The organism is Mucilaginibacter arboris (genome assembly GCF_009754915.1).
GTDB lineage: Bacteria > Bacteroidota > Bacteroidia > Sphingobacteriales > Sphingobacteriaceae > Mucilaginibacter_A > Mucilaginibacter_A arboris.
Genome location: NZ_WPIK01000009.1, coordinates 172816 through 217244, shown reverse-complemented (window position 1 = coordinate 217244; position 44429 = coordinate 172816). Strand labels below are relative to the sequence as shown.

Annotated in this window: 40 protein-coding genes (1 of these 40 running past the window's edge); 37 read left to right on the top strand and 3 right to left on the bottom strand. The window is 32.7% G+C overall.

The annotated features are described in order from the left end of the window. Positions 1–613: 613 nt before the first annotated feature. The 37 genes from GO621_RS11970 (at position 614) to fcl (ending at position 43252) form a co-directional block, all read left to right on the top strand. A complete protein-coding gene (locus GO621_RS11970; RefSeq protein WP_157567300.1) occupies positions 614–1399 on the top strand; it encodes a polysaccharide biosynthesis/export family protein in 786 nt (261 codons plus the stop codon). 5 nt (positions 1400–1404) lie between these two features. Then, positions 1405–3762, top strand: a complete 2358-nt coding sequence (locus GO621_RS11965; protein ID WP_157567298.1) for a GumC family protein — start codon at positions 1405–1407, stop codon at positions 3760–3762. Positions 3763–4207: 445 nt separating this feature from the next. Beyond that, positions 4208–5071 (top strand): ABC transporter permease, encoded by an 864-nt coding sequence (locus tag GO621_RS11960; protein ID WP_157567296.1) that lies wholly within the window; start codon positions 4208–4210, stop codon positions 5069–5071. Positions 5072–5107: 36 nt separating this feature from the next. Continuing rightward, positions 5108–5908: a glycosyltransferase family 25 protein gene (locus GO621_RS11955; protein ID WP_157567294.1), complete on the top strand. Its 801-nt coding sequence runs from the start codon at positions 5108–5110 to the stop codon at positions 5906–5908. 104 nt (positions 5909–6012) lie between these two features. Further along, complete coding sequence (locus GO621_RS11950; RefSeq protein WP_157567292.1) at positions 6013–6927, top strand: SDR family oxidoreductase; 915 nt, start codon at positions 6013–6015, stop codon at positions 6925–6927. Positions 6928–7094: 167 nt separating this feature from the next. Then, on the top strand, positions 7095–8198 hold the full coding sequence (locus GO621_RS11945; protein WP_157567290.1) for an exostosin domain-containing protein: 1104 nt from the start codon (positions 7095–7097) through the stop codon (positions 8196–8198). A 51-nt stretch (positions 8199–8249) separates the two neighbouring features. Further along, on the top strand, positions 8250–9521 hold the full coding sequence (locus GO621_RS19075) for an ABC transporter ATP-binding protein (RefSeq protein WP_157567288.1): 1272 nt from the start codon (positions 8250–8252) through the stop codon (positions 9519–9521). A gap of 89 nt (positions 9522–9610) precedes the next feature. Continuing rightward, positions 9611–10486, top strand: coding sequence for a glycosyltransferase (locus GO621_RS11935; RefSeq protein ID WP_157567286.1), 876 nt, complete (start codon positions 9611–9613; stop codon positions 10484–10486). Further along, a complete protein-coding gene (locus GO621_RS11930; protein ID WP_157567284.1) occupies positions 10471–11427 on the top strand; it encodes a glycosyltransferase family 2 protein in 957 nt (318 codons plus the stop codon). Before GO621_RS11935 ends, GO621_RS11930 begins: the two co-directional genes overlap by 16 nt. Positions 11428–11435: 8 nt before the next feature. After that, positions 11436–12611: a glycosyltransferase family 4 protein gene (locus GO621_RS11925; RefSeq protein WP_157567282.1), complete on the top strand. Its 1176-nt coding sequence runs from the start codon at positions 11436–11438 to the stop codon at positions 12609–12611. Next, on the top strand, positions 12604–13467 hold the full coding sequence (locus GO621_RS11920; RefSeq protein ID WP_157567280.1) for a glycosyltransferase family 2 protein: 864 nt from the start codon (positions 12604–12606) through the stop codon (positions 13465–13467). Before GO621_RS11925 ends, GO621_RS11920 begins: the two co-directional genes overlap by 8 nt. A 131-nt stretch (positions 13468–13598) precedes the next feature. Next, the gene (locus tag GO621_RS11915; protein WP_157567277.1) at positions 13599–14522 is read left to right on the top strand and encodes a glycosyltransferase family 2 protein; all 924 of its coding nucleotides are present in this window, start codon (positions 13599–13601) and stop codon (positions 14520–14522) included. Positions 14523–14586: 64 nt separating this feature from the next. Further along, positions 14587–15189, top strand: a complete 603-nt coding sequence (locus GO621_RS11910; protein ID WP_232335639.1) for an acyltransferase — start codon at positions 14587–14589, stop codon at positions 15187–15189. 82 nt (positions 15190–15271) lie between these two features. After that, positions 15272–16537, top strand: a complete 1266-nt coding sequence (locus tag GO621_RS11905; protein ID WP_157567275.1) for an ABC transporter ATP-binding protein — start codon at positions 15272–15274, stop codon at positions 16535–16537. Further along, a complete protein-coding gene (locus GO621_RS11900; RefSeq protein ID WP_157567273.1) occupies positions 16527–17465 on the top strand; it encodes an O-fucosyltransferase family protein in 939 nt (312 codons plus the stop codon). Before GO621_RS11905 ends, GO621_RS11900 begins: the two co-directional genes overlap by 11 nt. Before the next feature lie 223 nt (positions 17466–17688). Continuing rightward, positions 17689–18732: an exostosin domain-containing protein gene (locus GO621_RS11895; protein WP_157567271.1), complete on the top strand. Its 1044-nt coding sequence runs from the start codon at positions 17689–17691 to the stop codon at positions 18730–18732. A gap of 89 nt (positions 18733–18821) precedes the next feature. Then, positions 18822–19775, top strand: a complete 954-nt coding sequence (locus GO621_RS11890) for a glycosyltransferase family 2 protein (RefSeq protein ID WP_157567269.1) — start codon at positions 18822–18824, stop codon at positions 19773–19775. A 14-nt stretch (positions 19776–19789) separates the two neighbouring features. Continuing rightward, positions 19790–20998: a glycosyltransferase family protein gene (locus GO621_RS11885; RefSeq protein WP_157567267.1), complete on the top strand. Its 1209-nt coding sequence runs from the start codon at positions 19790–19792 to the stop codon at positions 20996–20998. 61 nt (positions 20999–21059) lie between these two features. Next, positions 21060–21965, top strand: coding sequence for an alpha-1,2-fucosyltransferase (locus GO621_RS11880; RefSeq protein WP_157567265.1), 906 nt, complete (start codon positions 21060–21062; stop codon positions 21963–21965). A 76-nt stretch (positions 21966–22041) separates the two neighbouring features. Beyond that, positions 22042–23046 (top strand): glycosyltransferase family 2 protein, encoded by a 1005-nt coding sequence (locus tag GO621_RS11875; RefSeq protein WP_157567263.1) that lies wholly within the window; start codon positions 22042–22044, stop codon positions 23044–23046. Continuing rightward, positions 23043–24134, top strand: coding sequence for a glycosyltransferase family 4 protein (locus tag GO621_RS11870; RefSeq protein WP_157567261.1), 1092 nt, complete (start codon positions 23043–23045; stop codon positions 24132–24134). The genes GO621_RS11875 and GO621_RS11870 overlap by 4 nt, the downstream gene beginning before the upstream one ends. Positions 24135–24243: 109 nt before the next feature. Beyond that, positions 24244–25119 carry a beta-1,6-N-acetylglucosaminyltransferase gene (locus tag GO621_RS11865; protein WP_157567259.1) on the top strand — a complete coding sequence of 292 codons (876 nt, stop codon included), beginning with the start codon at positions 24244–24246 and terminating at the stop codon, positions 25117–25119. 88 nt (positions 25120–25207) lie between these two features. Further along, positions 25208–26050 carry a glycosyltransferase family 2 protein gene (locus GO621_RS11860; RefSeq protein ID WP_157567257.1) on the top strand — a complete coding sequence of 281 codons (843 nt, stop codon included), beginning with the start codon at positions 25208–25210 and terminating at the stop codon, positions 26048–26050. A gap of 516 nt (positions 26051–26566) precedes the next feature. Continuing rightward, complete coding sequence (locus tag GO621_RS19300; protein WP_157567255.1) at positions 26567–27835, top strand: glycosyltransferase family 61 protein; 1269 nt, start codon at positions 26567–26569, stop codon at positions 27833–27835. Positions 27836–27838: 3 nt separating this feature from the next. Continuing rightward, entirely contained in the window at positions 27839–28840 is a 1002-nt protein-coding gene (locus GO621_RS11850; protein WP_157567253.1) for a glycosyltransferase family 2 protein, read from the top strand. Between the two features lie 78 nt (positions 28841–28918). After that, positions 28919–30037, top strand: a complete 1119-nt coding sequence (locus GO621_RS11845) for a hypothetical protein (protein WP_157567251.1) — start codon at positions 28919–28921, stop codon at positions 30035–30037. A gap of 61 nt (positions 30038–30098) precedes the next feature. Then, positions 30099–31088: a glycosyltransferase family 2 protein gene (locus GO621_RS11840; RefSeq protein WP_157567249.1), complete on the top strand. Its 990-nt coding sequence runs from the start codon at positions 30099–30101 to the stop codon at positions 31086–31088. A gap of 58 nt (positions 31089–31146) precedes the next feature. Continuing rightward, positions 31147–32226 (top strand): glycosyltransferase family 4 protein, encoded by a 1080-nt coding sequence (locus GO621_RS11835; RefSeq protein ID WP_157567247.1) that lies wholly within the window; start codon positions 31147–31149, stop codon positions 32224–32226. Beyond that, positions 32195–33436 carry a glycosyltransferase family 4 protein gene (locus tag GO621_RS11830; protein ID WP_157567245.1) on the top strand — a complete coding sequence of 414 codons (1242 nt, stop codon included), beginning with the start codon at positions 32195–32197 and terminating at the stop codon, positions 33434–33436. The genes GO621_RS11835 and GO621_RS11830 overlap by 32 nt, the downstream gene beginning before the upstream one ends. 77 nt (positions 33437–33513) lie before the next feature. Next, the gene (locus GO621_RS11825) at positions 33514–34905 is read left to right on the top strand and encodes a hypothetical protein (RefSeq protein WP_198170226.1); all 1392 of its coding nucleotides are present in this window, start codon (positions 33514–33516) and stop codon (positions 34903–34905) included. Between the two features lie 78 nt (positions 34906–34983). After that, positions 34984–36111 carry a glycosyltransferase gene (locus GO621_RS11820; RefSeq protein WP_262884992.1) on the top strand — a complete coding sequence of 376 codons (1128 nt, stop codon included), beginning with the start codon at positions 34984–34986 and terminating at the stop codon, positions 36109–36111. After that, positions 36108–37346: a glycosyltransferase gene (locus GO621_RS11815; protein ID WP_157567241.1), complete on the top strand. Its 1239-nt coding sequence runs from the start codon at positions 36108–36110 to the stop codon at positions 37344–37346. Before GO621_RS11820 ends, GO621_RS11815 begins: the two co-directional genes overlap by 4 nt. Before the next feature lie 247 nt (positions 37347–37593). Next, positions 37594–38142, top strand: coding sequence for a WcaF family extracellular polysaccharide biosynthesis acetyltransferase (locus tag GO621_RS11810; RefSeq protein ID WP_157567239.1), 549 nt, complete (start codon positions 37594–37596; stop codon positions 38140–38142). Positions 38143–38155: 13 nt separating this feature from the next. Then, the gene (locus tag GO621_RS11805) at positions 38156–39412 is read left to right on the top strand and encodes a WcaI family glycosyltransferase (protein ID WP_157567237.1); all 1257 of its coding nucleotides are present in this window, start codon (positions 38156–38158) and stop codon (positions 39410–39412) included. Between the two features lie 180 nt (positions 39413–39592). Then, the gene (locus GO621_RS11800; protein WP_157567235.1) at positions 39593–40990 is read left to right on the top strand and encodes an undecaprenyl-phosphate glucose phosphotransferase; all 1398 of its coding nucleotides are present in this window, start codon (positions 39593–39595) and stop codon (positions 40988–40990) included. A 167-nt stretch (positions 40991–41157) separates the two neighbouring features. Then, positions 41158–42273, top strand: coding sequence for a GDP-mannose 4,6-dehydratase (gmd, locus tag GO621_RS11795; RefSeq protein WP_157567233.1), 1116 nt, complete (start codon positions 41158–41160; stop codon positions 42271–42273). A gap of 34 nt (positions 42274–42307) precedes the next feature. After that, positions 42308–43252, top strand: coding sequence for a GDP-L-fucose synthase (gene fcl / locus GO621_RS11790; RefSeq protein ID WP_157567231.1), 945 nt, complete (start codon positions 42308–42310; stop codon positions 43250–43252). 34 nt (positions 43253–43286) lie between these two features. Here the strand turns inward: fcl and mobA are convergent, their stop codons facing one another. From mobA to GO621_RS11775, 3 genes are all read right to left on the bottom strand, one after another. After that, on the bottom strand, positions 43287–43889 hold the full coding sequence (gene mobA / locus GO621_RS11785) for a molybdenum cofactor guanylyltransferase (RefSeq protein WP_157567229.1): 603 nt from the start codon (positions 43887–43889) through the stop codon (positions 43287–43289). A gap of 96 nt (positions 43890–43985) precedes the next feature. After that, positions 43986–44180, bottom strand: a complete 195-nt coding sequence (locus GO621_RS11780; protein ID WP_157567227.1) for a hypothetical protein — start codon at positions 44178–44180, stop codon at positions 43986–43988. 40 nt (positions 44181–44220) lie between these two features. Further along, positions 44221–44429 carry the final stretch of a hypothetical protein gene (locus GO621_RS11775; RefSeq protein WP_157567225.1) on the bottom strand. 511 nt of this gene lie beyond the right edge of the window, so 209 of the gene's 720 nt are visible here — the last part of the coding sequence; its start codon lies beyond the right edge, outside the window — the gene reads right to left on this strand; it ends in the stop codon at positions 44221–44223.

The window sequence follows — 44429 nt, the reverse complement described above, 5'->3', positions numbered from 1 at the left end:
CCAAAGTTCTCTTTTTTGATGCTTACTCATTTATACTTTTATTAGCAACTTGGGTTATTTAGATAACAACCTCAGTATTTCATAATAAATTAAAATCCTCGTATTGAAGCACAATATTATTGTCTTCATATATTAGGCTAATTATTTAAGTGATAAAGTTTAAAATGCTTAATATTAAACGTCTGCTGTTTTGGATCCTGTTTAAATTTATATCAAAAAAAGATAGTACTTCTTTTATGCCAGCAAATTTAGTTTTTGCATCAGCTAAACAATAAACAAGGAAAAAGATTGGTAATTTTTAGTTTATAAAAGAAACATATAGAATAAACTGAATAAATTTTAAACAGGTCCTAAGCTATGCCGGAAAAGTTTTATCATCCTAATCAAGAAAAAACGTTCGATCACAAACCTACTCCTTTAAAATAAGCTATTATATTTATTAGTAAGAATTTGAATTTTGAAGATCAGAAGTCTCTGAACTTTAAAAAGTATAACTTTTTGTAGAAAAGTAACGTATCAGGTAACTCTATAACGGCTTTCTTACTTAATTAAAACAGCTTGATTTGTTAATAATATACTATTACCTTTATCCACAAAAAATACATTCTGAAACATGATTAAAAATTTATTTTACGGCCTATTGCTAATTTTCCTTGTATCTTCCTGTGCCACCAATAAAAATCTGACTTATTTTAAGGATGTAAACCGGTCTTCGATAACTACCGAAACTGCAGAACCATTCATTCCGGTTACTATCCAGCCACAAGATATTTTAGCTATTAACATCAGTAGTTTAAATCCTGATGCATCTGCCGTTTATAATCATGGAGTAGTTAGCACTAATGCAACTACCGTTACAGGTGCATCTGATGCAACAGCGGTAGCGAATGGTTATTTAGTAGATAAAGCAGGAAATATACAATTGCCAATATTAGGTAACATAAAAGCTGCCGGTTATACGGTCCCGGAATTTAAACAAGCATTAACTACTTTACTTTCAAAATATTTAAAAGAGCCTTACGTTACGGTAACCATTAGTAACTTCAAAGTAACTGTTATGGGAGACGTGGGAAGTCCAAGAGTACTTAGGGTACAAAACGACCGTTTAAATTTAACTGACGCTATAACACTGGCTGGAGATTTAAGCATAACTGCCGTAAGAAGTGATATTTTATTGATCCGGGAGCAAAATGGTAAGAGGTCTTATATTCCAATAAACTTAAATTCAAAAGATATATTTAATTCCCCTTACTATTATTTAAAAAATAATGATATTATTTATGTAACCCCTGGAAAATACAAATCCACTTTAGCTGCAGACAACTTCAGTAGAAACCTGGGCCTAATTGGGGGTATTGTATCTTTAATTATTTTGGGAGTTTCATTAATTACCAGGTAAACCTAATGGAAAACGAAACAATACAATACGAAAATTCTATTCAGTCAGATAACTTCAACGGTTTAAAATATTTTTTATCCAGGTGTTTATATCATTGGCCACTCTTCTTAATTGGCATCTTAATTACTACAGGTATTGCTTATTATAATATCCGTAAGGCAAAACCTTCTTATCAAGCTAGTGCAAAAATATTGGTTAATAATGGAAAGCCATCTGGTGAGAGTAATGCTTTGGAAAAATTAAATGTCACAGATGCATCTAAAGGAATAGACAATGAAATAGAAATATTAAAATCTAGGCCTATAGTTAGCCAGGCAGTCAATGATTTGGATTTATGGGTGACGTATGAAGAATCTGGTAAATATTACCAGAAAGATGTATATGCTACCAGCCCTATCCGTTTCAGACTTTCTAATAAAGCAAAAATAAAGGAAAATCAGGTATTTGAAATAATTGTTCTTGCGAATAATCGTTTTGTCTTGTTAAAATCAGACGGAACTGTGCTAAACGCATCGTTTAATAATATTTTAAAAAATAGCTTCGGCGAGTGGAAGTTAGACACTACAAAATATACAACTCAATATATTGGTAAAAAGATCAGGATTACATTAAGCAATCCTGATGCTATTGCTGGTAATTACCAGGGTAAAATAAGTATTGCAGCCGCAGCTACCGGATCTAACTTGTTAGATTTAACTGTTAGTGATGAAGTACCGGAACGTGGAAAAGCTTTTTTAACTGCTTTAATTAAAAATTACATAGCTGCAACAAAAGAAAACAAAAATCAGGCAACAGCAAATGCTTTGAAATTTTTGAATAACAGGCTTGCCACCATAACACAGGAGCTAAATGAAGCAGAGAAAAAAACAGCAGGTTATAAAAGCAGTAATAATTTTACAGATATTTCTGCTAAAGGCGGGGCTTATTTAGGAAACGTACAATCAAATGATGCTAAATTAGCTGAATTAAACATCCAGTTAGACTTGCTTTCTGGAATTGAAAATTATGTTAATTCTGCACGTAACGATGATAACGCTCCAGTAACAACCGGCATTTCTGATCCAAGCCTCGGTGCATTGGTAGGTCAACTATCTACAGCAATACAACAAAGAAATAAATTATTATCTACTACACCAGAAAGCAATCCAATCTTTGATCCAATTAATAAGCAAATTAAATATTTAAAGGATGCTATAAAAGAAACAATTCGTGGTGTCAGAACTTCGTTGCTTACTACAAAAAGACAATTAGAAGCTAACAATTCCCAGTTTGAATCGTCCTTTAAGGAAGTGCCTGCACAGGAAAGGGAATTTGTTGGTATGACCCGCCAAAAGTCATTAAAAGAAGATCAGTTCCTTTATTTATCACAACAGCGGGAAACTATTGCTTTAAATTATGCATCTACACTTTCTGATGTACAGGTTGTAGATGAACCACACGATGCAGGACTAACACCTTCAAAAGCACCTGTAATTTTAACTGCTGCATTTTTATTGGGATTAATTTTACCAGCCGGATTTGTTTATGGCCGTAATGCGATTAAAAACCAGATTATAGATAAACGTGAAATTGAAAACACTACAAATACGCCTGTAATTACCGAAGTGAATTATGAAGAAGATAATTCCCTTAAATCTATATTAAGCAGAAATGGTAATATATTAGGAGAGCAAATTAGGGAACTCCGTACGAGATTAGTATATCTGCATCAAAAGAAGCCTAAGGGCAGGGTTACCTTGTTTACTTCCAGCACCTCTGGTGAAGGAAAAACATTTATATCCAGTAATTTAGCGGTGGCTATTGCTGCATCAGGCAGAAAAACAATTATTTTAGAATTAGATCTAAGAAAACCAAAAGTTTCTAAAACTTTTGATCTTAACCCTGAATATCTTGGAATAAGTGATTTTTTATCAGGCCAAGTAAACGACATTAAAACGATTATTCAAACTACTTCAATTCGTCCAAATATGTTTGTTATAGGGGCCGGAACATTGCCTGATAACCCCTCTGAGCTTTTAGAAAATTACAGAATGCAGGAGATGTTGGATTTGTTAAAAACGGAATACGACGATATTCTATTAGATACACCTCCTGTTCATTTAGTAACAGATTCATTGATTTTAGCAGAATTATGTGATGTAACCTTATACGTCGTACGCCAGGGCTATACTTCTAAAGAAGAGCTGGACTATATCAAACGGATGTCTAAAGAAAAAAGGTTTCCTAAACTAAATATTGTTTTTAACGGAGTGCAAAATAATAAATATGGTAGTGGCTATCATTACGACAATAGTTATTATACACAAAACAAAAAAAAGAAATCTATAAAGTCTGCATTTAAAGACCTTTTAGACAGATTTTAATGCTTTTTCATATAACTATTATAGCAAATCATATAAGAAGTAAATTTTATGAACATACACTTCTCGCTTTAATAATGGCTTATTAATGCCTTTATATCATTTCCGTAAAATGCAGAATTTTTAATTTAAAGCATCAGGAACTAAAATTAGCTTAATTATACAGCTTAATTATCTCTTATTTTTATTGTTTTTGTATTTAATCAGTATGGGACTGAAAGGGCGAAGCCGTAAAATTACAATTATGATAAATTCACAATAAAGCCACATAACTTAAAATAATTTAATTCATATTTGTGTTTTATTACAACAGCTATAAAACAATACCTTATTTAATTAAAAATAATAAAAATTGAAATTATATTATCAAACAGGATATTTTAATTAATAGCATCAAACTAATAAGTTAAACGTTTCATTAAGATAAGTAAAAAGAACGAAAAATATAATGAATGAAAAATTAACTATATCTAATCAGGAATGGGACCTGGAAATTAAGCCTCAAAATAGTGCATTTGATTTACATTTAAGTGATGTATGGAAATACAGAGATCTTTTAGGATTGTTAGTAAGGAGAGACTTTGTGTCTTTTTACAAACAAACTATTTTAGGTCCCATCTGGTTCTTTGTGCAGCCTTTGGTAACCACCATTATGTTTACTTTTATTTTTGGGGGGCTTGCAAAAATATCTACAGATAAGCTCCCTCCGCCTTTATTTTACATGGCAGGTATTACAGCCTGGAATTATTTTGCAGATTGTTTGACTAAAACTTCAACTGTTTTTAGGGACAATGCAGATATTTTTGGAAAAGTATATTTTCCAAGGTTAATTATGCCCTTAAGTATTGTGCTGAGTAACCTAGTACGCTTTGGTGTTCAATTTTTGCTGTTTCTATTGGTCATGGCTTATTATGCATTTCATGGCGCTGCCTTTCATCCAACCTGGGCTATTGCTTTATTTCCAGTTGTGGTAATATTAATGGCTGCGATGGGTTTAGGTGCAGGTATGATTATTTCTGCCATGACTACTAAATATAGAGACCTAGCATTTTTACTTGCATTTGGCGTACAATTGTTAATGTATGCTACAACAGTTATTTATCCGTTATCAGCTGCCCCACCTAAATATCGTTGGTTAATTGCCGCTAATCCAATGACGGAATTAATAGAAACTTTTAGGTATGGATTTTTGGGTACAGGAAGCTTTAATTGGCCAGCATTAGGATATTCCACTTTAGCAACTATTGTATTTCTTTTTTTAGGTACAATTATTTTTAACAAGGTAGAAAAGAGTTTTGTTGATACTGTTTAACTATATCCAACTCCTAAATAAATTAAAGTTTACAATATGATTAATCCTGATCAGCCTCATCTTAAAATATTAAATACTTATTTCGATAAAATACTTATTTTAACTATTCAGAGAAATGCAAATAGAAGAGAGATACTTAAACAAGTTTTAGGCGGGTTAGATTACGAAATTTTTTATGGGGTAGAAGGCAGTATGCTGAAGTTAAAAGAACTTATAGAAAGCGGTGTGGTTGCAGCTAATATTCAGGATATCTATAAACAAACCAATATTGATTATATGAATATGGGATCTTCTCCTGTACATATTAATCAAATTGCCTGTTCTATGTCTCATATAAAAATGTATCAATATATTTTAGATAACCAATTAGATAAAGTATTAATTTTAGAAGATGATGTAATGCCTGTTGAAGAAAATTTAAAATATTTATCTGAAACACTAAATCAGGTACCTGATAATTGGGAATTATTATATTTAGGACATATTATTAATAATAACTTTAGCTTTTGGGGCAAACTAAAATATTATTATTTCATTAATTTTCTATACAAAGTTGGTATCAGAACAAAATCCATTATTCGTAAGAAAAACACTTATCCGGGCCCCTTTTCCACTTTATTAAGAAAAGATGGAGCCCATATTGGTACTCACGCTTATGCTGTACGGGGTAAAGGTGCTGTCAAATTAATTAAACTGCAAGAGCCGTTAAAACAAGCAGCACCTGATTTATTATTAATGGATGCTGTAGCAAAAAGAGTTGTTGTTTCTTATACTTCAAAATTTAACTTTTTTCAGCAAAACCCTAAAATTCATTCTTCTGTATGGGATGGTTTATAAAACTCTATTTATCCTGCTATTCATTAACATTTTATAACTAATCGCAACAAATTATTATATTATAAATTAGTTAAATCATTCTAAACATTAATAAACTTTAAACTATGACACAGAAAAAAGTGTATATTGCTGGTGCAGGTGGTATGTTAGGCGAAGCATTTTACCAGGTATTTAAAGATGATTATCTAATTAAATGTACCGACAAAGATGTGAATGCTAATTGGTTAAGTTTTTTGGATTTTCGTGATTTTGATAAATACAAACAAGATGTTGAAGAATTTAAACCTGACTACTTGTTCCATTTAGGGGCCTATACAGATCTTGAGTTTTGTGAACTTAATGTTGATGACACCTATTTAACGAATACTATAGCGGTTGAAAATGCAGTCTATATTGCAAATGAATTAAATATACCTCTGCTATATATTAGCACCGCCGGAATTTTTGATGGCAAAAAGGAGTTGTATGACGATTGGGACCAGCCTAACCCCTTAGGCCATTATGCCCGGTCAAAGTACATGGGAGAACGATATGTTGTTGAACATGCAGATAGATATGTAGTCTGCCGTGCCGGTTGGATGATGGGTGGCGGACCGGATAAAGACAAAAAATTTATTAATAAACTTATCAAGCAATTAGTTTCCGGAAAAAGAGATTTATATATCGTGGATGATAAAGACGGAACACCAACATTTACGGTAGATTTTGCTAAAAACGCAAAAGCGATTATTGAAAAAGAATACTGGGGCTTATATAATTTAGTTTGTAAAGGACAAACCAGCCGACGCGAAGTTGCAGAAGAACTGGTAAATATAATTGGCTTGCAAGATAAAGTAGTTTTTCATGATGTAACGTCTGAGTATTTTAAAGAAACATACTTTGCCCAGAGGCCTGCTTGCGAACGATTAGTTAATAAAAAGTTAGAGTTACGCGAATTAAATATTATGCGCGATTGGCGGATTGCTTTAAAAAATTATATTGGCCTTTATTTTTCGGAGTATTTGAAGGATAAATTTTAAGCCAGCTATTAAATTTAAAAGGATAATATACTTCTTTTATCACTTAAAAATATGATAGGTTTCCTATTATAATTCAAATTAACCCAACCTATTGTAAGTAAAATTTTACAAAAATAAATTTCTGTTTCACTGTTCTATTTTAGAAAGTATAATTAAAACTAATCTAATTGGATTTAAATAAATTAAAACTATACACCGATCTTACCCTACTCAAAATAGATCAGCCTGTAGTTGATTTATTAGTCCCTTTTTGTGGCCAGGACAGTAAAGAAAGAAACCCCGAATTAAATATAACCATAGGGAGGTTTGACAAGTTTGAAAAAGAAGGTAAGAGATTTATTGAACTTACTTCTATTGAAGAAAGTGACGCTTGTTTACTGCCCGTTAGATATACCCAAAAAGAAAACGATATCAAGTTTGAGCAGGAAATCAAAACTTTTGCTGAGCAGGCTGAAAAAAGCGGAAAAAAAACATTTGTATTTTTAGGATCCGACATTGATTATTTTAATGTTAAGATCAAAAATTCAATCATCTTCTGTAATACCCTGTACCAATCCAGGAGAAAAAGCAATGAATTTGCTTTTACATTTTTCTTTGAGGATTTTATAGCTGAATATTACAACAATCAATTACCCATAAGGGCCAAAAAAACTGTTCCTACAATAGGGTTTTGCGGCTTTGCCCCTCCCCTGGCACAAAAGTTTGGATTTTACAAGGTAAAAGAAGCATTAAGACTGGCAATGAATTACCTGGGCGTCATGAAGACTTTTCCTTCTATATCAGCACATTCTTATCGGGTTAGGGCATTATTATCTATTCTAAAAAGCAAAAAAGTTAAAAATAATTTTGTAATCAGATCTAACTTTGGTTTTGGTGGGCCTGTTGGTGGTTTATACCCGGGTGGCATTAAAGAATTAAACGCTTCTTTTAGAAAAGGCTATGTAGAAAATATCATTGATAGCGATTATACTTTATGTGTAAGGGGATATGGAAATAACTCGATACGTTTTTTTGAGGCATTATGTTGTGGTAGAATACCCGTTTTTGTAAATACAGATTGTGTTTTACCTTTTGATTTTATTATCGACTGGAAAAAATATTGCGTTTGGGTAGAAGAAGATGAAATCAATCAAATTCCGGAAAAAGTATTGGAATTTCATAATAGCTTATCAGCAGAAGAATTTAAAGAACTGCAAATAAATATCAGAAATATCTGGAAAGAATACTTTACGCCGGAAGGTTTCTATAAACACCTGCATTTACACTTATAATTCTGATAAAGCTGATACAAAAAATAATTTCTATTAATTAACAAAAAAAATATGTCAACAGCCATTAAGGTTGAAAATCTTTCAAAAGCATACCAATTAGGTACTATCGGTACAGGTACCCTTTCCAGAGATTTAGAAAGGTGGTTCGCTAAAGTACGCGGCAAAGAAGACCCGTTTATGACCATCGGGGAAGCTAACGATCGTTCTGTGAAAGGCGCCAGCGATATAGTGCTGAGTTTAAACAATATTAGTTTTGATATACAGCAAGGCGATGCAGTAGGTATCATCGGCCGTAATGGTGCAGGCAAAAGTACTTTGTTAAAACTTTTAAGCCGGGTTACCTCCCCTACTACAGGTAGTATTAAAGTAAAGGGCCGCATAGCAAGTTTACTGGAAGTAGGTACAGGCTTTCATCCGGAATTGACTGGAAGGGAAAATATCTTTTTGAATGGTGCAATTCTAGGGATGCGTAAAAAAGAGATCAAAAGAAAATTTGATGAAATAGTTGACTTTGCAGGTGTAGAAAGATATATTGATACACCTGTAAAACGTTATTCATCCGGAATGTATGTACGATTGGCCTTTGCTGTAGCTGCTCACTTGGAATCTGAAATATTGATTGTTGATGAAGTACTTGCTGTTGGAGACGCCGAATTTCAAAAAAAGTGTTTAGGTAAGATGGGGGAAGTAAGCAAAGGTGAAGGCAGAACTGTTCTCTTTGTAAGTCATAATATTAGTTCTGTTAGAAATTTATGTACAACAGGTCTACTACTTGTAAACGGAAGCCTTAAAGCTGCTTCTACAGTAAATAATGTTATTAATGAATATGTAAGTACAAAAAAATCTTCTTTAGTATGGGAAGGTAGAAATGGAGATGATGCTATCGTAATTACTAAAACATTCATTTCTACAAATAATAAAACTGAAGCTTTTTTTACTTCTGATGAAATTATAATAACTATTAATCTTGAAATTTTACAAAACTTAGGTGAAATTGGGGTAGGTTTTAATATACTTTCAAGTGAACATAGCCCTCTTGCAAGAATATTTTTCAATGATTATAATGATCTAAATACTTTAGCAATTGGGAAGTATGAAATAATTTTTACCATACCATCTTATAGTTTAGCATCAGGTTCTTATGAGGTAGTTTTTGATATCTCTCTGCCTGGTATAAAAAAAGTAAATTCAGATAAAGTTAATTTAGGATTTGAACTTAGCTCTGAAAGTTTAATTGGAAATAGGTATTATAACGAAAATGTCCCGGGCTTTAATTCTTTATTTAGACCTAATTGGTTTACGGTAGCAAATAAACTACAATAGCTTTAGAAGTTTATAATTCTATTAATCACTTTACCTTGCTCAAATAAGTTAAATCTAAAAACGTTACATATTATATTAGCTATATTTAAATGATTTCAATTGTAGTTTCAACATATCAACCGATTTTTTTAGAAAATCTTAAGAAAAATCTTGAGCAGACAATTAAGATAGAATATGAGATAATTGCAATAGAAAATAAAGGGGAAATGGGAATTTGCAAAGCTTATAATATAGGCGCAGAAAAAGCAAAATTTCCATATTTATGTTTTGTACATGAAGATATTGCTTTTAAGACAATAAATTGGCCAGAACCTTTAATGAAAAAATTTGAAACAGATTTAACAACAGGCGTAATTGGTATAGGTGGAAGCAAATATAAAAGTCTTTCGCCTAGTGGTTTATTAAGCGGGCTGAAAGAGCTTGACCCTATACACATTGTGCAGCATTCTAAACACAAAAAGAATGAATATGTCAATTATCTATATCAAAGCTTCGAAGAAGTGGTTTGTCTTGATGGAGTATTTTTATTTACAAAAAAAGAAATTTGGATGAAAAATAAATTTGATGAATCCACTTTTAATAATTTCCATTGTTATGATTTAGATTTTTCTTTTAATATTGGGCTGAGTAAGAAAGTTTTAGTAACTAATAAAGTTTTATTAGAACATCTTTCTATGGGTTCTTATAATAAAAGCTGGATCGATGAAACTATTAAATTTCATAACAAATGGAAACTTTTATTACCGAAAGGAAAAATCAATCGAAAAACTCAAATGAAAGTAGAATGGAATAATAAAATTACTTTTTTACTACGAATGCTTAACTTTAAATATCCGTTAATTAAACTTTTCGGCATAGGTTTAAATTATGGTTTTATAAAATTTTTTTCTGTGATTAAGGGGTTAACAGTTATAAAAGTGATAGTTTTTGGGCATACTAAAAATATCTTATGGACACAAAGATAATTCCTCAGGTTTCTGTTATCATTCCAAATTACAATCATTCTAATTACTTAATAAAACGTATAGAGTCAGTATTAAATCAGTCCTACCAGGACTTTGAGCTAATTATACTTGATGATTGTTCTACAGATAATAGTAGAGAAATTATTGAACCATATAAAAACAATAAAAAAGTTAGCAAAATTCTCTTTAATGAGAAGAACAGTAGTTCTACCTTTAAACAATGGCAAAAAGGTATAAATACAGCAAATGGAAAGTATATATGGATAGCAGAAAGTGATGATTATGCAGACCTGTCATTTTTAAAAGAAGCAGTAAAAAGATTTACCAACGATCCGGAAGTTGGAATCGTATATTGTGATTCGAGCGTAGTCAGAGATAAAAAAATTGAAACTGATTTTTATAAAAAATACAGAAATAGCAACTTTAAAACCAATCGTTGGGATTTTGATTATTTAACAACAGGTAAGGATGAAGTTAATAATTACCTGATTTATGATTGTACTATAAATAATACAAGTGCAATGATTTTTAAAAAGAATCTTGTTGATGATCGTTTATTTCATAATTTAAATTTATTCCGATATTCAGGAGACTGGTACTTTTTTTTGTATATAGCTCAGAATTGTAAAATAAGTTATATAAGTTCTGCACTAAACTACTTTAGGCAAGGAACTAATAATTTTGCAAAAGGAGTAAAATCTCCCTTAAACCACTTTAGAGAAAGATCGGTCGTTCGATATCAAATATTAAAAGACTTTCCGGAAAATATAGATTCTTCCAAAAAAGTATTTAAGCAATTAGGTGAAGAATTTATGTTTAAGTTATTTGAAACCATTAAAAGCCCTTCTAATATTGGCAGATTTTATAAAACTTGTAAACAACTGTATAGCTTTAATAAAAAGTTTTTCTTTAAACAATTAAAGTATTCATTCAGCAAATAGTTATCGTAATGAAAATTTTAATTGTTTCGCATGGGGTAATAAATAATGATTCTGGATTGGGTAGAGTTCACTACGAGCTGATCCAGGAGTACAAGAAGGCCGGTCATTTGGTTGAAAAAGTTGACTATTCAGACTTATACCCAAAAGGACAAAATAAATTTCAAAGGGTTTTTGGAAGTTCTTTCACTGAAAAGCTTTTAAATTATCTACAAAAAAATGCTTTTAAATACAATGTTATAGATGCAAACTTTGAAAATGTTGCTTTCCCTAAAGAATCATTTGGATTTAAAGGCGTTTTATTTGTTCGTTCACATGGTATTCGTCCACTATATATAGTAGCGGCTGAAAAAATTGAGCGATACGCAAAAGTGCTTGAAGCCGAAGGGAAAGCAAAAAAAAGTATAAAGGGTATTGCTGGTTCTTATATTAGAAGCTTATACAAAGATTTAACGCTTGAAGATTTTGAAGCATCATTAAAATATGCAGACGTTGTTCATTGTTTAAATACTCATGAATATGAATATTTTATTAAAAACGGAGTAGAAAAAAACAAGTTAGTTTTTATTCCCAATGGTCTACCACAACATGTTCTTACAGGTTTATATTTAGATCCAAGTGTAAGAAAAAAAAACAATGCTATCATCTCATTTTTAGGTTCATGGAGTTTTGTAAAGGGCATTAAAGATTGGAGAAGTATCTCTAATTTTTTAATAAAAAACAGTGAATTAAAAGAAATTCATATTTTGGGTTGCGTAGTGTCTGAAGATATGGTCAAAAGCGATTTTGATGATAGTGTTTTCAATCTATTAAAGATAACATCTACTTTTAAACCAAATCAATTATCTTATCTGCTTGAGAAAACAAAAGTTGGAGTATTTCCTTCATACATGGAAGGCTTTGGATTTGCTGTTTTAGAGCAATTAGCTGCAGGAATACCAGTTGTAGCATATAATATACCAGGTGTGGCAGATATGCTAAATCAAGTTGATCCTACACTTTTAATTGAACCCGGAAAAATTGAAAATTTAGTTGAAAAAGTAAAATATCTTTTAAACTTAAATGAAGATGCTTACGAAAGGTTATCAAATAAGTGTATTGAAGTATCTAAAAGGTACATATTAGAAAACTTAGCACCTGTTTATTTACAGACATTTGAAAATTCATTAAAAACGCTTAATGGATAATTATAGATTAAGTATTGCTTTAGTTACCAGAAACAGACCTGATTTATTAGAAACTTGTTTAAAAAGCTTATATCAGCAACCTCACATCTGGTCTGAGATTGTGATATCTGATGACTCTTCCACAGAAGAATTTATCCTACAAAATAGAAATTTGTCTAATAGGTATGATGCTAAATATTTAGAAGGGCCTAAAAAAGGCCTTTATGCCAATAGAAATTTTGTTGCTAAAAGTTGCGGTGGAACACATATCAGAACTATGGACGACGATCATACATTTCCACAAGATCATTTGAAGATATGTTTAGATAAAATAGCAGAAGACCCCGATGCAATATGGGTTATTGGAGAATATAATACAACAGAAACTCCTTTGCCTCCACCTCACCCCGTTCCTAGTGAAATTCATCCTAGAGGTTTTTCAATAACGCCTAAAGACCCTCAGAATTCAAGAGCAATTTCTTGTGGGGCAAGTATTTACCCGCAAAAAGTAATAACATCAAATATTTTAAATAATGAGGATTTTAAGTTTGGCTCAGTTTATTTAGAATACGGATCACGACTTAAATATTTAGGGTTTCGAATAAGGCACATTTCTGAAACTTATGTAATTCATAATTTCAATTTTAATACACGATCCTACAATAATGATACTGAAATATTGAATAGTAATATTTATGCAATGCTGACTTTATCTTTTGTATATGAACCTACTGTAATAAATAAATTTTATACTATATCTCAATTAACTTATTATCTTACAAAAGATTATCAAGTAGTTAAAAAACTAATTGGTGAGAATTGGAAAAGAGTTCAGCTTCTAAAAATTAAGTTAAGAGATTTTAAACATTTGAATTAGTAGTTAGATAACTAAGGAAGAAAAACTTATCTATTGTTCTTAATGGTCAATGCTTATTTTATAACTATATTATAATTATTCCATTATAATCACAAGGTAACTTTGAAGCAACTATAAGCAAACAAAACTAAATGATTACCCTATCTATTGGCATTCCTACCTATCAGAGGCCTGCTTTATTAAAAAGACTAATTACTTCAATAATAGATCAAAAAGAAATTTCGGAATATAATATAGAAATTTTAATTGGTGACGATTCTCCAAAAAGTGTTTATACTGATATTGAAGATGTTATAAGTATGCTACCAGCTAATGTTTCTTTGAAATATGAGCATCACATACCAAGCAAGGGACAAAATGAAAATGTTGGATATTTAATAGAAAAAGCAAAAGGAGAGTACTTTTGTTTAATGCATGATGATGATTATTTTTTAGAAGAATCAATAAGTACTCTTTTAAGAGAAGCTCAAAAAAATCTTAATTGTATCGTTTTTGGTAAACAATTGTTTTTTTCTAATGAATATGATTATAAAAGCTCTGATAAAGTAAATGACGATTTTAAAAGAAGTGCTTCATTTAAAGGTAAACAAAAAGATAGTGTTGCTATGGCAATGCTACAACAGTGTCCAAATGATGGTTTTATATTGCCAACAACTTCAGCTAAAAGTTTAGGTTCCAGGCCGGCAAGTATTATAGGTACAGCTTGCGATTTTGATTTTGCTCTGCGTGCGGCAGCTATAGAAAAATTAGGCTTTTATTTTATTGATCAGTATACTACTGTTTATGCAATATCAGATGAATCTGTTACTAATAGTCATGAAAACAATGCGGGAGAAAGGAAACTAAAAATACTATATGAATTCGGCACGGATAAAACCCATCCAAAAACCTTTCATGAAATATTAAAAACAGATCTTTCAATGGTTATTAGTCATTATATTCTCGTGAAAAATTACATCGAGGCAAAGAAGTATCTATTTTCATTGAAAAACATATTTAATTACTTGTGGTATAAACCTGTAACATACTTGCAAATTCTTAAAGTGCTTTTTTAGGGTGTAAGAGTTAGCAAGGTAATTGGAATTTTTTAAGAAGTAAAAAAAACTGCACATCAACAATTTGCTTAAATTTATTCAAAAGGCTGGTTTTGTTCTTCGTTTTCAACTAGGAAGCAGTTTTAATAGCAAGATTCGATATTTATGGTTTTCCTGTATCGGAATGAAGATAGGCAGAGGTACTGTTGTACCTAAACTTTCCGTCACCTGGCCTCATCAGGTAGAGATAGGTAAAAACTGTAAGCTTGAACAACATATTTACTTCAAATATGATAATCCCTGGCTTCCGGGACCATCTATTATCATAGGAGATACTGTTTTTATTGGTAATGGTTGCGAATTCAATATCACAGAAGGAATTACAGTAGGTAATGATTGTTTAATTGCCTCAGGTTGTAGATTTATTGATCATGACCATGGAATAAATATTAACAAGTTAATGCATAGTCAGGTTGGCACGAGAGCCGCCATTACTATTGGTAACGATGTGTGGCTTGGATGTAATGTAGTAGTATTAAAAGGTGCTGTAATTGGAACCGGAGCTGTTGTTGCTGCTGGGGCAGTAGTAACTAAACCTATACCAGCTTATGAAATTTGGGGCGGTGTGCCTGCAAAAAAAATTGGTGAAAGAAATACTTCCGGTTTCATAAAAAAAACGACTTCATAAAATTTTCGCATAATATATAATTTCATCTTTACCATTTTAAACGGAGTTAATTTAATGGTTTTATTAACCCGTATTATTAAATATGCCTACAGCCATTCAAGTTAAAAATATTTCTAAAGCATATCAATTAGGCCAAATTGGCACAGGTACCATATCCAGGGATTTAGAAAGATGGTTTGCCAGGGTTCGGGGCAAAGAAGACCCTTATTTAAAAATTGGTGAAACCAATGACCGTACAAGCAAAGGTAGCAGTGATATTGTTTGGAGTTTAAAAGATATAAACTTCGATATTAAACAAGGCGATGCTGTGGGTATTATTGGACGTAATGGTGCCGGAAAAAGTACCCTTTTAAAATTATTGAGCCGCGTAACCGCCCCTACTACAGGCAATATTAAAGTAAAAGGCCGGATTGCAAGTCTGTTGGAAGTTGGAACCGGTTTTCATCCAGAGTTAAGCGGCCGCGAAAACATTTTTTTAAATGGTGCCATTTTGGGTATGCGTAAAAAAGAAATTGCAGCCAAATTTGATGAAATTGTTGATTTTGCAGGTGTTGAACGTTATGTAGATACACCCGTTAAGCGCTACTCCTCTGGCATGTACGTTCGCTTAGCTTTTGCTGTTGCAGCCCATTTGGAATCTGAAATATTAATTGTGGATGAAGTTTTAGCTGTAGGCGATGCAGAATTTCAGAAAAAGTGCCTAGGGAAAATGGGGGAAGTAAGCCAGGGCGAAGGCCGAACAGTATTATTTGTTAGCCATAATATGGCTTCTGTTAAACAGCTTTGTAAGAAAGGTATTGTGCTGGATAAGGGCAATATTGGTTACAATGGCTCTGTTGAGCAGGCAATCCATTTTTATAAAGAGCAGGGGACTGTACAAGAAAACAAGGATTTAAAAGAATTAATTAAGGTTAAACATGCTGCTTTAGCAATAGATCAGATTTTGATTAATCATAAACAAGATGCTTTAATTGAATTAAATGCCGATCAGCATAATTTAGAAATTGAAATTAACGGATCTTCTGTTGAACCGCTACAGTTAAACATTGAAGTTAAAATTTTTACTTTAGAAGGTGTGCTGGTATCTTTTTATAGTCCGGCACATTTATATGCCGAAATTGTAACAATCGGACCAGGGAAATTTTCATTCAAAGATAATTTACGGCTTCCGGATAATTTTGTAAACGGAGAATATTATATCAACATTGAATTGGATTATCCGAATATGGAAAGGTATTTAACCACAGATGGAATTTCACTAGTTAAACATGGGCGTGTAACAGCCACAGGTAAAGAAATTACCTATAACGATTTTGGTTTCTTTTTAATCAACCGAAATGGAAAGTAAAAAGTGGATCGAAAATTATAATAAACTTAATAATTCATTTCAAAAAACACTTGTTTTTAGGGTTGGCATACAAGCAGGATTATATTCTGAGATCAATCACATGTTCCTGGCTATTTTGTTCTGCTTAAAAAACAACATCAAATTTGTACTATCGTCCAGGGACAATAATTTTTCTTATGATAAGGGCTGGGAAGATTACTTCCTTCCTTTTTGTGAGGAAAGCTATTCTAAAGTACACTTAAAGTATAACGCAAGAAGCTATCAGATTAAGCCTACGATCCCTAATATTATCAAAACTAAAATCATTAGGAAAACTTTGGGAATAGATTATTTGACCCAGGATATTTGGACTTTTATAAGAGATGCAAAATTTCAAAATGAAACTTTTGATATACCACAATTAGGAATATCCGGAAATTTAGTAAGTGCGTTGCAGATGGTTGTAAACAATGTTTGGAATTTTCAACCTGATATACAACAAGAGATAAACGGTAGAATTCAAGGTTTAAACCTGCCAACTGAGTATGTAGGAGTTCATTTAAGAAGTGGAGATAAAGTCACAGAAGCTAAAGTATCATCGGCACACGAATATATTAATTACATCAAAAATATCACTCCTTTAAAAAACTTGTTTGTTTTTACAGATGATTATAAAAACATTAGCGAACTAAAAAGTTCTTTTACTGATTATCGGATTTATACTTTTTGCAAGGAAGGTGAAAAAGGTTTTAGTGAAGGTGCATATAACCGGCTGAACAAAGAAGCAAAGAAGGAAATGACCATCAAAGTATTAACAGATTCAGAGGCTTTGTACAAATCTTCTGTTTTTGTAGGTACAATGAGTTCTAATGTTGGCCTGTTTATAGGCATGCAAAGAAATGCAAAATTGTGGTATGGAATTGATGCTAATGATTGGCGAATGTGGTAAATATCTTTGCTATAAGTTTTACTAATATTTACATACTGTTTTTAAGGCATGTTTTTCTATATAATTCAAATCATTTATGAATAATTATACTGTAAACAAAGCATCTTATTTTCTTTGTGATTTGGAAGATATATTGGAATTATCAGAAACAATAATTAAGGGAAATTTTATTATCAAAAAAATATTTTCAATAGTACAAGCAAACTGACATTTACTTTAGTTCATGTATAAAATCTACATTGGGTCGGGTTATCCGATAAAATTTGAAGTCGATGAAGTATCCTCTCCCCTATCAGCAACTACAACAATTGTAAGTGAACCAGCGCTGGCAGACTTTTTTATTTTCCCGGTTAATTACGAAAAATTATATGGTTACACAGAGGAAAATTATAAACACTACGGTTATGAACCAGGTGAGATTGAGGATTTAAAAAAAGCCTTGATCGACATGACAGATCTGGCAAAAAAGTTCAATAAAAAGATTATCCTGTTTTATTATTTTGATCCAATTAAAAAAATCGAACATTCCAATGTTGTTATCTTTCGTACTTCTTTATTAAAAAGTTTAAAGGATAATCATGAGTTTGCAATGCCTGCTTATACAAAAGATTTAAGGAAGCGAAAAAACTTATCAGAAAACGAGCTTTGGCTAAATAAAACCACAACTCCAACTATTGGTTTCAGAGGCCAGGCTGCACCTGTTAAACTCCCTACTAAATTGGCCTTTAAAAGAACCATTAATAAAGCTTTAGCTATTGCAGGAATTAGCAAGCAGTTTAACTTGTATTACAACTTTGGATATTTAGCCCGCCGGGACGCAATAGTTGCCTGCTTAAACAATAAGAATGTAAAAACAGACATAACCTTAACTACTTTAGAACAAAGTTGGGATCCGGTTAACGGAAAACTACCTTTTGTAAATAATATATTTAACAACCAATATAATATTTGTGTTAGTGGCCATGGCAATTATTCATTTAGATTGTATGAGGTAATGAGTGCGGGCCGAATTCCTGTTTTTATCAATACAGATTGTGTTTTGCCTTTTGAAGAGTTTATCGACTGGAAAAAACAAGTGGTTTGGATTGAAGAAAAAGATGCAAATAAAGCAGGCCAATTTATCCTTGACTTCCATCAATCCATCCATTCTGATGATTTTTTACAATTGCAAAAAAGTAATAGATTATTATGGGAAAAGTATTTATCGAAAGAAGGTTTTTTTAAAAACTTGTATCAATATTTTCCATTGCTTCAAGAGTTGCCTTAACTTGACAAAAGAATATAATTTTAGTGCGGTAAAAGAAGCATCTGTAGCTTTTATACAGATTTAAAAAACATCAAAACACAATCTTGCTTATGCAAAAACCTTTACTAACTATTGGCATTCCAACTTATAACAGGGCAACTTATTTAGATCGTTGCCTCAATTCAATTATAACTCAATTAGAAGAAGTAAAACAGGATATAGAACTTGTAATTGCCAATAATGCTTCAACAGATCATACAAAAAATATTGTAGATAAATATTCAAAGACGGTTAGGATTAATTACTACGAAAACACGATTAACCTTGGCCCGGATTCAACTTGTTCCATCTGTTTTGATAAAGCTACCGGAAAATATGTTTGGATTTTAGGGGATGATGAATTTTTATTGGATGGAAGCCTTAAAGTAATTGTTGATCTTCTTAAAGATAAAGATTGTGGCGATGTATATATGCAGTGCATACCTTATCATAAAGAAGAAGATTTGGAGCAAAAACGTATAACTAACGCAGAAATTATTTCTTATCAAAACCCTTTAGAATTTGTTAAAAAGATACATTATTACGTAACTTTTATCAGCGGAAATATTATCAATAAATCAATACTTCCAATAGATCTGGATTATGAAAAATACATGGGAACCAATATTGTACAAGTTTGCTGGACTATAAAAGCAATATTCGGAGCTAAGGAAAATATTTTTATCGAAACACCTTTAATTGCTGCAAAACAAAATAATTCCGGTGGTTATCAGTTTGTTAATACCTTTGCCAAAAACTATAATTACATTTTAACTTCACTAGTTAAAGAAGGTTATCATAAAAGCATCATCAATATTACCAATACTAATATTATTAAAAACTATTTTCCTGCCAATATTATTAAATTGCTGTATTATGAAAACAGGTTTGATACAGAAAACCATTTTTCTGTTCTTTTAAAAACCTATTGGAAATACAAAAGCTTTTGGTCTGCTCTTTTTCCCATCTATTCCAAATACTGGGTAAAAAAAATACTCGGAAAAAAGATGGTGAAATTATCCTGATTTCATCTTTTGACATGAAGGTTTTACTATTTGGTGATGCGCCAATGGCATTAAATGAAGGCGGAATTAACCAAACTTTGTACAATTTATTCTGTTTTATAAAGCCTGAAGATTTTTTAGGCATTACAGAGGTCGATCTAAAAAGCCTGGAAAAAATAGGCTCGACAGAACCTTATACAAAACGTTACAGAAGTTACAAGCTTAATGCAATTAATATTCCTGTAAACAAGCTTACGAAATTTTCGCTTCCATTAATTAGTTCCATCAACTATTTTCTTTTTAAACATAACAACTATCAAAAATTAAGGCGGGAGATTGAATTGTTTAATCCTGATGTTGTTATTTCCTGTTCTAATACTGCATCAGGTATTTTGATGCATGATAAATTACTTAAAAACAGCAAGTATCCAATTATTCCGTATTTTATGGATGATTGGATGTATAAAGTTAAAGCCGACCGCATAGGAAACCTTGTTAGCAATATTATCAAAGAGATGCTGCAAAACAACAGGAATTGGATGATGATTGGCGAGGAACTTGGAAACATATTAGCTGAACGTTATCAGGCAAAACCTGAAAAAATTTTATATGTAAGAAACCCGGTTGATTTAACTGATGCGCCAAAAGATAACCCTTATGTAAAAAACGGTCCTTTTACTATTGCTTATGCTGGCGCTTTATGGCCAATGCACTTTGATAGTTTCCTGGCTTTTGCAAAGGCAGTAAAAAGTTTAGCAGTGAATCAAAACATACAATTGATGCTTTATACGCAGGAGGGCCAATGGAGCTGGCGAAAAAGTGAATTAGAGTCATTGGGCGTAAAATATGGTGGGCATTTACCTTACAACCAAATACATCAAAAGTTAAACGAGGCAGATGCACTGCTGATCACTGCTTCTTTTAGCAGTGAAAATTATACGCATTCAAAAGCATCCTTACAAACCAAGATTACAGATTATTGCAAATCAAAAAGATTAATTATTAGTTGCGGACCAACTTATTCAGCCAATAATCATTTTATAAAAGAGAACAATTGCGGTGTTTGTATTGAAACTATTGATGAAAAAGAAATAGCAAACCAGCTTTCAAAAATCATAGTTAATATCAATAACTATCAAAACTATGTAAGCAATGCCTGGGATACTTTGTATTATTTTTCAAAAGAAACTGTTCATCAAAAAATCAAAAGCTTTTTAACCGAAATTGCTTTTTCAAATAACTAACTATCAAATTCAGTTATTTATTTAATACTTGTTCCGATACTTATTCTAAATATTTTTATTCTTGATTGTAACTAAATTAATAAGTGGCTTAGGAAATCAGTTATTTCAATATGCAATTGGTCGGCAATTATCACTGGCAAAAGAAGTACCTTTAAAATTAGATTTATCGTTTTTTAAAAGTCAGGATTTAAGAAGTTACAAGCTTAATCATTATCATATCAATGCTGAAATTGCAACAACAGCAGATATTGTTCCTTTCAGAAAAGAGATAAACCGTTATCAAAAGTTGCATCAGCAAACTTCGTTTTTTGCAAAAGTGTATAGAAATGTTGAACCTGTTCTCTTTCCAAAGCATACTAAAAATTATTTTAAAGAACATATTTGGTGGATATTAGAACCCGATGTTTTTAAAACTCCCGCTAATGTTTATGTAGAAGGTTACTGGCAGCATTACAAATACTTTGAAAATGTACAACCACAAATTTTTGAAGAACTTACCCTGAAAGAACCGCTTGATACAAAAGCAGCAGCATGGTTATCAGCAATAAAAACTGATAAATCTTCTGTGGCAGTTCATATTCGCCGCGGTGATTATGTAACCGATTCTAATGCTAATTATTTGATGGGTGTTTTACCAATGGAATATTATCAAAAAGCCATTCATTATCTCAAACAAAAGGTTTCAAAACCATCGTTTTACTTTTTTTCGGACGACTTGGAATGGGTAAAAGAAAATATAAAAACAGATGCAGCAACGTATTATGTGGATGGCAATACCGATTATGTAGATTTGGATCTGATGCGCCAATGTTCCAACAATATTATAGCCAACAGTACTTTTAGTTGGTGGGGTGCTTTTTTAAACCGTAATCCTAACAAAATTGTTATTGCACCAGAAAAATGGTCGGCCAGGGAAGATGTAAACAAAAGCATTCAATTACAATTTCCATCCTGGATAAAATTATGATTGATATAAATTTTTTACCGGTAAAAGAAGCATTGTTAATTGCAGGAATTAACAAGCCAATATTACATCTGCAATAATGGTCGAACTGGTTTCTGTTATCATTCCAAATTACAATCATGCCCGGTATTTAAACCAAAGGATTGATTCTGTTCTTCATCAAACTTATCAAAACTTTGAGGTCATTATTTTAGATGATTGTTCTACCGATGATAGTAAAATTGTTATTGAACAATACAGGAATAATCCCCAAATTAAACACATCATTTATAATGAAAAAAATTCTGGAAGTACGTTTTTGCAATGGGAAAAAGGTATTGCATTAGCTAATGGCGATTATATTTGGATAGCTGAAAGCGATGATTATGCTGATAAAAATTTCTTAGAATCGTTAACGCAAACTTTAAATAACAATACAAACATTGGATTAGCTTATTGCGGATCTAATATGGTTGACGAGAATGGTAAAAGTATCGGAAAACTAATCCAGGAGATACCTAACAACCAGGACGGTTATTATTTAAATAACGGTTATGATGAATGCCGGGACGCTTTTTTCTTTCACCCAATTGTTCCAAATGCAAGTGCTGTTGTATTTAAAAAAGAGAATTTTTACAAAGTAGATGCGTCTTTTAAGCAATATAAAATTTGTGGCGACTGGCAGTTTTGGATTGACATTTGTTTTGATAATTACATTGCTTATTTTCCGGAGTGCTTAAATTATTTCAGGCAATCAAATACTTCTGTCAGCCGCTCAGATCATTACAGAAAAGATACTTATAAAATTTTCTTATTAGAAAAGCTCAAAGTTGGATTATATGCTTATAAAAAAGTGGGGAATAATATTCCGCTAAAACATAAAGTAAAATATACAGATATATATTTGTTTAGTGTGTTATTAGAAACTTCCCGGAAACGCATTTTCCTTACCAGGCCCGAAATTGTTTTTATAACTAAATCACTTTTTTACTTGTCTCCTACTGCTATCCTTGTTTTCTTTAAATCTTTAACAGATGTTTGTTTGTTTGGCCTGCGGAAAGTAAACAGAAAGATTAGGGAAAAAATGATGCTAAAAACAGCATGAACGTTTTTATAGTTTGCACCGGCTTAGGGCATATTAACCGCGGTTACGAATCTTTTACCAGAGAATGTTATGATGCGTTAAAAGATACTATAGATTTTAAACTATACTTAATTAAAGGCGGAGGTAAAAGCATAGGTAACGAAATAGCTTTGCCTAACTTACCAAGAAGAAAAAAAGGAGCACAATTTTTAGCAAAAATACTGCCTTTGGATGCTTATGCAATAGAGCAAGCTACATTTTGTATTTCGATGCTTCCACTAATTTTTAAAAAAAAACCTGCTGTTATTTATTATAGTGATTTTGTATTGGGTACCTATTTATGGCATTTAAGAAAATACCTGAAATTTAAATATAAACTGCTTTTTTCTAACGGTGCACCAAATGGCCCTCCTTTTAAAACAGAAGATCATGTGCAACAGCTTTTGCCAGTTTACTTGGAAGAAGCTATTCGGAAAGGTGCACCGGCAGAAATGCAAACTTTGTTACCTTATGGCTTTAATATCAATATTAACGAAAGGTTAAATAGCCTTGCAAAAAAAAAATTAATTAGAAAACAGCTTGGCCTTTCCCCTACCCAAAAAGTAATCCTGTCTGTTGGTGCTATTAATACACATCACAAAAGAATGGATTATCTTATTGATGAAGTAGCCAAACTAGGAAGTGAATACTTTTTAGTTATATTGGGACAATTTGAAGCAGAAACCCCACAACTAATTAATTTGGCAACAACAAAATTAATGGGAAGGTTTACAATTACCAATGTTCCTCAGGAAGATGTAAAAGATTACTATATTGCTGCTGATTATTTTGTTCTGGCTTCTTTGAATGAAGGCTTTGGACGCGTACTGATTGAAGCTTTAAGTTATGGCTTGCCTTGTATAGTACACAATTATATTAACGCAAAACAAGTGCTTGGCGAATATGGGATTTACTTAAATATGGAAAATGAAGGTGAATTAACTGAATATTTTTCCATAGAAAAAACAGTTTTAAATAAAGAATCTTTAATAAAAGCTGCTCATAGCCGCTATTCATGGAGCGTTTTAAAAAAAGACTATTTAAAAATGATCTCTGCATTAATCAATTAACTTTTTTAAGTTGAAATAACAACAACAATACTTGTTGATATATTAAACAGCTTTCTTATCTTTTTAATACAAATATTTAACAAACACAATATTGATTATAACATCAAAAATGAAAATTGCTTATATTATATTAGTCCATAAAAATCCAAAACAAGTTGCCAGGCTAATCACCAGGTTAAATGTAGAAAATACAATCTTTTCTATCCACGTTGATTTTAATGGTGATGACGAGCCTTTTAAAAAAGAGATTTTAGCTTCTAATCCAAACAATAGCAATATTCAGTTTTTAGAAAAAAGATATAAACCAAAATGGGGTGGATTTAATACAATCAGGGCTGCAGTTGAGTTAGTAAACTCGGTATTGCCATTTAAACCAGATAGCATCGTTTACATAAGTGGGCAAGATTATCCTATTATGGATAACAACAGGATAAAAGAATATTTAGAATTTTATAAAGGTAAAGCATTGATTGAATATGAACCAGCAAGCTTAGACCTTAAAGTACCAAATTCTACAAACCGCTATTATTTCTGTGATTATTTTAACTATAATCCAAAAGGGTTATTTAACAGCAAAGAAGTTCCACTTCTGGCAAGAATCTTAACTAAGCTTTTACCTAAAAGGAGATTTGTAAAAGGAGTTAACCCATATATTGGAAGACAGTGGTTTATATTACCATTAGATATAGCAGAATTTGTTGTAACTGAATTTAAAAGAAATAAAACTTTAAGTAATTTCTACAGGTTTACCATACATTCTGCAGAAATGTATTTTCAAACGTTGTTGTTGAACTCAAAATATGCCAGCCGCATAGTTAACCTGAGGACTATTTTTGCTGATTATAATGCTCCAAACCCAATTGTTTGGAAAGCAGAAAATATAGCAATACTCAAAGAACAAAATATTCCGTTTGCCAGAAAATTTGACACACAGGTTGATAGTAAAGTCTTAGATCTTATCGATTCTGAAATATTAAAAAAGTAAGTTCATTTTTTTGCATTTATATCTATTGATTAATACACTTTAATCCAATATCGGTATCTAAAAAAATAAAAGTGATTTTTAATTAAATATGTTATCTATAATTATCCCCACTTGTAACCGTAATGATTTATTAGCTATGTGTTTGGATTGTCTCAATCCCCAATTTCAAACTATAAATGCAGCTAATTATGAAGTTATTGTTACTGATGATAGTAAGCAAAATCGGGCCAGGCAATTTATAAAAGAAAATTATACCTGGGTAAAGTGGATAGCCGGACCTCAGCGTGGCCCGGCAGCAAACAGAAATAATGGCGCCAGAAATGCCAAAGGAGAATGGCTGATTTTTATAGATGATGATTGCCTTCCTGATAAACAATTATTAGAAATATATCAGACAGCGATTTTAAGCAATGAAAAAATATTGGTATTTGAAGGTTGTATTAAAACAGACAGGGTGCAGCAAAGCCTGGCAGAAGAATCTCCGGTCAATGAAACGGGGGGTTATTTATGGTCCTGCAACTTTATGATCAATAAAAAAATATTTTTGCATGATTTAAACGGTTTTGACGAAAAATTTCCTTTTGCCGCAATGGAAGATGTTGATTTAGACTATAGGTTAAGTAAAAGTGGATTTAGTAAAGTTTTTCTAAAAAATGCTTATGTTGTCCATCCATGGCGTGTACAAAAAAAAATGTGGACGATAACATTGAACAGATTTAAGTCAACCTTATACTTTTTAAAGAAGCATCCGGAGAAAAAAAAAGAGATAAACAGCAAATATTACTTCATTGCATTTTTTAATGGTTTTTTTAAGAACACTTTAAAAAATGCTTTTAAATACAAGTTCAAAGGTTTTTTCAGCAAAGTTAACTATGATATCCTTCAATTGTATTTTTCTGTCTATATTTCAATTTACAACCGGCAGGGTTAGTATAAGCAATTGTTTATCTTTTTTGTAATTACTGAATAAGAAATATGATAAAGCATATTTAATTTCTTTCAATACTTTTGTTATGCTTCTTTTACCACATAAAAATTTGGATATTGAAGTTGTTTAAACTTTTTTTCTGGCCTTCTTTTTTTTGGGCCGATGCTTCTTTTATCGCCTAAAAATGTTGGCCCTTCGCTAAAGACCTATAAGGTTTTGAAAACCTTATAGGTCTTTAGTGATTAAATGTAAACACCAATTTTACCTGGTAAAAGAAGCATGGACACCAAAGCTGGGCATGCCGGAGGACCAAATTTAAATGGGTACCAAAAAGTTTAAACAACCTCATTATTACATTTTTCTGTCTGACAAAATTATAGGCATAAAAGAAGCATCATGATGGATAATACTGATAATTTAAAAGGATAAACCTATGTTGATTAATATAACTAATAACCTTTTCGCAATGGCTTCGTTAGATATAATATAATTATTGAAATAAAGCATAGATTACTGCCTGTGATAAAATATTTTACCAAACTTAACAATACGTCAAATACATTTCGCAACTATTTAAAACCAGGGATCGATACTGTACGTAAGCTTAAATCCATTATAGTTACAGGCATTAATACGTATATAATCAATCCTTTTAAACTAAATTCAAAACGTATTGGCGGCCCAAAAGATGCACTCACAACATTTCAGGAAATTGACAAATACGTTGAAGCTAAACGAAATAAGGGATTAGGCTATTTTTCCTGGAAATTTTTTGACAGGGAAATTGAAATTAAAGACCCTTTATATACAATTGGCACGCCATTGCCCGGTGCAGAAGTTATTTCATATAGAATTAAAACTACAGAACATGTATATTTAATGCCTAATATCAGGATCTACAGTAAACATTTCTTTTCTTTAACAGAAGATAATTACTTGCTGGCACCTGTTTCTAATTATTATGGCAATCAAAAAAAATCACATCCATCTTTTGGTACTTTATTTCTTCCAAAATGTAAAAAATTGAAAGGGCGTTCAATTATAGTAAGAGGCGGTGCCTATTGGCATAAAATGCAGGATGGCCTACCCGCTCTTTATCTGGCTGAATTAGCAGGATTTAATTTTGAAAAAATCGATCATTTTATTATTCAGGATAATATAATAGATAAGAATAGTATTTTTACACGAATAGGAATCCCGCTTGAAAAACAGGTAAGACTTTATGACCAGAATGATTGTTACGAATGTGAAGAGTTGATATTCTCTTCCTGGTATGACAGAAAAGGAAACTGGTACAAAGACTACCTGCTTAAGATGATTAAACCGAAAGCTATTGATCGTGAATTTCCAAAAAAGATTTATTTAAGCAGGTCCAGGGTTAATACAAGGCGGGTCTTAAATGAAGGGGAAGTGATAGCTTTTTTAGAAAAGTATGGTTTTGAATGTATGCATAATGAAGATTTAACAATAGATGAACAAATCTGTTTATTTCAAAATGCCACACATGTTATTTCATGCCACGGATCGCAATTAACAAATATTATATTTTGTGGACCAGGAACAAAAGTTTGTGAAATAAGGCATATAAGCCATAAAATCCATTATAGAAAAGCTTTTCACGATATATCGAACGGGTTTGGATTAGATTACTATTTATTATATACAGACAAGGGGGAAGAATTTATTGACGAAGCAAATAACGTTATTGAAACAGATACGCACATGTACATTGACCTTGCTGATATGAAATTAATGTTAGATAAAATGGATTTAAAGGAGATTGCTTAATTTATGTCTGAGCCATTAATTTCCGTCATAATCCCTACTTATAATTATGATAATTATATCAAACAAGCTATTGATAGCATTTTAGCCCAAACTTATCCGAAGGAAAAAATAGAAATAATTGTTGTTGATGACGGTTCAACTGATAATACTTATGCTGTATTACAAGAATTGATAAACGAAAAAGCAATACAATATTATTATCAGGAAAACAAAGGAAAAGCCAACGCTACTTATAATGCTATCCAAAAATGTAATGGAAAATATATCTTTAATTTAGATGCTGATGATTATTTTTTACAAGATAAAATTACAGAATATGTAAAAGTATTTGAAGAAAATGATGAAATTGTTCATGTTGCTGCCCCGGCAAAAATTCTTTTCGAAGAAACACAATTTATAAAAACAGAAATTCTTCCTAAAGATATTTTAGGTAAAGTAATTGATGGAAAATGGCTTTTACACCGTTTTTACAATGACAATATGCTTTTTGGAGGAGGAACTACTTATGCAGCCCGTTCTTCTGCATTAAAAACTATAAAAATACCGAGTGGAGTAGATATGTATATTGATGAGTTTTTAATATTAACTATTTTACCTTTAGGAAAAAGTTTTTTCTTTGACCATCCTTTATCTGTTTGGAGAATTCATAAATATAACTTTTCAATATCTGCTGTAGTAAAAGAGAATCAAATAAAAAATAAATCACGGCTTATAAATTCATCCTCTGCTGTTTTGGATTATTTGCAAAAACATCATTTTGAAAAATCTATTTTAAAGATTTATCAAATCCAAGACCTTACGAGAAGAATGCTTTACAAAGAACTTCAAAATGATAAAAAATTAAGCGACATCTTTAATTATTCAATAACTGTTTTTTTTAAGATAAGGCCGAATTGGAGGCTAATAAAAAAATATAATTTATTGAATCGACTAATCCCTCTTTCAATAATTCATTTTATCAAAAGAAATAAACCTAATGAGGTTGATAAAGAGGTTTTATCATAATTATTGATATAAATATTTTAAATCATCCTGATAACCTTTAACATAACAATAAATTTAACCAATGATGTGTAAATCTAAATGAGGATACTTTTTATTTGTGGATCATTAGAAAGTGGTAGTGATGGCGTTGGAGATTACACCAAAAGGCTGGCAACAGAAATTATTAAAAAAAATCATGAAGTTGCTATTTTAGCTATTAACGATCAATTTATAAACACAAAAATTGAACGTACTGAATTAGTTGACAGCTTCCAACTTTTAGTTTATCGTATTCCATCTAATTTAACTTCAACTATCCGTTACGAAATAGCAAACTTATGGATAGATAACTTTAGCCCAGAATGGTTAAGCCTTCAATATGTTCCTTTTTCCTTTAATTCTAAAGGAATACCTTTAGAATTACATAAAGGCTTATCAAAGTTTAGTATAGGAGGAAGGCGTTGGCATATTATGTTTCATGAATTATGGGTTGGAATGGAAAAAAATTCAACATTCAAATATAAAATATGGGGAGGAATTCAAAAGTTTTTGATAAAAAAATTAATAAAAAAATTAAATCCTTCTTTAATTACTACTCAAACTGGATTGTACCAGATACAACTTAAAAAACTGGGGTATAGTGCCAAATACTTACCACTTTTTTCTAATATACCACTTATGCATCCTTATATTTTTAAATCAAATTCAAACAACTACAAAAAAATTACTTTTGTCAATTTCGGTACTATACATCCTGGAGCTCCAATTGAAAGTTTTGCAAAAGAAGCTGCTTTATACAAGCAGAAAAAAGGAATTGAATTTGATTTAATACTTATAGGGCGATCCGGCAAAGAACAATCTCATTGGGAAACTGTTTGGAAATTAGCCGGATTAAATATAATCACTCTTGGAGAACAATCTATAGATCGTATATCTGAAGTATTTAATACTGCAACATTTGGTATTTCATCTACTGCACTTCCTATAATAGAAAAAAGTGGCTCTGTTGCCGCAATGCATGAACATAATCTTCCTGTAATATGCATTTCAAAGCCTTGGTATCCAGCAGGAATAAAAAATCTTCCTATAGCAAAAGGAGTAATATACTATTTATCTGGGAACTTTGAAGTATGTTTAACTAAAGAAATTACTGTTAATTATACAGACATTTCTTTAGTATCAAAACAATTGTTGGATAGCTTTTCTTCTTTTAATTGATATTGGTAAATTAAATACCGACCATTTGACGCTTATTAGCTATTTTTATTAACTTTTTTACATGACAATTTCTGTTTGTATACCAACTTATAATCAATCACAATATTTAGCCCAAGCTATACGCAGTACGTATAATCAATCTGTAAAGCCAATTGAAATTATCGTTTCAAATGATTGTAGTACTGACGATACGCTAGAAATTCTTGAAATGCTATCAAATGAGATACCTATTTTGAAAATAATTTCTCAGCAAAAAAATTTAGGTATTACATATAACACTGACTATTGTCTTCGATTAGCAAAAGGTGATTTTATTGTAAGACTTGACTCTGATGATTATTTATCTTTTAAGTATATAGAAAAACTTTCTGCTTTATTAATAAAATATCCAGAAGCAGGATATGCTCATGCAGCAGTACAGGAAATTGATCAAAATGGAAATTACTTAAATAAGCGACAACTTGCCAGAAAATCCGGCTATCAAAATAGTACAAATGCTTTACAATCTGCTATAAAAGGATATCGGGTAGCTGCTAATATAATTATGTTTAGACGAGAAGCTCTTGTTAAAGTAGATTTCCTTAATAACAGACCCAATTCTGCTGAGGACTATCATCTTTCAGCTTCTTTAGCTGCTGCCGGATATGGTAATGTTTATTTAAACGAAATACTTTCATTTTATAGGGTTTGGGTAGATTCAGGAAAGGCTCGGTTACGTCGTAAGTTGATGGAAATTATTGGAATGTATAAAGTATTTCATGAAGTATTAGAGCCTGCATATAAAGAAAGAAACTGGAACCTTAAAAGCATTTATAAGAACAGAACACATTTTGCTTGTGTTTTAGCTGATTGCTTAAGTTGGAATGTATATTCTAATGAGGAAAAAATACAACTAAAAGATGCGCTAAGAACATTATCTTCATCTCCTAAAGCAAAAGCAATTTCTTGGTTATATTTAAATGGCTATGGAAAATACTTGGATTTTTATTCCACAATAGCGTTTAAGCTTTTTTCTAATTTAAAAGCTACTTATATAAAATTTAGATATTAACTTTTAGTAAAAAATTATTAGCACTTTTAACTTGGCAATTACTTTTTAAGGTATTAAATTGAAAATCTTATTTCTATCGCATAATTTCTATCCTGACATTGGAGGAATCGAGATTAACTCTGATATACTTGCACAATCTTTTTCAGAAGTTGGCCATGATGTCCATTTGTTAACTTGGTCTAAAGATTCATCAAATAAAAAGTTCCCCTATTTGGTTATTAGAAACCCAAGTAAAAGAAAACTTTTTGCAGAGCATTATTGGGCGGATTTAGTATTTGAAAATAACCCGTGCCTTAGATTAGCTTGGCCAAACCTATTTTTTCGTAATCCTTCTGTTATTGTATTAAATACCTGGATAACACGCATAAATGGTAAAATAGGTTTTCAGGACAGATTAAAATTATTGTGGTTAAAGCATGCAAATAAAGTAATTGCTGTAAGCGATGCGGTAAGAAAACGTTGCTGGCCTTCTGCTACTGTAATTGCAAACCCTTATAGAAGTGATCAATTTAAAATAATACCCGGAATTAAAAAAACAATTGATTTTGTTTTTTTAGGAAGGCTTGTTTCAGATAAAGGTGCAGACCATGCCATTAAAGCCATACACCAACTGATTTCTTCAAATTATAAATCAGCTTTTTTAAAGGAAAAACCTTTATTTACAATTATCGGCAGTGGCCCTGAGTATCGTAATCTTCAGCAATTAATTTCAGAATTAGAAATGGAATTGTATATTAAACTTGTTGGCCCTTTGAGCGGAGAAGAATTAGCAATTTGTTTAAACCGTCATCGTTTTTTATTGGTGCCATCTTTATGGGAAGAACCTTTTGGTAATGTAGTTCTTGAAGCTATGGCATGTGGATGCATACCGATTGTTTCTGATGGTGGCGGATTACCTGACGCTATAGGAAATGCAGGTATGAAGTTTCAACGCGGAGATATTGATTCTCTTGTTAATACAATTGTAGAAATAGTTAATAATCCATCTTTAGAACTAAAACTGAAGAACGAAGCTATAACTCATTTAACTTCACATCGTCCAGATGTAGTTGCATCTAAATATTTAAATGTTGTTGAATCAGCTCTTCATCTTATAAAGCCCAGAAATGAAAGTACTTATATTACATCCCACCGGTAATGCTTTTTTTCGCGCAGCAGCACTTGGGCTTCAAAAAGCAGGTATGCTTTCAGGCTTTAGGACTACCGTTGCTACATTTCCGGGAAATATTTTTGATAAATTGAGTTCTCTCGTCCCTTTTGCAGAATTTAACAGGAGGCGGTATGATCCGGCATTATTAGAATTTACTAAAACCTGGCCTTTATATGAATTGGGAAGGTTTGCTGCTTCTAAAGCAGGTTTTAAAAAACTTATTAAACACGAAACAGGAATATTCAGTGTGGATAGTGTTTATCAGAACCTGGACAAACGAACAGCAAAAAGCCTGAAGAATATGGCAGACCAGGGAATAAATGCAGTATATGCTTATGAAGATGGTGCATTGTTTTCTTTTCGGGAAGCTAAAAAATTAAACCTTAATTGTTTGTATGATCTTCCTATTGGGTACTGGCGTGCTTCAAAACGCTTTTTAGAAGCTGAGAGTGAACGTTGGCCGGAATGGGCCTCAACATTAACAGGCCTGGAAGATTCTGAAGCTAAACTTGCTCGAAAAGACGAAGAGCTTCGTTTAGCAGATAAAATTTTTGTTGCCAGTCAGTTTACTGCAAATACTTTAAAAGATTATCCCGGCACATTAGCGCCTATAGAAGTCATTCCGTATGCTTTTCCGCCTGTTGCAACGTCCAGAAGTTATCCTGATATTTCTACAGTTAAACCAATTAAACTATTATTTGTAGGAGGGCTGTCACAAAGAAAAGGGATAGCTGATCTTTTTGCTGCGGTTGATCGTCTTAAAAACTACGTTGAATTAACAGTAGTTGGAAAAAAATCGACTGACCAATGCCCTGCATTAGATGCAGCGCTTGCAAAACATCGTTGGATACCAAGTTTAGCCCACGAACAAATTTTAAAGTTAATGCAGGAACATGATGTTTTAGTTTTCCCTTCCCTTTTTGAAGGTTTCGGGTTGGTTATTACGGAAGCTATGTCGCAGGGTACACCCGTAATTACTACATATAGAACAGCAGGTCCGGATTTAATCAAGCATGGAGAGAACGGCTGGCTGATTGAAGCTGGTTCCACAAATGCACTTCAGGCTGCTATCGAAGAATTGATCGATAAAAGAAGCATAATTGCTGAAGTTGGACGGGCAGCAATGGAAACAGCAAGTAAACGAACGTGGAATGTTTATGGACAGGAACTAGCAGCGGCTATAGTAAAACCTGTTTAAGGTAAAAAATTATACTATAACTTTTCCAATAACTGTATTAAGGTATAGAACATCTTAAATGAATACTAATTACAAATATGATGCTTAAAATTGAGCCTAATCCTGATTTAGGTATTAATGATAAACCAATGCCGATATCAAAAAAGCCCAAAGTCGATCCAAATCGAATCTTAAAACAAGGCATTTGGGCTTATTTTTTACTATTGATTTTTGAAGGTGCTTTGAGAAAATGGTTCCTGCAAGGTTTAGCAACGCCTTTATTAATTATTCGTGATCCGATAGCTATTTGGTTAGTATTAAAATGCTGGCAAAGGGACCTACTACCTTCTTCAATTTATTTAATTGGAATGGTAATTATAGGTGTAATAAGTATATTCACAGCTGTTTTTTTAGGGCATGGAAATTTATTTGTTGCTTTATTTGGAGCAAGAATTTTATTATTCCATTTCCCGCTGATTTTCGTAATTGGTAAAATTTTCACAAGGGAGGATGTTATAAATATTGGAAAAGCAACTTTATTGATAACTATTCCAATGACTATTCTTATTGCCATGCAATTTTATAGCCCTCAATCTGCTTGGGTAAACCGTGGAGTTGGCGGAGATATGGCAGGAGCTGGTTATAGTGGTGCAATGGGGTTTTTTAGGCCACCGGCAACATTTTCTTTTACCACAGGAACTTCTTCATACTATGGTTTTGCTGCTTGCTTTATATTTTATTTTTGGTTTGATTTAAAACGTGTCAATAAATTAATACTTATTGCTGCAACATTAGCTATGTTTGCTGCTGTTCCGCTTTCAATTAGTAGAACTGTACTTTTTCAAATTGGAGTAACTGCCATATTTACCGTTCTTGCCGTTTCCAGAAAACCTCAATATATAGGTAAACTACTAATCGCTGTTGTTGGAGGAATAACTATATTAGCTATTTTAGCTCAAACAAGCTTTTTTAATCAAGCAACAGAAGCATTTACTTCACGTTTTACTGACGCAAATGGTATAGAAGGTGGTTTAAAGGGTACATTAGGAGACCGGTTTTTAGGAGGGCTTGTAAGCGCACTGAGTGAATCTGCAAACCAGCCATACTTTGGTTACGGTACAGGTATGGGAACAAATGTTGGCAGTATGCTGCTATCAGGAAACAGAAAATTTTTAATTTCCGAAGGAGAATGGGGAAGGGAATTAGGGGAAATGGGACCTTTACTGGGCTTATTTGTTATATTTTTACGTATTGGTTTAACAGTAAAAATTATATTAGCCAGCTATCGTAAATTAGCAGTAAATGATTTTTTACCTTGGCTGTTACTAAGTTTTGGGTTATTAGAGTTGGCACAAGGTAATTGGGCCCAACCTACTTATCTAGGCTTTAGTATTATGATTAGTGGCTTGATGCTTGCATCCCTTAACTCAAATAATGTCAAAAAAAGAGTTATTCCAAACAAAAAGAACTTAAACGAAGCTTTTGCATAATTTATTAAAGTAATTATCACTTATAAACACTTGCATCTCATCTTCTTCACTCACCCCAATTTTCTTGGGCACCAAAGTATGCCACGGTTTGCCAAAATGCTGGCAAATGGCATGGAAAAACGTAGACATCAGGTAGAAATCTGGTCTCCTAAACCTTACTTTTTTAATTTACCTTTTCCAAACGTTTTTAAAAAATGGTTTGGATATATAGATCAGTATTTAATATTTCCGATACAAACCCGTAAAAAGTTAAAAGCTCTTGAACCTGATATATTATTTGTGCTGACAGACCATGCACTTGGCCCTTGGGTACCATTAGTAGCTAAACGGTCACACGTAATCCATTGTCATGATTTTCTGGCACAACATTCTGCGCTTGGCTTGATCCCTGAAAATCCAACTTCATGGACAGGGAAACAGTACCAGGCATACATCCGCAGGGGTTATTCAAAAGGCAAAAATTTTATTTCTGTTTCAAAAAAAACCCAGAAAGACCTGCACAGCTTTATCAAGCCTGCTTTAATAGAATCATCTGTAGTTTATAATGGCCTCAATCAGTCTTTCGATAAAAAAGACATTGTAATTGCCCGAAAAGAGTTTAGTGACCAAACCGGGCTCAATTTAGAAAATGGCTACCTGCTACACATCGGCGGAAACCAGTGGTATAAAAACCGTTCAGGGGTAGTAGCAGTTTATGATGCCTGGCGTAATATCAGTAAAACTTCCCTCCCACTAATATTAATAGGAGAAAAACCGGATGAAAAATTAACTGAAAAAATAAGTCAGTCAAAATACAAATCAGAAATTTATAGCTTTAATAAAATTCAGGATAACTTGATTAGTGCTGCTTATTCCGGTGCTTCAGTTTTTTTATTTCCGTCATTAGCAGAAGGTTTTGGCTGGCCTATTGCAGAAGCCATGGCGTGTGGATGTCCGGTTATTACAACCGATGAAGCACCGATGACGGAAGTTGCAGGAGAAGAAGGTTTCCTAATCCCCAAACAACCTCAGGATGTGATTGAGGTACAAGCCTGGGCACAAAACGCAGCAAAAACAGTTGAGAAAATTATTTTACTATCTCCTGAAGAACGGATAGGTATTGTTCAATCAGGACTTGAAAATGCAAAACGATTTGATGCAGACCTTGCTTTAGACAAGATAGAGCATATCTACCAAAGCATCCTCCAAAAGCACAAAAACGGATGAAAATACTCCATATAACTGCCAGTATGGACCCGAAATTGGGCGGGGTTTGTCAGGCAGTAAAAACTATTATCAAAGGTTTAAATAATTTTCAGAATGTTCAAAACGAAGTTGTTAGCTTTGATCATCCGGATGCTTCTTTTATCGGTGAAAAATCTTATTCCATTCATGCTTTAGGTTTAGGTAAAACGCCTTGGTTTTATAATGCAGTCTATATTCCTTGGTTGTTACAAAACTTACCCGATTTCGATACTGTTATTTTACATGGCTTATGGAATTATCAGGGCTATGGGCTGGTTAAAGCGTTAAGAATGTTAAGAAGTAAACAAACGCATGCTCCTTTTAACACTAAATTTTTTGTGATGCCCCATGGCATGTTGGACCCATACTTCCAAAAGGCATCAGGCAGAAAATTAAAAGCTATACGTAATTGGTTTTACTGGAAGTTAGTTGAGCGAAAAGTAATCAATCAGACAAATGGGTTGTTATTTACCTGTGGAGCAGAACTTAAGCTTGCCCGTAAAACTTTTACACCTTATCATCCTGTAAAAGAACTTGTTGTTGGTTTAGGTGTGGAAGAGCCTCCGGTTTTTACGGCAGTTATGCGTGAAGCATTTTCAAGTTCCTGCCCTGATTTAGCTGATAATCCTTACCTACTTTTCATCAGCCGGATCCATGAAAAAAAAGGTGTTGACATGTTGATTGATGCTTACGGTAAAACTCAGGGAATTGATGAAATGAATGAGAAACAGCATGATGCTTCTTTTAGCACCCCAAAATTTACTGCCTCAAAACTTGTTGTTGCCGGTCCGGGGACTGAAACACCTTACGGACAAAAAATTAAAAACTCGGTATTAAAATTACAAAAAACAGCAACCACTGTTTTTTTCCCTGGAATGCTTACCGGCAATGCAAAGTGGGGCGCTTTTTATGGATGTGAGGCTTTTGTATTGCCCAGTCATCAGGAAAATTTCGGTATTGCGGCAGTTGAAGCATTAGCATGCGGCAAACCTGTCCTCATTTCTAATCAGGTTAATATCTGGACAGAAATTGCAGCCGCAGAAGCTGGAATCATTGCAGATGATACAGCAGCAGGAACACAACAATTATTAGAAAACTGGAATAACCTTACAGCAAAACAGAAAACAGAAATGGGCAGAAATGCCCGCAAATGTTATGAGAAACATTTTGCAGATGGCCCCGCAGCCATTAATTTTTTAAGGGCTATAACCACATAAGCTTATTTTTACAACAGATTATTACCGTAACGATCATTCAATTATTAGACAACATGATTTTTAAATAACCTTTTTACCAAACATATTACTAAAAACACAAGCTTATAATTGCTATTTTACGCAGGAATAAGCTTTTTTTATTATCATACTAATAATATAGGATTATAACCGTTCCATTGTAAATTTAACCTACTTTAGCAATTTATTTTTTAAAAAGTATCGGTAAAAGAAGTATTACAATTTTTTAATGCAAACAGATTTATCAAAATTTACCGTTGGCAATTATGCTGCAGGGCCTAAATGGAAAGTTATGGTATGGCACTTTGTTAACTATTTTATTTTCGATAGTGCTTTGCCCTGGCCTTATTCGGTAAAGCGGGCCTTGCTTCGATTATTTGGCGCGAAAATTGGCAAGGGCTTAATCATCAAAACAAAAATCAGGATCAAAAACCCATGGAAATTAGCTATCGGAGCGCATTGCTGGATAGGAGAATCAGTTTGGATTGATAATTTAGAAAACGTTTCTATAGGAAATAACGTATGCCTATCGCAGGGAGCAATGCTGTTAACAGGTAACCATGATTATACTTTGACTGATTTTCCTTACAGGTTAGGAAAAATTATTTTAGAAGATGGCGTGTGGATTGGTGCAAAATCAGTAGTATGTCCTGGAGTGGTTTGTAAATCACATTCCATATTAACCGTTAACTCTGTAGCAACTAAAGAGTTAAAACAATGGACTATTTATTCAGGCAATCCGGCAGTTAACGTTCGCGAACGAAGGTTTGTGGGTTAATCTATAGTTTTTAATGGCGCAGAAGAGAATTTTATTAATCGGAGGGAATTTTTATCCCGAGCTTACCGGAATAGGAAAATATAATGGTGAAATGATGGATTGGTTAGCCGAACAGGGTAATACCTGTACAGTTATTACTACTTATCCTTATTATCCAGACTGGAATATTAAGCCGCCTTACTATAAAAAATCCTACTGGTTTAGTAAAGAGTATAAAAACAACAATACCTTAACTGATAATCCTATAAAAGTTTACCGTTGTCCGCATTACGTACCTAAAAATCCTTCCGGGTTCGCCCGTATTATATCCGATATTTCTTTTTGCCTTTCTGCCACAGTAATGGTTTTTATATTATTGTTTAAAAAGAAATTCGATTATGTAATTACCGTCTCCCCTCCTTTTTTAACCGGGATATATGGCATCATTTATAAAAAAATTAAAGGTGCAAAATTCTTTTATCATGTACAGGATTTACAAATAGATGCTGCTGCAGAATTAAAGATGATTAGATCTCGGACTTTAATAAACATGCTTTTTAGTATTGAGAAGTTTATTTTGAAACAAGCAGATATGATCAGCAGTATTTCTGAAGGTATGATCGAGAGGTTAAAACAAAAATCTGGTAACCAGAAAGTAACGTTTTTCCCTAATTGGGTTGATACTTCTCTGTTTTATCCTATGCCAGAAATAGATGTGCTAAAAGAAGCATTCGGATTTGAAGCAAAAGACCATATCATTTTATATTCTGGTGCCATTGGCGAAAAACAAGGACTGGAAGCTATCCTGCATACAGCCAAATTATTAGAAAACATTGCAAACTTAAAATTTATTATATGCGGTTCTGGCCCTTACAAAAAGAAACTGGAGGATTTAAAAGCTTCTTTGCAAACACAAAATGTATTCTTTTTGCCTTTACAGCCGCTCGAAAAACTTAACGCATTTTTAAATATGGCCGATGTACACTTGGTTATACAAAAAGCCAATGCGAGTGATTTGGTAATGCCATCTAAGCTTACTGCTATTCTTTCTGTTGGTGGGCTTGCTGTTATAACCGCTCCTGCCCGATCAAGTTTATATAAAGTAGTCAACACAAATCAAATAGGAATTCTTGCAGAGCCCGAAAACCAGGCTGCTTTAACCGATGCCATAAAATTAGCCCTTACACAAGTTAACGGAAACTTTAACAATAATGCGCGCGCTTATGCAAAAAAGTTTCTTTCTATTAATGAAATTTTAAAAAGTTATGCTGAAGATATGGCAAAGGCATAACATTTTGTGCGTTAAAATCTATTATATCAGGATGCTTCTTTTATCCGGTAAATATTATTTAATAATTAATCGATTTAATACAAACCGCCTGCAGTTATAACTCGTTCTTATACAATGTTAAACTTTTATTATATATTTATCATTTCAAAAATCTTATTTAAATAAGGTTATTACCCAAATATGGAAAACCGTTACATATTTTTTTTAATTGTTTTACTCTTTCTGGGCGATTTAATTGCAATAAACTGTTCTTTCATGATTGCCTATTTTTGGGACAGTCAGAATAATTCACTCATTCAATCTTCTCATTACAATTTAGACCTGCTGATTTTTAATGCTACCTGGATTGCTTCTGCTTTCTTTATGCAGCTTTATCATCGTGAAACAGCACAACGAACGGAATTTATCTTTCAGAAAAGCTGGAGGGCAATTGTATTGCATGCACTTACATTTAATGTTGTTATTTTATTAACAAATTATGCTTCTTATTCAAAAAGTTTCCTGATCTACATTTTTGTTTTTGAAATCTGTGCATTCATTATCAGCAGGTTTGTCATAACGGCCTTTGAACAATACCACATAAAACGGGTTAGGTATAAAAAGAAAATTGCTATAATTGGTTATAATGAAACAGCTAAAAGGCTTGCAGATTACTTTTTGAAGAACCAGATGTCGTATAGTTTTGCCGGTTTCTTTGACCATACAACAAAAAGCTATATCGATAAATCAAACCAGGAAGTAATACGGCCGATAGAAAGTTTAATGGAATATGCGGCAGAAAATGAAGTAGCAGAAGTTTATTCAACCCTTTTTCCAGAAGATTATAACAATTTAAATATCTTGCTTGAAGTAGCCGAACAAAATTGTGTGCGGTTTAAGTTTATTCCAGATGTTACCAAAACAATTAATTCTGATTATGCCATTGATACCTATTTTGATGAAATACCAGTTTTAAGTACGCGGTCAGAACCATTAGAACATATAACATATCGCATTGTAAAACGTGCGTTTGATATTCTTTTCAGCCTTGGTGTTATTATATTTCTGCTTTCCTGGCTGATACCTATACTTGCTGTGATCATTAAGTTTCAATCAAAAGGCCCGGTGTTTTTTATGCAGCTACGTTCTGGCAAGGGCAATAAACCATTTTGGTGTTACAAATTCAGGAGCATGACGATAAATGAAGACCTGGAGCATGTACAAGCAACAAAAGGGGATTCGAGGGTTACAAAAATTGGTGCTTTCATGCGTAAAACCAGTATAGATGAATTACCACAGTTTTTTAATGTATTTATTGGAAACATGAGTATTATTGGCCCAAGGCCGCACATGATTAAACATACAGAAGAATACAAAGCAATTGTGCACCAATATATGGTCAGGCAATTGTTAAAACCTGGAATTACAGGCTGGGCACAAGTAAATGGTTACCGTGGCGAAACAAGGGACCCAAAACAAATGGTGAAACGCGTAGAACACGATATTTGGTATATAGAAAACTGGTCGTTAATGTTAGATATAAAAATTATATTTCTGACCATAATCAATACAGCAAAAGGCGAAGAAAATGCCTATTAGTTTCTCTTTTCCCCCAATTAATTTATACTTTTATTTGGGGCAAGAGTTAAATTACTTTATGTTTTTAAAATATTATGGAAATGTGGTTACTAAAATTAACTATATAACTTACTTTGATAAAATTCGTAAAATATTAAACAGATTTTTCTTAATTAAAACAAAAATATATGAAAAAGAAAGCCTTGGTTACAGGGATCACCGGTCAGGACGGCGCCTATCTTGCAGAGTTATTACTATCTAAAGATTACGAAGTACATGGCATTAAACGCAGAAGTTCTTCTTTTAATACAGACCGTATAGACCACTTGTATCAAGACCCGCATGAAGATAATGTTAGTTTTTTTATGCATTATGGTGATTTGTCTGATTCAACCAATCTCATCCGTATTATTCAACAAATACAACCGGATGAAATTTACAATTTAGGGGCAATGTCTCATGTTAAAGTGAGTTTTGACACGCCTGAATACACCGCTAACGCCGATGGTATCGGTACCTTGAGAATTTTAGAAGCCGTTCGTTTATTAGGTTTAACCAAAAAAACTAAAGTATATCAGGCTTCCACATCAGAACTTTACGGTTTAGTGCAAGCTGTACCTCAATCAGAAACTACACCTTTTTATCCGCGTTCGCCTTACGCTGTAGCTAAATTATATGGCTATTGGATCACCGTAAATTACCGCGAAGCTTATGACATGTATGCTTGTAACGGCATATTATTTAACCATGAAAGCCCGTTACGCGGCGAAACTTTTGTAACCCGTAAAATTACCCGCGGTGCTGCCAAGATTGCTTTAGGTTTGCAGAAAAAATTATACTTAGGTAATTTAGATGCACGCCGCGATTGGGGACATGCAAAAGATTACGTTGAAGCCATGTGGCTGATATTACAACAGGAAAAACCGGAAGATTATGTTATTGCAACCGGGATAACCACACCTGTACGCGACTTTGTAAAAATGGCTTTTAAAGAAGCCGGAATTGAGGTTGAGTTTAAAGGTGAAGGTGTTAATGAAAAAGGATACGTTGTTTCCTGCAGCAATCCAGAATATCAGGTAGAAATAGGAAAAGAAGTAGTAGCGGTAGATCCGGCCTATTTCCGCCCTACCGAGGTTGAATTATTAATTGGCGACCCAACAAAAGCAATTACAAAGCTGGGCTGGAAAATTAAATATGATTTACCAATGCTGGTTGAGGATATGATGCAATCTGACTTAAAACTCTTTACTAAAGAAAAAGCTTTAAAAGAATTAGGTTACGCCATCAAGAACCAATACGAATAAAAACGCTTCGTTTTTTTAATTAAACATCAAAATATTGGAAAAAAATGCCAAAATATATGTAGCCGGACACAATGGAATGGTTGGTTCGGCTATTGTTAGAAAACTTGTTGCAGAAGGTTACGAAAATATCATTACCCGTTCTTCAAAAGAACTTGATCTGCGAAACCAACAGGCGGTTGCTGAGTTTTTCTCCGCAGAAAAACCTGATTATGTATTTTTAGCAGCGGCAAAAGTTGGCGGGATCATTGCGAACAATGTTTACCGGGCAGATTTTATTTATGAAAATCTTTCCATCCAAAACAATGTTATTTACCAGTCTTACCTTAACAAGGTAAAAAAACTGATGTTTTTAGGGTCGAGCTGTATCTATCCGAAGATGGCGCCCCAGCCTTTAAAAGAAGATTATCTTTTAACCGGCCCTTTGGAAGAAACCAACGAACCTTATGCTATTGCAAAGATTGCGGGCATAAAAATGTGCGATGCTTACCGTGCACAGTACGGCTGCGACTTTATATCGGTTATGCCAACTAATTTGTATGGATATAACGATAATTACCACCCGCAGAATTCTCATGTTTTGCCGGCAATGATCCGCCGCTTTCATGAGGCAAAGGTTGAAGGTAAAAACGAAGTGGTGATCTGGGGTTCGGGCAGGCCAAAAAGAGAATTTTTATTTGCAGATGACCTTGCAGAAGCATGTTTCTTTTTGATGGAAAATTACAGTGAACCAGATCCGATAAACGTTGGTGTGGGAACCGATCTAACCATTAAAGAATTAGCTTATCTCATTAAAAGGATCGTTGGATTTGAAGGTGAAATTACTTTTGATTTTACCAAACCTGACGGTACGCCACGCAAATTAATGGATGTAACCAAGCTGCATGCTAAAGGCTGGAAACACAAAATTGAATTAGAGGAAGGAATTAAGCTTGCTTATCAGGATTTTCTTGATAAAGCCGAAAACGTAGCTGTACGATAATTAAATCCTGATGCTTCTTTTAACAGGTAAAAATTTACCTGTTAAAAGAAGCTTTTTCCGATAAAACCTCAGCTATACGTTTTGCATCCTCGGGCGTATTGGCGTTCATTAAAGCATCGGTTTCCGGTGCTTTAATAATTTTTGCACCATGCTTAATCAGTATTTTTCTTAAAGATAAATGCTCTTTTTGCTGATACATTTTGAGCAATTCATAACTTTCGGGCTCCCAGATTCCAATTAAAGGTTCCGGTAACCCATCTTCCTGATTTTCAAACACTGTTGCTATTTTCAATTCATCCCTTTCCTTCTTTAAAAATTTTAAGGTCTGCAAATCCATCAATGGTAAATCGCAAGCTATTACCATCCAGGCAGTAGCGGGATATTTTTGAAAAGCAGTTAAAATAGCTTCTAAAGGGCCGGCATTAACATATTGGTCGGGAATAGTTTGATAATCGGGATTAATTCGATTTACCTGCTCTCTCCTACACGAAATAAAAACATCTCCGCAACAACTCTTTAATAAGTCTGCCAGATAATATTGCTGCTCTTTTCCATGCCAAACCATTTCTGCTTTGCTTACGCTCATCCGCGTGCTCCTACCTCCTGCCAGCACTAATCCCTTTAAAGGTCTATCCATTTCTTTATATGCTTCTTTTACCAGTAAAAAATTAGTGTTAATGTTTAAAAAATAAAAGGTTTAACAGTTTTTACCCGATAAAAGAAGTATCTGCAATTACCAGATCTGTTCTTTTACTACCTCGCATAAAATCTGAAAAATTGTTCTTTTATTAAATAATCCGGTAATTTCTGTTTGTACATCTGGCAAGTTGACATTTATGCTGTGATAAACGATTCCGACAAGCGCAATTAAAAAAACAGGTGCTAAAAGAAGTATGTAAAGGTTTAAATTAGATATTATTTTTTTCATGATTATTTGTAATGAAGTCAGGTCCATAAAATCGGGTTAGTTATTTTCCAATCAGCTTCAAAAATTTTCCGCTAAAAGTAACTGTGGCGCTATCAGCAATAGTGAAATTTCTTTGAGTAATAACAGAATTTTCTATTTCCAATCCATTTTTGCCTGGTACAGTAATTTTCGCATTATTGATCTGGTTGTTTGAAGAAATAGTCAGTTTTGCATTATCAGATAACTCATCTCCTACCCGTGCCTGTAAAT

Bases quoted from the DNA above. Each gene is read 5' to 3' on its own strand.
- GO621_RS11805 (WP_157567237.1), top strand. From the start codon at position 38,156: ATGGCGCAGAAGAGAATTTTATTAATCGGAGGGAATTTTTATCCCGAG.
- GO621_RS11860 (WP_157567257.1), top strand. From the start codon at position 25,208: ATGTTATCTATAATTATCCCCACTTGTAACCGTAATGATTTATTAGCT.
- GO621_RS11950 (WP_157567292.1), top strand. From the start codon at position 6,013: ATGACACAGAAAAAAGTGTATATTGCTGGTGCAGGTGGTATGTTAGGC.
- GO621_RS11960 (WP_157567296.1), top strand. From the start codon at position 4,208: ATGAATGAAAAATTAACTATATCTAATCAGGAATGGGACCTGGAAATT.
- GO621_RS11925 (WP_157567282.1), top strand. From the start codon at position 11,436: ATGAAAATTTTAATTGTTTCGCATGGGGTAATAAATAATGATTCTGGA.
- GO621_RS11810 (WP_157567239.1), top strand. From the start codon at position 37,594: ATGCAAACAGATTTATCAAAATTTACCGTTGGCAATTATGCTGCAGGG.
- mobA (WP_157567229.1), bottom strand. From the start codon at position 43,889: ATGGATAGACCTTTAAAGGGATTAGTGCTGGCAGGAGGTAGGAGCACG.
- GO621_RS11885 (WP_157567267.1), top strand. From the start codon at position 19,790: ATGAAGGTTTTACTATTTGGTGATGCGCCAATGGCATTAAATGAAGGC.
- GO621_RS11820 (WP_262884992.1), top strand. From the start codon at position 34,984: ATGCCACGGTTTGCCAAAATGCTGGCAAATGGCATGGAAAAACGTAGA.
- GO621_RS19075 (WP_157567288.1), top strand. From the start codon at position 8,250: ATGTCAACAGCCATTAAGGTTGAAAATCTTTCAAAAGCATACCAATTA.
- GO621_RS11920 (WP_157567280.1), top strand. From the start codon at position 12,604: ATGGATAATTATAGATTAAGTATTGCTTTAGTTACCAGAAACAGACCT.
- GO621_RS11850 (WP_157567253.1), top strand. From the start codon at position 27,839: ATGTCTGAGCCATTAATTTCCGTCATAATCCCTACTTATAATTATGAT.
- GO621_RS11915 (WP_157567277.1), top strand. From the start codon at position 13,599: ATGATTACCCTATCTATTGGCATTCCTACCTATCAGAGGCCTGCTTTA.
- GO621_RS11830 (WP_157567245.1), top strand. From the start codon at position 32,195: ATGAAAGTACTTATATTACATCCCACCGGTAATGCTTTTTTTCGCGCA.
- GO621_RS11815 (WP_157567241.1), top strand. From the start codon at position 36,108: ATGAAAATACTCCATATAACTGCCAGTATGGACCCGAAATTGGGCGGG.
- GO621_RS11840 (WP_157567249.1), top strand. From the start codon at position 30,099: ATGACAATTTCTGTTTGTATACCAACTTATAATCAATCACAATATTTA.
- GO621_RS11900 (WP_157567273.1), top strand. From the start codon at position 16,527: ATGGAAAGTAAAAAGTGGATCGAAAATTATAATAAACTTAATAATTCA.
- GO621_RS11780 (WP_157567227.1), bottom strand. From the start codon at position 44,180: ATGAAAAAAATAATATCTAATTTAAACCTTTACATACTTCTTTTAGCA.
- GO621_RS11935 (WP_157567286.1), top strand. From the start codon at position 9,611: ATGATTTCAATTGTAGTTTCAACATATCAACCGATTTTTTTAGAAAAT.
- GO621_RS11825 (WP_198170226.1), top strand. From the start codon at position 33,514: ATGATGCTTAAAATTGAGCCTAATCCTGATTTAGGTATTAATGATAAA.
- gmd (WP_157567233.1), top strand. From the start codon at position 41,158: ATGAAAAAGAAAGCCTTGGTTACAGGGATCACCGGTCAGGACGGCGCC.
- GO621_RS11895 (WP_157567271.1), top strand. From the start codon at position 17,689: ATGTATAAAATCTACATTGGGTCGGGTTATCCGATAAAATTTGAAGTC.
- GO621_RS11965 (WP_157567298.1), top strand. From the start codon at position 1,405: ATGGAAAACGAAACAATACAATACGAAAATTCTATTCAGTCAGATAAC.
- GO621_RS11845 (WP_157567251.1), top strand. From the start codon at position 28,919: ATGAGGATACTTTTTATTTGTGGATCATTAGAAAGTGGTAGTGATGGC.
- GO621_RS11800 (WP_157567235.1), top strand. From the start codon at position 39,593: ATGGAAAACCGTTACATATTTTTTTTAATTGTTTTACTCTTTCTGGGC.
- GO621_RS11865 (WP_157567259.1), top strand. From the start codon at position 24,244: ATGAAAATTGCTTATATTATATTAGTCCATAAAAATCCAAAACAAGTT.
- GO621_RS11870 (WP_157567261.1), top strand. From the start codon at position 23,043: ATGAACGTTTTTATAGTTTGCACCGGCTTAGGGCATATTAACCGCGGT.
- GO621_RS11930 (WP_157567284.1), top strand. From the start codon at position 10,471: ATGGACACAAAGATAATTCCTCAGGTTTCTGTTATCATTCCAAATTAC.
- GO621_RS11970 (WP_157567300.1), top strand. From the start codon at position 614: ATGATTAAAAATTTATTTTACGGCCTATTGCTAATTTTCCTTGTATCT.
- GO621_RS11955 (WP_157567294.1), top strand. From the start codon at position 5,108: ATGATTAATCCTGATCAGCCTCATCTTAAAATATTAAATACTTATTTC.
- GO621_RS11875 (WP_157567263.1), top strand. From the start codon at position 22,042: ATGGTCGAACTGGTTTCTGTTATCATTCCAAATTACAATCATGCCCGG.
- GO621_RS11905 (WP_157567275.1), top strand. From the start codon at position 15,272: ATGCCTACAGCCATTCAAGTTAAAAATATTTCTAAAGCATATCAATTA.
- GO621_RS11890 (WP_157567269.1), top strand. From the start codon at position 18,822: ATGCAAAAACCTTTACTAACTATTGGCATTCCAACTTATAACAGGGCA.